Raw genomic sequence first — 51,898 nt, 5'->3', positions numbered from 1 at the left:
ACCATCGCCATGAACTCGCCATGCTCCAACACTGTCTTGGCATGGTTGAGATAGCGGCCGATCGCCAGGAAATTCTCCTCCGCCTCTGCCCACAGGCTGAGGATCACGTCGGCGAAGTTCGCACGGGTGCGAAGTCTGGCCGGGGCAGGCCGGCGCGACAGGCGCGGAGCCGGGACCTCCGACGGAGTGAGGATGTCCGATACCTCGTCGGCGGTGACGATGCGCGGGGTCAGCTTCCTAGCCATGGATCAGGTCTTCCACGCTTGCGGCCAGTTCGGCGAAGTCGCCGCGCACCATGGCATCGTCCAGCGGCAGGCCGGCAAAGGAATAGTTCTGATAGGCGGTGCGCAACGGGATTTCCGCCGGCAGCAGCGGCACCTTCAGGGCGGAGAGCTGTTCGCGGGCGAAGCCGGCAGCCTGGGCGCGGCGGTTCACCTGCATCAGAACCACGGCAGCCGGAATGCGCGCCTGCGGATCGCGGCGCTGCGCCATCTTCTGCTCCGCGATCACATGCTGATAGGTGCGCGCGGCTTCCAGCGCATCCTTCAGGTCGGGACGCGACGGGATGAGCACCGCATTGGCGACGCCGATGGAATGCACCAGCCCGCGCGCCAGCACGCCGGCGACATCGATGACGACCCAATCCGCCCGCTGTTCGGCCTCGGTCGCCGCCTCGATGATGTCGTCCTCGTCGACCGTGGTGCAGGTTATCGGCGCCCCGGCCGCCTTGATCCACTGGGTCAGGTTGCGGTTGGGATCGATGTCCAACAACTCCACTTTGCGGCCGGCCCGGCGCCAGTGGTCAGCAAGACAGAGCGACAGGGTCGTCTTTCCCGGCCCGCCCTTCGTGCTGGCTGACGTGATGATCGGCATGGCGTCCCACCCTGGCTGAGGTCAGGCCCGCAAGCTGCGCCAGAGCGGCGGCCAAAGTCAACGCACCCCATCGGCGGTATCAGCGTGGCTGACGCGGAGCCTCTGCCCCGCCCCCACCATTCGGCCGATGCCCTTGGCCCCTCATGATGGTTTCCGGATCCATCTTCCGGCGGCCTTCCGGCGACGATGTCCGCAGCCCGCCCGGTCCGGGTACAGGATCGGCCGTAACCCGTTGCGGGAGAACGGCTATAGCCAGAAAAAGACGATTGTGAATCAGGACTTCACAGATCCATCATACTGTCCGGGAAAATAAAAACGCCGGCCATTCCCGGATTTTTCCTTGCAATCGTCCGGACAAACGCCCAGGTTTGGCAGGTCGAAGTTGCTCTGGGTTTTGTGTTTTTCAGCTTCCAGAAGGCTGAACTTCCTGCCTTAGGTGAATTTGATGCTTGGCTCATGTTGAGCTCGGCAACCCGGGAAAGGACACTGCCCCATGGCCAACGGTACTGTTAAGTGGTTCAATTCAACCAAGGGCTTCGGTTTCATCCAGCCGGAAGACGGCTCCGATGACGTTTTCGTTCATATCTCCGCCGTCGAGCGTGCTGGGATGGGCAACCTGAACGAAGGCCAGAAGCTGTCGTTCGAATCCGTTCGCGATCCGCGCCGCGGCAAGGTTTCGGCCGAGAACCTGCGTGCGCTCTGAGCGTAGCGGAACGGCACGATCCTGATGCGATCCAGAAGGGCGGCCTCGGGCCGCCCTTTTGCTTTTCGTCCCCTGCACTTTTCTCCCGGGGTCCGGGACCGGAGTGGGCATGCCCCATAAGAAAGCCGTTCCGACATCGCCAGCAGGTTCCGCCGATCCGTGGATGCGTGTCGCCCACATGGCAGGGCGGCTGGCCGCCACCGCCGGCACCGCCAGTTCATCGAACCCGCACCCGCCCGACAGCGGTCTGGCGCAATGCTGGACCGCAGGATGGGACAGCAACGGCCCCGCCGCCCCTGCCCCTACCCCTGCCCCCCGGCAGGAAAGCCGGCGGCCGACGCTCCGGTCTCCATCGCGGCCATCGTCCCCTCCCCCGCACCCAAAGCAGGATTGCAGCATGATCGACCTGATCGACAGACTCCCGGGCATGGCCGACACCGACCTGACCACGCTGGCCACCAACGCCGAGCGGCTTGCCCTCAGCGGGACGCCGAAGCAGCGGACGGCCGCCGACGCCGCCCTGCCCGCCATCCGGGCGGAGGTCGCGGCCCGGAAGGAGAAACTGGCCGCCCTTCCCTCCACGCGCGCACCGCGCCGCAGCAAGAAGGTGGCGGCGGCAGTAGACGCTCCCCAGTAGACGGAACGCCCTCTGCCACGGCATTCTTGACCGGCGTAGCGTCTACCCCTACCCTCCCGCCCGGCTCATGTCGGGGAGGTGACGGTGAAGGGCGAGGAGTTGCGGACCTACCGCGAGGCGAAGGGGCTGTCGCAGTCCGAATTCGCCGTCTGGCTGAACGAACGGCTGCAGCGCCGCTACGACAAGCAGAAGGTCAGCCGCTGGGAGAATGATGCCGAGCGCATCCCGGCGGCGCTCGACGCGCTGATCCGGCGCGATGCCGCCGGGGTCGAGAAGCTGGGCGGGCCGGCGCTGGTCGTCGTCGTGGCGAACCAGAAGGGCGGCTGCGCCAAGACGGTGTCCGCCGTCAACATCGCCTCCGCCCTCGCCCTCCAGGGCTATGCGACGATGCTGATCGATTGCGATCCGCAGGCCAACGCGACGCAGCATCTCGGCATCGACTCCTACACGCTGGAGGCCGACGCCAAGACCCTCTACTACGTCATGCATGGCGACCTGGAATTGCGCGACATCCTGGTCACCGTCGAGGAGAGCGGGCTGCGGGTCGCCCCCTCCTCCATCCGGCTGGCCGAGACGGAGGTCGAACTGGGCAAGGAAGCCGGCGGCGACTTCATCATGAAGGAGAAGATCGCCGCGGCGAAGCGGACCTTCGACTTCATCATCATCGACACGCCGCCCAACATCGGCGAGCTGACGAAGAACGCCATGGTGGCCGCCCACACCGCCATCATCCCGTGCCAGACAGAAAAGTTCAGCCTGCTCGGCATGGGTTTCCTGCTGGAGAATGTCGCCAAGATCCGGCGCCGGATGAACACCGCCCTGTCGGTGCTGGGCATCGTTCCGACCATCTACAAACAGCGCGAGCGCAACGACCGCGAGGTTCTGGAGCAGATCCAGGAGCAGTACGGCCCCCATCTGCGGGTCTTCGATCCGGTACCGAAGGCTTCGGTCTATGCCCAGGCGACTTCGGTCGGCCGCGCCGCGGTCGAGGCCATGCCCGATGTCGCCGGTGCCGCCGTCTACCGTGATGTCGCCGCCGCCCTGGTCGAGGAACGCATCATCCGCATGAAGGAGGTCGACCGTGTCGCGTAGTCTGCTGGGCAAGGCGCAGAAATCCGCCCAGAGCGCCAACAGCACGGCCGCCGCCCGCGTGAAGGATGCGCTGTTCGGCCTCAGCCGCCATGCCCCCCATCTGGTCGAAGTGCCGCTGGACCGCATCGCCCCCAACCCGAACCAGCCGCGGCGCGAGTTCGACGAGGAGGAGTTGCAGGGCCTCGCCGCCTCCATCGAACGCCATGGGCTGCAGCAGCCGGTCGGCGTGCGCCAGATCGCCGACGACCGTTGGCAGCTGGTCTATGGCGAGCGGCGGCTGCGGGCGATGCGGCTGCTCGGGCGGGAAACCATCTTCGGCATCCTGTTCACCGGCGACGACGACGAGGAGATCGCCATCGTCGAGAACCTGCAGCGGAGCGACCTGAACCCTCTGGAGGAATCCGACGCCCTGTTCCGTCTGGCCGAGCGGCACGGCTATTCGCACCGGCAGCTCGCCGACGCGCTTGGCCGCAAGAAGACCTACGTCACCATGATGCTGTCCTTCCAGCGTCTGGCGCCGGCCATCCGCGCCGACTACGCCGCTTTGCGCCCGACCAAGTCGAAGCTGGAGGCACTGGCGGCAATCGAGGACCAGGACGAGCAGCTGCGGGCCTGGGAAAAGCTGAAGCGGTCGGATGCGGGCGCCCCACCCTCCCCCGCCGCCGATCCTGCTGCAGCGTCGCCGGAGACGGCGGCGAAGCGCCCAGCGGTCAGTGCGCCGGCCGGCGTGGCGTTCAGCGCCCTGCCCAAACGTGCGGCCAAGCCGGTGTTCCAGGCGCGTGACGTGCTGAGGGAGTTGCAGGAGAAGCCGCAGCCGCTGTCGGAGACCGACCGTCAGGCCTTGCTGGAGATGCGGGCATCCATCGACGCGGTGCTGGCGGCCACCGAATAGGACTGGTCGGAATCCGACCACCACGCGCTATGCAGGCGGGTGGTCGGATTCCGACCGGCAGGGTCACCGCGGGGCTGGGGCGGGCAGGGCCATTCCGCCGTGAGCCCCATCACCCACCCCCGTGCTGGCCAGCCAATGGCCGATGGGCTTCTGCGGATTGTCGGACGCCTCGCTCCACCCCGGCGGGACGCCCTGCATGTCGGGCAGGCGGTGGGCGATGCCCTTGTGGCAGTCGATGCAGGTTCGCTCGCCGGTGAACAGATACTGCTCGTGGATGCGCGCCGCCCGCGCGCCCTGCTTGGTGATGTCCATGGAATCGGCGCTGTGGCAGTTGCGGCATTCCAGGGAGTTGTTGGCCTTCAGCCGCGCCCATTCATGTTCCGCCAGTTCGCGGCGCATGGCGAGGAACTTGTCGCGGGTGTCGATGGTGCCGAAGATCTTGCCCCAGACCTCCTTCGATGCCTGCATCTTGCGGGCGATCTTGTCGGTCCACTCGTGCGGGACATGGCAGTCGGGACAGGTCGCCCGCACGCCGGACCGGTTGGTGAAGTGGATGGTCTGCTTCAGCTCCTCATAGACGTTCGCCTGCATCTCGTGGCAGCTGATGCAGAAGGCCTCGGTGTTGGTGGCCTCCAGCGCGGTGTTGAAGCCGCCCCAGAAGAACACCCCGGCCAGGAAGCCGCCCAGCGTCAGGAAGCCGAGGCTGAGGCTTCGGCTGGGACGGGAGATGGTCTGCCAGGCCCGCCGCACCGACACCGGGATGCGCGCCTTCATCGCCGGTCTCCCCGGTCGGATGGCCGGCTGACCAGGGTATCGAGATCGGTGAAGGTGTTGGGAACGATGGGCTGCGCCCTCGTCTGCGGCACATGGCACTGCATGCAGAAATAGCGCCGTGGCGAGACGGCACCCAGCGTCTGTCCCTCGCGGTCGACGTAATGGGTGATGCTGACCATCGGCGCCTGCACCGCCTCGGTGAAGCGGCGGCTGTGGCAGGTCAGGCACTGGTTGTTGTTCAGCGTGATCTGGTAGTCGCGGATATTGTGCGGGATGACCGGCGGCTGTTCCGGGTAATTGCGGGCGACCCGGCGGTCGTCGGTGACGTCGGGCGGGATCGGCGGCGGCGAGATCTGCTCGACGAAGTTCACCGGCGGCCGGAAGGGCGAGTCCAGCCGGCGCGGTTCGGCAGGTCCGCCGCTGCTCTGGGCCGACAGCATCGCCGGCACGAGGAAGGGCAGCACCGCCAGCGCGGCGAGGTGATGGGGACGCATGGCTCAACTCCTCCCTCAGACCGCGACGATCTTGACGGCGCACTTCTTGAAGTCGGACTGCTTGCTGATCGGGTCGGTGGCATCCAGCGTGCACTTGTTGATCAGCCGGGCGGAGTCGAACCAGGGCACGAAGACCACGCCGCGCGGCGGCTTGTTGCGCCCGCGCGTCTCCACCCGCGTCTGCATCTCGCCGCGCCGCGACATCACCTTCACCTCCGACCCGCGGCGCAGGCCGCGCGCCTTGGCGTCGTCGGGATGCATGAAGACCAGCGCCATCGGCATCGCCTTGTACAGCTCCGGCACCCGCATGGTCATGGAACCGCTGTGCCAATGCTCCAGCACCCGGCCCGTCACCAGCCACAGGTCGAAATCCTTGTCGGGTTCCTCGGCCGGCGGCTCGTAGGGGAAGGCGAAGATGTTGGCCTTGCCGTCCGGGTTGCCGTAGAAGCGGACGTCTTCGCCCGGCTTGACGAAGGGGTCCAGCCCCTCGCGGTAGCGCCAGCGCGTCTCCTTGCCGTCCACCACCGGCCATCGCAGGCCGCGCTCCTGATGGTACCTGTCGAAAGGCGCCAGATCGTGGCCGTGGCCGCGGCCGAAATCGGCATATTCCTCGAACAGGCCCTTCTGGACGTAGAAGCCGAAATCCATGGACTCGTCGTTGGCATAGTCGGGATCGACGTCCGACAGGGGGAAGCGGTCGACATTGCCGTTGCGGTACAGCACGTCGAACAGCGACTTGCCGCGATAGGAAGGGTTGGCGTCCAGCACGTCGGCCGGCCACACCTCGTCCGTGGTGAAGCGTTTGGAGAACTCCATCAGCTGCCACAGGTCGGAGCGCGCCTCGCCCGGTGCGGTGACCAGCTGGTGCCAGAAATGGGTGCGGCGTTCGGCATTGCCGTAGGCGCCTTCCTTCTCCACCCACATGGCGGCCGGCAGGATCAGGTCGGCGGCCGAGGCGGTGACGGTGGGGTAGGCGTCGGACACCACGATGAAATTCTCAGGATTGCGGTATCCGGGATAGGTCTCGTTGGCGCTGTTGGGAGCCGCCTGGAGGTTGTTGTTCACCATGATCCAGTAGGCGTTGAGCTTGCCGTCCTTCAGCATGCGGTCCTGCTGGACGGCGTGGTAGCCGATCTTGGCCGACAGCAGGTCCTTGGGCAGCTTCCACGCCCGCTCGGTGTGAGCGCGGTGGGTGGGGTTGGCGACCTGCATGTCCGCCGGCAGCCGGTGGGAGAAGGTGCCGACCTCGCGCGCGGTGCCGCAGGCGGACGGCTGGCCGGTCAGCGAGAAGGGGCTGTTGCCGGGCTCGGAGATTTTCCCGGTCAGCAGGTGGATGTTGTAGACCATGTGGTTCACCCACACGCCGCGGACATGCTGGTTGAACCCCATGGTCCACAGCGACATGACCTTGGTCTTCGGATCCGCATACATCTCGGCGAGCGCCAGCAGCCTTTCCTTCGGCACCTTGGTCAGCTCGGCGGTGTAGTCCAGCGTGTAGGTGCTGACGAACTTGGCGAAGGCGCCGAAGTCGATAGGCTTGGAATCCGCCGGGTCCTTGGCGTTGGCCGCCCGCACCTCCAGCACGCTTTCCGGGCGCAGGCCATAACCGATGTCCTTCTGCCCCAGGCGGAAGTTGCAGTGCTTCCCGACGAACGCCCTGTTCACCCGGTCGGTCTGGATGATGTGGTTGGCGATGTAGTTCAGGATCGCCAGATCGGTTCCCGGCTCGAAGATCATCGGGATGTCGGCCAGCTCGAAGCTGCGATGTTCGAAGGTCGACAGCACCGCCACCTTCACATGGCTGTGCACCAGCCGGCGGTCGGTGATCCGCGTCCACAGGATGGGGTGCATCTCCGCCATGTTGGAGCCCCACAGCACGAAGGCGTCGGCATGCTCGAAATCGTCGTAGCAGCCCATCGGCTCGTCCATGCCGAAGGTGCGGATGAAGGCGACGGCGGCCGACGCCATGCAGTGGCGGGCGTTGGGGTCCAGGTTGTTGGTGCGGAAGCCGGCGCGCATCAGCTTGGACGCCGCATAGCCTTCCCAGATCGTCCATTGGCCGGAGCCGAACATGCCGACCGCATCCGGTCCCTTGGCCTTCAGCACGCGCTTCCACTGGCTGGCCATCTCGTCGAAGGCGCGGTCCCACGACACCGGCTGGAACTCGCCGTCCTTATGGTACTTGCCGTCGCGCATGCGCAGCAGCGGCTGGGTCAGGCGGTCCTCGCCATACATGATCTTGGACAGGAAATAGCCCTTCACGCAGTTCAGGCCGCGGTTGACCTCCGCCTGCATGTCGCCGTGGGTGGCGACCACGCGGTTGTCCTTGGTCGCGACCATCACGCCGCAGCCGGTTCCGCAGAAGCGGCAGGGCGCCTTGGACCATTTCAGCATCGCGTCCTCGCCCGCCACCATCGACGGCTGGGCGGCGGCCGGCAGGCCGATCCCGCCCGCGGCGGCGGCGGCGGCGACCGCCTGGGCCTTGATGAAATCGCGACGGTCCAACATGGGCGTTCCCCCTTCTCTTCTGGCATTCGGGTCGGACGGGCAGGGCAGGGAGGGTTCAGGGTTCGGAAGGCACAAATGCCTCCCCCTGGTCGACATGGTGGAAGACCATGACCGCGGAGAACACGCCGTCCAGCAGATGCAGTGCGGTCATGCGGTCGGCGATCCACCCCTCATGCGGTCCTTCGACGGTGACCACCATCTTGCCGGACTGTTCGATGTGAAGCTCGGTGCCGGGCATGGCCGCAATGGCCGCGCGGACCGTCGGCTGCCGGTCGGGCCGCACATGCAGCAGCAGCGAGGCGATGTGGAGTTCGCCGGCGGGCGCCAATCCAGTGGTGTCATCGGACGGCATGGGCTGGGCTCCCGGTCTGGTGGTCGAGGGTCACGGCACCGGCCGGGCAGGCGGCGACGCAGGCGCCGCAGCCGGTGCAGGCGAACTCGTCGATGCGCGCGTGGGCCGCCCCGCCCGGCGCCGGCTGGAAACGGATCGCCCCTTCCGGACAGGCATCCTGGCAGCTGCGGCACACCACCCGCCGCACCGACAGACAATCGTCCGTGACGGTCGCACGCAGCGCCCAGGGTATGGCGGTCCGGTCGAAGATCGGCGCGGCACAGGCATCGGCGCAGGCGCCGCAGAAGCTGCATTCGCCGCGCGTGAAGTCGACCTCCGGATAGCCGCCGTCGCCCGGACGCAGGATCGCCTCCGGACAGGCGTCGGCACAGGCGCCGCAACGGGTGCAAAGGGAAGTGAAGTAATCGGGCCGCGACCAGGGGGGATGGATCGGTGCGGGACCGCTTGCCGGCCGTCCCCGCAGGAAGCCCCTCCGTCCCCGGTCTATGGCATCGTCGGCCATGGGACCGGCCCCCGTCAGACTGGCGGCGGACCGGGCGGCCCCAGGATCAGCTGCGACATCCACACGATGAAGCCATAGCCGCCGACCACCGCGACCGACAGCACCGGCCAGATGAACACGGCCAGCAGCAGGAACATCGCGATCTCTCGCCTGCGGATCCCCGGCTCGACCGGAGGGCGCGGGTCGGCAGAGATTGAGGCATCGGCGTTGCGGGCTGGGCTGGTCTGCCGGGCTACGCTCATGGGATGCGGCCTTCTGCTTTATCTCGGGCTGACCGTTCCAACCGCAAATTGCCGGAAACGTCTCGCCCAAGCCGATTGCCCCGAAGGGGTATGCCATCGGGGGATTTGGCTCCAATGGGAACATCGACCGTCACGGCGCGGCACCTCGGTGCGCGCCGCCCCCCACCGCTGTTCAGCGGTAGCGGAGCCGGCGTCAACAACTTGGTAACCGTGCTTCGCCACGCTGGCCGAAATACAACCGGAACGGGAGGAAGAATATGACTTCGACACTCGATCAGTCCTTGGCGGCCATGGGCTATGCCAAGGCCATCGTCGTCTTCAAGAAGTCCGTCTCGGCGACGTTGAAGTCCCCCGCCGTACCGGATGACTTGGCCAGGCATTTCGTGATCCCGGACACCATGCTGGAAAGCGACCTCGCGCGGGCGGCGGCCAGCCACTCCAGCGGCGAGGCGGTCGCCACGGCGGTCGGACCCGCCGTCCGCATCTATCCGCGCCTGGGGCTGGCACTGGGCTATGTGGACCGGCAGGGTGCCAAGGAATTGCGCTCGGACTCACGGGTGAAGAAGCTGGTCGAGGCGCCGCAGATCAGCCTGATCCGTCCGGTCATTATGGAGGATGCAAAGCCGAACTCAAAACCGACCTCAAAGCCGACCTGGGGCATCGAACGGCTGGGTGTTCCGGAACTGTGGAGCCGGGGGATCACCGGCAAAGGCGTGATCGTCGGCCATCTCGACACCGGAGTGGACGGCTCCCACTCCGCGCTCAAGGATGCGATAGAGGCGTTCGCGGAGTTCGATCTGCGTGGCGATCTGGTGGAAAATGCGGAAGTCCGCGACAGCGACGACCACGGCACCCACACCGCCGGCACCATCGTGGGCCGAAAGACGGAAAGGGGTTCTTTCGGCGTGGCGCCGGGGGCAAAGCTCGCCAGCGCCATGGTGATCGAGGGCGGCGACGTAGTGGACCGCATCGTCGGCGGGATGGAGTGGGCTTTGGGCTACGGCGTCCGCATCCTCAGCATGTCGCTGGGGTTGCGCGGCTATACTCCGGCTTTCCAGGCCATCGTGGACGCGCTGCGAGCCAACGACGTGCTGCCGGTCATCGCTGTCGGCAACGAGTACGCCAATTCCAGCCGTTCGCCGGGCAATTACACCAACGTGCTGTCGGTCGGCGCGTCGAACGAGCGGGACGAAGTCGCCGATTTCTCCAGCAGCCAGCGTTTCAACCGAACCGATGACCCGATCGTTCCCGATCTGGTGGCGCCGGGGGTGAACGTCCTGTCCTGCGTGCCGAACGGTGGCTACATGACCATGGACGGCAGCTCCATGGCGACGCCCCACGTCGCAGGCCTCGCGGCCCTGCTGCTCCAGGCGATGCCAAGCGCCACGTCGAACGATCTGGAACATGCAATTCTGGCGTCTTGCGGGCGCCCCTCGTCCATGCCGATACCACGCGGCAACCGGGGCATTCCCAACGCACCCAAGGCCCTATCCATCCTGGCAGGTACCAACATCCAGCCGACCGTGTGATAAGAATATCGGGTAAGAAGCGTTATAAGGACGCCCGCTTCCAATCCGGGCGGGCGGCCCTATATTGGTTAGCCGGCCTTCATCGTAGACGAGGAATGCCATGACAGACCCTGCCGCCGCCGACTGGACGACCGAAAAGGTTCTGGAGATCCTGCGCGCGCAAGCCGCGCAGGGAGAACACCCGTCCGCCCAAGTGTTCCTTGCCGACAATGTCACCGCTACCGAAGTCGGCGACCGCGCCCGCGATATCGTGACGACCGCCGCCGCCAAGACCTCATCGCCGGACGCGACCATCAACCATGTCCGCCGTTTTGCGAAGTCCTTCTCGGTCAGCGCCGCTCCCGACGTGATCGCGGCCATCGCGGAATGCCGGGACGTGAAATCGATCCTACCCAACCGGATTGACGACGTGTACCCCAAGCCCGTCGGCAAGTCGCCAGCCTGACGGCAGGTCGCACGGGCTGGGCGGCACCGGCCCCGATTGGTTGCCCAGCCCCGATTGGTTGCAGAGTCCGGTTTTGCTCGATCCGATTCAATAACGGCGGTCATCCATGATGACCGCCGTTTTTCGTGCCGACCGGCACGGCGGCGGCAGAAGCCCCGGGATTGGCAATCCTCCTTCGGCTCCGCCACATGGGAGGCACTTGGCGCGCCCCCAGCTCTTCCATTAAAAGTTGCTGATGTGCTCAATGCCACGGCAAACTGCCCAGCTCTTGACCGCGGTCAAGAACTCCCCCGCCGCCGCGCGCTTTCATGCCTCCCAAGACACCAATGTCCGAGACACCGAAGCCAAAGAGCGAAAGCCGGAGGATGGCCGTCGTGAGGTTCACGCGCTTACAACGCTGGGTAGGATCGGCCCTTGGATCGGCGCTCGTCGCCGTCCTGCTGCTGACCGGGATCGCCGCGGCGCATGCCGCCGACAGCGGCCGGCTGCTGCCCTATCTGGCGAAGCTTCAGCCCACCGACCTCGTGCCCGGCGCCGACCGCTTCGGCGCACCGGCCGCCAACTCCCCAACCGTCCCGGTCTACAAGGGCGAGGCGCTGATGGGCCACGCCTATCTCACCTCCGACTTCGTCAACACCACCGGTTATTCGGGCCGGCCCATCGACGTGGTGGTCGGCCTCACCCCGGACGGTACGGTGACGGGCGCGCGGCTGATGGACCATCACGAGCCCATCGTGCTGATCGGCATCCCGCCGGCCCGCATCAACGGCTTCATCGCCGGCTATGTCGGCAAGAACGTGCTGGCGCTCGCCACCCAGAGCGCCGCCAGCCCGCCGGTGGACATCGTGTCGGGCGCCACCGTGACGGTGATGGTGATCGGCGATTCGATCATCCGCTCGGGCAAGAAGGTGATGACCGCGCTCGGCAAGGTCACAGCGGAAGTGGCCCCCACCGTGACGAAGACCATCGACCTGTCGAAGGACGCGGTGGAGGACTGGGCGACCCTGATCGGCGACGGCTCCGTCCGCCGCCTGACCCTGACGGTGGGGGAGGTGAACGCCGCCTTCGAGCGCACCGGCAAGGCCGAAGCCATCGCCCGCGCCGAACCCGGCGATTCCGACGACACCTTCATCGACCTCTACGCCGCCCTGGTGACCATCCCCACCATCGGCCGCTCGCTGCTGGGCGATGCGGAATACGAGGCGCTGACCAAGCGGCTGAAGCCGGGCCAGCAGGCGGTGTGGGTGGCGGGGCAGGGGCGCTATTCCTTCAAGGGGTCGGGCTATGTCCGCGGCGGCATCTTCGACCGGGTCGAGATGGTCCAGCATGAGGGCTCCATCCGCTTCCGCGACAAGATGCACAAGCGCATGGGCAGCGCCGCCGCGGCCGGCGCCCCCGACTTCCCGGAAATCGGCCTGTTCGTGCTGCCGGAAGGCACCGAGTTCAATCCGGCCGAGCCGTGGCGCCTGCAGCTGCTGGTGCAGCGGGCTATCGCCGCGCTGGACAAGGTGTTCGTCACCTTCGACCTCGGCTACCAGCCGCCGGACAAGTATCTGAAGATCGAAAAGCCGACAGCCCCGACCGCCGCCCAGCCTGTCGCCCAATCCGCAACCCACAGCGCCGCCATCCAGGCCGCCGGCGTGGCGGAAGCCGAGGAGGCCGCCGAAACGCCGCTGTGGCAGCGCATCTGGCAGAACCGGCAGCTCGATATCGCGATCCTGTCCGCCGCCATCCTGCTGCTGACCGCCATCTTCTTCTTCCAGGACCAGCTGACGAAGCGGCCGGCGCTGTATGAGCGGGTGCGGACGGCCTATCTGGTCTTCACCCTGGTCTGGCTCGGCTGGTACGCCACGGCGCAGCTGTCGGTGGTCAATGTCCTGACCTTCGCCAACGCGCTGCGCACCGATTTCCGCTGGGACTATTTCATGATGGACCCGCTGGTGTTCATCCTGTGGTTCTCGGTGGCGGCGTCGCTGCTGTTCTGGGGCCGCGGCGCCTTCTGCGGCTGGCTCTGCCCGTTCGGCGCGCTGCAGGAACTGGCGTCGAAGGCGGCCAAAAGGATCGGCATCCGCCAGATCGCCGTGCCCTTCGCCCTGCACCAGCGCCTGTGGCCGATCAAGTACATCGTCTTCCTGCTGCTGTTCGGCTTTTCGCTGCAATCGCTGGCTACGGCGGAGAAGGCGGCGGAGATCGAACCGTTCAAGACCGCCATCATCCTGCACTTCATCCGCGACTGGTGGTTCGTGGCCTTCGCCGTGGCCCTGTTGGCGGCCGGTCTGGTCATCGAACGCTTCTTCTGCCGCTATCTCTGCCCGCTGGGTGCGGCGCTGGCGATCCCCGGCCGGCTGCGGATGTTCGACTGGCTGCGCCGCTACAAGGAATGCGGCAACCCGTGCCAGCGCTGCGGCAACGAATGCCCGGTGCAGGCCATCCACCCCGACGGCACGATCAACCCCAACGAATGCATCCAGTGCCTGCACTGCCAGATGCTCTACCACCACGACCACAAATGCCCGGTCATGATCCAGAAGCGGCAGAAGCGCGAAAAGTGGCAGGCCGCCGAGGCCAAGGCTGCGGCGGAGAAGGAATCCGCCAAGCCCGCCGCCGCCGGAAACGCCGCCCGCACCACTGTCGCCACCGCCGATCCGGCCACCGGCCGGCTGACGCTGCGGCCCCACGGGTCCTGACCGCCATCCCCTCCCTAATCCCATAACCTGACCCGGTCGCACCGGGTCTCTTGACAGCCCCCGAACGGGGTCAGCGAAGGAGCAGACCATGTCGAGCGAGACGAACAACACGGCAGGCGTCAACCGCCGTGCCCTTCTGGGCGGAACGGCGAAGGCGGCGGCGCTCGCCGGCCTGACCGGTGCCGTGGGCGGTGCCGCCGCCGGCGGCATTGCCGGGAATGCGCTGTTCGGCGCCTCGGCTGCCCTGGCGGCGACCCCGCAGGCCGGCCACCAGAGCGTTGAGGTGAAGCCCGGCGATCTCGACGAATATTACGTCTTCCATTCCGGCGGCCATTCCGGCGAGGTCCGCATCATGGGCCTGCCGTCGATGCGCGAACTGATGCGCATCCCGGTGTTCAACCGCTGCTCCGCCACCGGCTGGGGCCTGACCAACGAGAGCCGCAAGATCCTCACCTCCAACCTGACGGAGGAGACCAAGGCCTTCCTCGCCAAGCGCGGCGGCGAGTACCTGAACGGCGACCTGCACCACCCGCACATGTCCTTCACCGACGGGACCTATGACGGGCGCTACATCTTCGCCAACGACAAGGCCAACAGCCGGGTGACGCGCATCCGCTGCGACATCATGAAGCCGGACGTCATCGTCGAGATCCCGAACGCCTCGGCCATCCACGGCCTGCGCCTGCAGAAATACCCGCGCACCGGCTATGTCTTCTGCAACGGCGAGCAGCGCGTGCCGACGCCCAACGACGGCAAGATCCTGGACGAGCCGAAGAAGTACCGCTCGCACTTCACCGCCATCGACGGCGACACGATGAAGATCGCCTGGCAGGTGTGGGTCGACGGCAACCTCGACAACACCGACGCCGACTATCAGGGCAAATACGTCTTCTCGACCTGCTACAACTCCGAGGAAGGGGTGACGACGGCCGAGATGACGGCCAACGAGCAGGATTGGCTGGTCGTCTTCAACATCAAGCGCATCGAAGAGGCGGTGAAGGCCGGCAAGGTCGAGGTGATCCACGGCGTGCCGGTGGTGGACGGCCGCCACGGCAGCGCCTACACCCGCTACATCCCGATCCCCAACAGCCCGCACGGCGTCAACACCGCCCCCGACGGCATCCACGTCACCGTGAACGGCAAGCTGTCGCCGACCGTCTCGGTCATGGACGTGCGCAAGCTGGACGAGCTGTTCGAGGACAAGATCAAGCCGCGCGACGTGATCGTCGCCGAACCGCAGGTCGGCCTCGGCCCGCTCCACACCGCCTATGACGGGCGCGGCAACGCCTACACCACCCTGTTCCTCGACAGCCAGGTGGTGAAGTGGAACATCGACAAGGCCAAGCGCGCCTTCAAGGGCGAGAAGGTCGATCCCATCATCCAGAAGCTGGACGTGCATTACCAGCCGGGCCACCTGCACACCTCCATGGGCCAGACCAAGGAGGCCGACGGCAAATGGCTGATCGTGCTGAACAAGTTCTCCAAAGACCGTTTCCTCAACGTCGGTCCGATGAAGCCGGAGAACGACCAGCTGATCGACATCTCCGGCGACGAGATGAAGCTGGTTCATGACGGCCCCACCTTCGCCGAGCCGCACGACACGCTGATCGTCCACCGCTCCAAGGTCAACCCGAAGAGCATCTACACCCGCGACGACAAGATGTGGGAAGACGCCCGCATCCAGGCCAAGAAGGACGGGGTGGACCTGGACAACGACACCAAGGTGATCCGCGACGGCAACAAGGTCCGCGTCTACATGTGGAGCCGCGCCCCGGCCTTCGGCATCGAGGAGTTCACGGTGAAACAGGGTGACGAGGTGACGGTCTACATCTCCAACATGGACGATGTGGACGACCTGACCCACGGCTTCACCATGACCAACCACGGCGTCTGCATGGAGATCAGCCCGCAGCAGACCGCATCGGTGACCTTCACCGCCGACCGTCCGGGCGTGCACTGGTACTACTGCCAGTGGTTCTGCCACGCCCTGCACATGGAGATGGGCGGCCGCATGCTGGTCGAACCGCGTTCGACCTGATCACCAAAAGATCTCCCTCTCCCGCCCCGGGAGAGGGAAGGGGCCCAAGCGGAGCTTGGGAAGGGTGAGGGGTGATCCAAGGAACCATGCGGTTCCGGATTTTTGCAATCCCCCTCACCCTCCCGCCTTCGGCGGGCCCCTCCCTCTCCCGGGACGGGAGAGGGGATATCCCTCACCCACGGATCCCCCCATGCTCCTCCGCACGGCGCCCTTCCTCGGCATAGCCCTGCTCGGCACCCCCGCGCTGGCGGCCACCATCGTGGTGGCTCCGGGTGAGCTGACCGCCGCCATCGCCCAAGCCGCGCCGGGCGACACGCTGCGGCTTGCCGCCGGCCGGCACATCGGCCCGGTGAAAATCGATAAGCCGCTGACCCTGGTGGGCGAGCCCGGCGCCGTGCTGGACGGGGAAGGGAAGGGCACCATCCTCACCGTCACCGCCCCCGACGTCACGCTCCGTGGCCTGGAGGTCCGCAACACCGGCACCAGCCTGTTCGACCAGCATTCCGGCATCTTCCTGAGCAAGACCGCCAAGCGGGCCGTGGTCGAGGACAACCGGCTGCGCGACACGCTGATCGGCATCTATGTCTGGGGCGCCGACGACAGCCTCGTCCGCCGCAACGATGTCGGCGGACGCACCGACCTGCGGGTGTCGGAACGCGGCAACGGCATCCAGATCTGGAACGCGCCCGGCACCCGCGTGCTCGACAACAGCGTTCACGACGCCCGCGACGGCATCTTCACCACCACCTCGCGCAAGAACCTGTTCGCCGGAAACCGCTTCGAACGGGTCCGCTTCGCCGTCCACTACATGTACACCAACGACTCCGAGGTGTCGGGCAATGTCTCGCTCGGCAGCAGCGTCGGCTACGCCATCATGTACTCCAACAATCTGGTGATCCGCGGCAACCGCTCCGTCGCCGACCGCGAGCACGGCTTCCTGCTGAACGCCGCCAACAGCGCGGTCTTCGAAAACAACAGCGTCGCCGGCCGCTTCGCCGGCGCGGTGTCCGACAGCGGCGAGACGCTGGCCGACAACGACATCCCCCGCGACAGCGAGGCGATGAGCGACCGGCTGCGCAGCGGCACCTGGAAATGCGTCTTCATCTACAACGCCAACAAGAACCGCTTCGCCGGCAACCGGTTCGAGGGCTGCGAGATCGGCGTCCATTTCACCGCCGGGTCGGAGCGCAACAGCATGACCGGCAACGCCTTCATCGGCAACCGCACCCAGGTGAAGTATGTCGGCACCCGCTTCCTCGACTGGTCGGAGAAGGGGCGGGGCAACTACTGGTCCGACAATGCCGCCTTCGACCTGAACGGCGACGGCATCTCCGACGAGCCCTATCGCCCCAACGACGTGGTCGACCGCGTGATGTGGGCCTATCCGGCGGCCAAGCTGCTGATGAACAGCCCCGGCGTCCAGGTGATCCGCTGGGCGCAGAAGCAGTTCCCGGCCCTGCACCCCGGCGGCGTGATCGACAGCGCCCCCCTGATGGCGCCTCCAGCCATGCCCACCTCCGTTCAAACCGCCCAAAGCCAGACTGCCGAAAGGAAACAGCCATGACCGACTTCACCGCAGAGGTGCGGGGCGTCACCAAGCGCTATGGCGAGACCGAGGCGGTGCGCGGGGTGGACCTGACGCTGGCGCCCGGCGAATGCGTGGCGATGGTCGGGCACAATGGCGCCGGCAAAAGCTCCCTCATCAAGCTGATGCTCGGCCTGACCACCCCGACGGCGGGCAGCATCCGCGTGCTGGGCGGCGACCCGGCCAGCGCCGCCTGCTCGCCCATCCGCCGCCGGATCGGCTTCCTGCCGGAGAACGTCGCCTTCCACCCCAACATGACCGGGCGGGAGACTCTGGACTTCTACGCCCGGCTGAAGGGCGCCTCGCGCCGCGGCAACGACGCGCTGTTCGAGAAAGTCGGGCTGGAGCCCGCAGCCATCAAGCGCCGCGTCTCCACCTATTCCAAGGGCATGCGCCAGCGTCTGGCGTTGGCCCAGGCCCTGCTCGGCGGCCCGAAGTTGCTGTTCCTGGACGAGCCCACCACCGGCCTCGACCCGGCGCTGCGCCAGAGCTTCTACGCCATCGTGGCGGAGCTGCGCGACCAGGGCACCACCGTCCTGCTGTGCAGCCACGCCCTGACCGAACTGGAGGGGCAGGCCGACCGCGTGGTGGTGATGAGCCGGGGCCGCAAGGTCGCCGACGGCTCGCTCGCCACCCTGCGCAGCCTCGCCCAACTGCCGGTCCGCATCCGCTTGACCCTGCCGACCGACGACGTCGACGCGCTGGCGAGCAGGGTGGGGCAGGGTGCCGCGCTGACCCGTCTGGCCGGCGGGGTGGTGGAGCTGGCCTGCGCCAACGACGACAAGATCGATCTGGTGCGCCGCATCGCCTGCGACAGCCCCGCTGTCGACGATATCGAGATCGTCCAGCCCAGCCTGGACGAGATGTACGCCCACTTCCTGTGCCGGGAGGCTGCGGAATGAACACGCTTCTGATCATCGCCGGCAAGGAACTGCGCGAGGCGACGCGAAACCGCTGGGTCGTCGCCACCACCCTGCTGATGGCCGCCCTCGCCCTGACGCTGAGCTTCCTGGGCTCCGCCCCCACCGGCACGGTCGGCGTCGGCCCGGTGGAGGTCACCATCGTCAGCCTGTCCAGCCTGACCATCTTCCTGCTGCCGCTGATCGCGCTGCTGCTGTCCTTCGACGCGGTGGTGGGGGAGATCGACCGCGGCACCATGACCCTGCTGCTGTCCTACCCGGTGGCCCGCTGGCAATTGCTGCTCGGCAAGTTCCTGGGGCATGCCGCGGTGATCGCGCTGGCCACCGTCGTCGGCTACGGCGCCGCGGGCGTGGCGATGGCGATGGGCAACACCGCAATCGGCGCCGAGAGCTGGCGCGCCTTCGCCGCGATGATCGGCTCCAGCGTGATGCTGGGCGCCGCCTTCACCGCGCTCGGCTATCTCGCTTCCACCATCGTGCGCGACCGCGGCACGGCGGCCGGCATCGCGGTGGCGGTGTGGCTCGGCTTCGTCCTGCTCTACGACATGGCGCTGCTCGGCCTGCTGGTCGGCGGCAGCGGCATCGGGGTGGAGGCGCTGAACTGGCTGCTGCTCGCCAACCCGGCCGACGCTTACCGCCTGTTCAACCTGACCGGCTTCAAGGGCGTCAGCACCTTCGCCGGCACCGCCGGCCTCGCCGCCCATGTCCAGCTGTCGGTTCCGCTGCTGCTGGCGGTGATGGCCGGCTGGATCGCCGCCCCGTTGGCGCTGGCCGCCGCCCTCTTTTCGAGGAAGCAGATCTGATGCGCACCATCCCCATCCTCCTCGCCGCCGCCCTGCTGCTGTCGCTGTCCGCCTGCAAGCAGGAGAGGGCGGGGGTCGCCCCGCCGCCGCCCGTGACCCTGACCGCCGACGCCATCGGCCATTACTGCGGCATGAGCCTCGCCGACCATCCCGGTCCCAAGGGCCAGATCCTGGTGAAGGGGCAACAGCGGCCGATCTGGCTGTCATCGGTGCGCGACACCTTCGCCTTCACCATGCTGCCGGAGGAACCGAAGGAGATCAGCGCGATCTACGTCACCGACGTCGGCAAGGCCAAGGATCCCACCGCCCCCGACCTGACCGTCTGGGTCGAGGCGCGCAAGGCCTGGTACGTGCTGGGCAGCAGGCTGCGCGGCGGCATGGGCGATGCGGAGCCCTATCCCTTCGCCGAGGAATCCGCCGCCCGCGCCTTCGCCGCCGCCAATGGCGGCACGGTGCAGCGCTTCGCCGAGGTGCATGAAGACCAGATCCTCACCCCGCCGGCCGGCCCCGTCGCCGAGGGAGGCCACTGATGGCCGCAGCATTCACCCGACGCCGCGTCCTCGCCATCGGTGCAGCCGCCGCCGGCCTGTCGCTGCTGCCCCACCGGCTGCTGCGTGCCGAGGGCGTCCCCGTCCGGGTCTGGCGCGGCGTGGCGCTGGGTGCGGACGCCAGCCTGACCATCGCCCATCCCGATCCCGCCGAGGCCGACCGCCTGATCGCGCTGAGCCTGGAGGAGGTATCGCGCCTGGAACGCGTCTTCAGCCTCTACCGCGCCGACTCCGCGCTCTGCCGGCTGAACCGCGACGGTCGGCTGGAGGCGCCGCCGACCGACCTCGTCCGCCTTCTGGCCCAAGCCGCCGCCTTCGGCCGCAACACCGGCGGCGCCTTCGACCCCACGGTGCAGCCGCTGTGGCAGCTCTATGCCGGCCACTTCACCCGGCCCGGCGCCGACCCCGCCGGCCCGCCGGCAGGCGCCGTCCGTGCCGCCCGCGCGCTGGTCGATGTCCGGGCGCTGCGCGTGGAGCCCGACCGCATCGCCTTCGGTGCCAAGGGCATGGCGGTGACGCTGAACGGCATCGCCCAGGGCTACATCACCGACCGGGTGACGGAGCGGCTGAAGGCCGAGGGCATGGAGCATGTGCTGGTCGACATGGGAGAGTTGCGGGCACTCGGCCATCACCCCTCCGGCCGCCCCTGGACCGTTGGGCTGGCCGATCCGGCCGACCCCGACCGCACGATTACGACGCTGGAGCTTGCCGACGGCGCGTTGGCGACCACCGGCGGCTACGGCACCCGCTTCGACGCCGCCGGCCGCTTCACCCACCTGTTCGACCCCGCGAGCGGTGCTTGCGCCGCCCATTGGCAGGCGGTTACGGTACAGGCACCGGACGCCACGACGGCCGATGCCCTGTCGACCGCGCTTTCGGTGGTGCCGGAGGATCGGGTGCCGGCCATCCTGGCAGCCCATCCCGGCGTCACCGCCCGCTTCACCCACCCCGACGGCCGCATCCTGCGGCTGCCTGCTTGAGAGATCGGATCATCGTCATGGGAAGCTTCAGCCTGTTCCACTGGGCCGTCGTTCTGCTGGTCGTCCTGCTGCTGTTCGGCGCCGGCAAGCTGCCGAGCGTGATGGGCGACTTCGCCAAAGGCATCAAGAGCTTCAAGTCCGGCCTGAAGGACGACGAGGAGGAGCGTAAGCCAATCGCGTGATGGGGGAGGGGGCCGCGTAATTGAACGTCGGCTCCGATGCCCCCACCCCAACCCTCCCCCGCTGGGCGGGGGAGGGAGCAGGTGCTTGTACGGGAGAGCGGCGGCAGTCCCTCCCCCGCCCAGCTCTCGCACAAAGCTATGCTTTGTGCTGACGCGGCAGGCGGACCGTAGGTCCGCTGAGAGCGGGGGAGGTTAGGTGGGGGTCTAACCTCCCCTCACGCCACCCGCAGCGCCCCCGCGGTGTCGTGGTAGAAGCCGTTCACCAGCGGCGCGTCGATCAGCCCGCCCAGTTCCGCCGCCACCTCGGCCCCGTCGCGCCGCCCATCGAGCACCGCCCGGAACGCCTCGGCGACGCGCACCATGTCCATCGCCTGCGGCGACAGGCGGAAGCGCGTGACACCCATCGCCACCAACTCCGCCAGTTCCGCCGTCAGGCACAGGCAGCCGTGCGACATCGTCTGCGTGCCGTTGACGGTCAGGAAGGGCTGGCCGTCCATCGTCGTCACCGGCATGCCGTCCGGATCGTTGCCGCAGACGAACTGACAGCCGTCCTTGTGCAGCCCGTGGGCGCGCGCGTGATAGCAGCGGGCCGAGATGGCGAGCGGCGCCCGGCCCCAGGCCTGCACCTCCACCGCGACGCCCAGCTCCCGCCCGGCCTTCGCCAGCGCCGCCACGGTGGCCGCCGGCAGCTCGGCCGGCAGCGACACCGCCACCGCCCCGCGCTCCGCCATCCAGGCCAGCGTCGCCTCGTTGTAGACGTTGATCGTCGGCCCGACGGCATGCGGCCGCCCGGCCAGCAGGGCCAGCGCCCCCATATCGTTCGCCTCGACAATCCCGGCATCCGCCGCCACCAGATCGCGCATCGCCGACCGTTCGCGCTCGCTGCCGACCAGGATCGGGCTGGCGAGCCACACCGTCTTGCCGGCGGCGGTCAGCCGCTCGACCACCTCGCCCATCGCCTCGGCGAAGAAGGGCGCCCGCTTGAAGCAGACGATCTCGCCGACGACCACCGTGTCGACCGGGGCCTCGTCGGCGATGCGGGCGTAGAAGTCGCGCCAGCGGTCGACCGGCCAGTTGAACAGCACCGGCCCCAAAGTGAGTGACGCAGTCATTCGATAAAGCTCCTCAACGCCCAAAGGGCTCAGCGCCAGGCGCGGGTATAGGCGCCGGTGGTCTGGGTTCCGCCCTCGACCATCGCCTGCAGATCGATGTGCGGCACCGGCCGGCCGGCGGCGAAGCTGTCCAGAGCCTCGCGATAGGCGCGGACGACGGCGCCGATATAGGCCTTGCCGCGCTGCCGCCCCTCGATCTTCAGCGCATGGACGCCGGCCGCCTTCAACTCGGCCAGCAGATCCATGGCATTCAGGCTGGTCGGCTCCTCGAACAGATAGGCCGGCGCGCCGCCGGCGACGAAGCGGCCCTTGCACAGCGTCGGATAGCCGGCCTGCTCGCCCTCGCCGAAAACATTGATGGTGAAGCCGCCCAGCGTGGAGGCCAGCGCCCCGCCGCGCTGCTCGTAGCGGACATGGCTGGCCGGGGAACAGACGCCCTGCTTGTTCGGCGACAGGCCGGTGGCGTAGGAGGACAGCGAGCAGCGCCCCTCCGCCATCGGGCAGAGGCCGCCGAAGACGAAAACCTCGGTCTCGACGTCGATCTCGGCGTTGAGCTTGGCGATCTCCGGCACCGTCAGCACGCGCGGCAGCACGACCCGGCGCACGCCGAAGGCATCGCGATACAGCCGGATCGCCTCCACATTGGCAGCCGAGGCCTGGACCGACAGGTGCAGGCGCAGGTCGGGATGGCGCTTGGCGGCATAGGCCAGCAGGCCCGGATCGGCCAGGATGACCGCATCCACCTTCAGCCGCGCCGCGTCGTCCACCGCCTTCTGCCAGGGACCGAGATTGCCGGCCTGCGGGTAGGTGTTGATGGCGACATAGACCTCCACCTTGCGGGCGTGGGCATAATCCACCGCGTCGGCCACATCCTGCCGGGTGAAGTTCAGTCCCGGAAAATTGCGGGCGTTGGTTTCGTCGCGGAAGCCGAGATAGACGGCATCGGCCCCGGCATCGACGGCGGCGCGCAGGGCGGCCGGGGTGCCGGCCGGACAGATCAGTTCGAAATTGTCCATGATTCTTACGCCCCAGCCCCCGGAGTTGCCCCCGGAACCGTGCCGGTCAGGCGGGCTTCGATCCGCGCGCCGATCCGCTCGATCCCGCGCCGCAGCGGCGGGGGCAGCAGCCGGCGCGCCGCTTCGACGCGGTCCAGCACCGGCCCGGCATTCCGGCGCAGCACCGGCAGGGCGCGGGCCAGCGGCCCGGCGATGGAGGCGGCGTCGGCCATCAGATCCATCTCGTCCTCGCCGTCCAGCGTGTTGCGCAATGCCAGGATCAGGGCGGTGTCGCCGGAGATGGCCAGTTCGCGCCGGAAGAACAGCGCATCGCCGTCGATCCGCCCCTCCAGCAGGTCGAGCAGCCGGGCATAGGGACCGCGGATGACGGCATCGGCCGCAACCGCACCGGTTCCATCCGCCCCGCGGGGCAGGGCATGCAGGGACAGCTCCGGCCCGACGCGCATCAGCAGAGCGACCGGCGCATCCACCGGCTCGATCAGCACGCGGGCGTCCTGCATCTCGCGCAGTGCCTCGAAGGCGCGCGGGTGGCGCTCCGCCAGCACGCGGAGAAGGCGGGCCAGCAGCGCATCGCTGACCCTCTCCCCCAACCGCGGGACGAGCCCGAGCCCCACACGGCTCAGGCTGGCTTCGAAACGTCGGGCCCGGTCGTCATCGATCGCGGTCGGTGCGGCAACGGGCTCACGCATGGGCTCACGCATGGGCGGAGTCCCTCCTTATCGGTCATTCCGCCGCCCATCAAATCCGCTAATCGCCCGCCGTCATTGACCTCGGTCAAGTTTAAGCTTGAAAAGCCGGTCTCAGGCGGCGCTGGCCAGACCAGGCCCACACTCGGCGATCATCTGGATGTGACGGTCGCGCCGGGTAGGAGACGTGTCGGCAGTGTCGCTCACCACTGCGGTGGCGGTTTGCCCGCAGTCCGATTTCTGCAGCAACGCCGCTTCACCGCGGCATGCGGCTTTGCGGAGTCTGGTAGACCTCGCTGAAATGGGTGCGGAACAGGCGCATGGCCGGCGTCAGCTCGACCCCCTGGCGCCAGGCCAGGCCGACATCCATGGCCGGAACCCGCTCACGCATGATGATCGTCTCGATGCGTTTGCCTTCCAGCGACCATGGCCGGTAGACCATGTCGGACAGGATGGTCACGCCCTGGCCATTGGCGACCGTCGAGCGCACGGCTTCGATCGACGAGGTGCGCAGCCGGACATTGGGGCGGAAAGGCGAGGCGCTCCAGTAGCGGGTGGTCCAGTGGGCGGCCTCGTCGACGGTCAGCATGATGTAGGGATGCTCGGCCACATCCTGCAGCCCGACGGAATCGAGTTCGAGCAGCCGGTGCCCGGCCGGCACCCACAGGCGCCGCTGGCTTCCGATCAGCGTTTCGGTCGTCAGCTCCGGATTGCTGATGTTCGAGGTCAGGACCACCGCCATGTCGAGCCGGCCGGTGATCAGGTTGTCCTCGATCATCTCGCGCGTCAGCTCGTGGATGTGGATGCGCAGGTTGGGATAGCGCCGCTCCAGCCGCTCCAGATGCTGCGGCAGGAAATATCCGAGAACCGTATAGCTGGCACCGATGGACAGGCTGCCGGCCACCTCCGCCGCGGTATCCGCCGGATGCAGCGCCTCCTCCACGCTCGCCATGATGCGATGGCTCGCGGCCAGGAACCGGCGGCCGGTGTCGGTCAGCTCCATGCCCTGGGCGGTGCGGACGAACAGCCGTCCGCCGACCTCCGCCTCCAGTTCCTTGATGGCGGAGGTGATCGCCGACTGGGAAATCGACAGCTCCCGCGCCGCCCGCGACACCTGCCCCAGATTGGCGGTGGCGATGAAATATTTCACGTGTCGGAAATTCAGCATGGCCAGCTCCGGATTTTCGCATGGTCAATTATCGAGAAAACAGAATATGCCTAATTCCTGTACAGGCCAAGCTTCCTTAGGAACGGCAGAGTTCCACCGTCTTGCCTGATTTTCAGGCGGATTTTGGCAGCGGAAAAACAGATAAAGCAATCTCGGAAATTAGAAATTGCAAAGGCTGGGGAACAACATACGCTCATATGGCAAAGCAGCCATTCCACGGATTCATCCCTGGGGCACGACAGCCCCCGGTTCCGTAAGCAAGCAAGGGAGTAAGGCGTTGGCTCGTACAATGGTCGATCTCAACTGTGACCTCGGCGAGGGGTACGGCCAGTGGACGCTCGGCGAGGCCTCCGACGATGCGCTGATGGACCTCATCAGCTCGGCCAATGTCGCCACCGGTTTCCATGCGGGCGATCCCAATCTGATGGATCGGGTGGTGCGGCTGGGGGTTGAGCGCGGCGTGGCCCTGGGCGCCCACCCCGGGTATCGCGACCTGCAGGGCTTCGGCCGCCGCGTCATCCAGGCCAAGCCCGAGGAGCTGGTGAACGACATCCTCTATCAGGTCGGCGCGCTGCGCGAATTCGCCCGCCGCCACGGCACCCGGCTGCAGCATGTCAAGCCGCATGGCGCCCTTTACATGGAGGCGGCGAAGGACGAGACGCTGTCGCGTCTGATGGTCGAGGCGCTGCTGAAGTCCAGCCCCGACACCCTGCTGTTCTGCATGGACGTGTCGAAGACCTGCGCCGTCGCCGAGGCGGCCGGCCTGCCGGTCATCCGCGAGTTCTACGCGGACCGCGACTATGACCGCAGCGGCTCCATCGTCTTCGCCCGCCGGATGCGGCCGCTCGACCCGGCGGAGGTCGCCGACAAATGCGTCCGCGCCTGCTGCGACGGCAAGGTGCGGACGGTGGAGGGCGACGACATCGACATCGCCTTCGACTCGATCTGCTTCCACTCCGACACGCCGGGCGCGCTCGCCATCGGAACCGCCGTGCGCGACGCCCTGCTGAAGGACGGACTGCGCATCGTCGCGGCCGCCGATCTGGTCGCCCAGACCCGCTGACATCCTCCGGTATCTTCAGTCCCGTTCCAGACAGCCCGCCACAGACAGCTCGTTGAAGAAGGAATGTTTCGATGCCCGAAATCCGCTCCCCCCTTCCCGGCTCCTTCTACCGGCGCCCCGCCCCCGGACAGCCGCCCTTCAAGGAAGTCGGCGACCGGGTCGAGCCGGGCGACGTCATCGGCCTCGTCGAGGTGATGAAGAGCTTCAACGAGATCCGCGCCGACGTCGCCGGCACCATCCTGAGCTTCGCGGTGGAGGATGAGGAGCCGGTGATGGCCGGCGCCGTCCTCGTCGAGCTGGAAGGCTGAGGGCGATGACGATCCGTCGCCTGTTCGTCGCCAACCGCGGCGAGATCGCGGTGCGGATCATCCGCGCCGCCAGGAGCCTGGGCATCGAAACCGTCCAGGCCTATTCCGAAGCCGACCGCGACATGCTGGCGGTCAAGCTGGCCGACGAGGCGGTCTGCGTCGGCCGTCCGGCGGCCCGGCATTCCTATCTCGATGCGGCGGGGCTGGTGGCGGCGGCGCGGAAGGCCGGCTGCGATGCCGTCCATCCCGGCTACGGCTTCCTGTCGGAGAATGCCGAATTCGCCGAGATGGTGGAGAGCTTCGGCATGGTCTTCGTCGGTCCGAAGGCCGACACCATCCGCCGCATGGGCGACAAGGCCGCCGCCCGCGAGGCCGCCATCGCCGCTGGGGTGCCGGTGGTCCCCGGATCGCAGGGCCGCGTCGCCGATGTGGACGCAGCGCTCGCCGCCGCCGAGGCCATCGGCTATCCGGTGATGATCAAGGCAGCGGCGGGCGGCGGCGGGCGCGGCATCCGCATCGCCGAGACTCCCGACGAGCTGCGCCGCCTCGCCCCGCAGGCCCAGTCGGAGGCCCAGGCCGCCTTCGGCGACGGTGGACTCTATCTGGAGCGGGTGATCGGCAATGCCCGCCACATCGAGGTGCAGATCCTCGGCGACGGCACCCGCTCCATCCATTGCTTCGAGCGCGAATGCTCGCTGCAGCGCCGCCGGCAGAAGGTCTGGGAGGAGGCGCCCGCCGCCTGCCTGGACGAGGCCACCCGCGCGCGGCTGTGCGCCTCGGCGGTGGCGCTGGCCGAAAGCGTCGGCTACCGCGGCGCCGGCACGCTGGAATATCTCTATGACGAGCCGACCGGCGCCTTCTACTTCATCGAGATGAACACCCGCATCCAGGTCGAGCATCCGGTGACCGAGATGATCACCGGCATCGATCTGGTGGCAGCGATGATCCGCATCGCCGGAGGCGAGCCGCTGCCGGTGACCCAGGATCAGGTGACGCGGACCGGCCACGCCATCGAGGTGCGCATCAATGCCGAGGATCCGGCCGCCGGCTTCCTGCCCAGCCCCGGCACGGTCGAACGCCTGTCGGTGCCGGCCGGTCCGGAGGTCCGTTTCGACGGCATGATCTATGAGGGCTATACGGTTCCGCCCTTCTACGATTCCCTGCTCGGCAAGCTGATCGTGCATGGCGCGACGCGGGACGAAGCCATCGACCGCATGGCGGCGGCGCTGGAGGGCTTCACCGTCACCGGGCTGAAGACCACCGTCCCGCTGCACAAGGCGCTGGCCGCCGACCCGGATGTCCGGGCGGGCAGGGCGCACACCCGGTTCCTGGAAAGCTGGCTGGCCGGGAACCCCGCATTCAATCCCCAGAAGGCCGCGCAATAGGAGCACCGGATGCAGACCCGCTATTCCTACGGTGGCGACGAGCACATCTTCGTCGAAATGGACGAGGAGATGTCGCTCGAAGCCTTCTTCAAGAGCATGTCGATCACCAATGCGGTCCGGGCCGCGCACATCGACGGCATCACCGAGATCTGCCCGGCCAACGGCAGCTTCCAGATCAAGTTCGACCCCGACCGCATCGCCCCGGACGAGCTGATGGGCCGGCTGCGCGCGCTGGAACAGGCGGCGGACAAGGCGGAGAAGCGGCTGGAGACCCGCATCGTCGAGGTGCCGGTCTTCTACCGCGATCCCTGGACCACCGAAACGCTGATGCGCTTCCGCGAGCGGCACCAGGATCCGCAGAGCACCGATCTGGAATACGCCGCCCGGATGAACGGCTACGACACGGTGGAGCAGTTCATCCACGCCCACCATGCCTCGCCCTGGTTCGTGTCGATGGTGGGGTTCGTCGCCGGCCTGCCCTTCCTCTACCAGCTGGTCGAGCGGTCGCGGCAAATCCAGGTGCCGAAATATCTGCGCCCGCGCACCGACACGCCCAAGCATACCATCGGCCATGGCGGCTGCTTCGGCTGCGTCTATTCGGTGCGCGGCGCCGGCGGCTACCAGATGTTCGGCATCACGCCGATGCCGATCTACGACCCGACCCAGAAGGTCTCCTACCTGCGCGAGTTCATGGTGTTCTTCCGGCCCGGCGACATCGTGAAATGGAAGCCGATCGACCGCGAGGAATACGACGCCATCACCGCCGACGTCGCGGCCAACCGCTACGAACCGCGCATCCGCAAGGTCACCTTCGATCTGGACAGCTTCAACGCGGACATCGACGGCACCAACCAGCGGCTGATGGAGACCCTCCATGGCGTTTAAGGTTCTCAACCCCGGCCTGCTGACCACCGTCCAGGATCTCGGCCGGCCCGGCTATTTCCATCTCGGCATCCCGATGTCGGGGGCGATGGACCGCTACGCGCTGCGCGCCGCCAACCTGCTGGTCGGCAATCCGGAAGGGGCGGCGGCGCTGGAGGCGGTCTTCATGGGGCCGCAGCTGGAGTTCGAGGTGGACGCCACCGTCGCCGTCACCGGCGCCGACCTGCCGGCCCGCGTCGACGGCGAACCGCATCCGGCCTGGACCGCCTTCCCGGTGCGCGCCGGACAGGTGCTGTCCTTCGACTATCTGAAAGGCGGCGCACGGGCCTATATCGCGATCTCCGGCGGCATCGACACGCCGCCGGCGCTGGGCAGCCGTTCCACCTACATCATCGGCGCGCTCGGCGGCTATCACGGCCGGGCGCTGGCGGCGGGCGACATGGTGCCGCTGGGCAAGCCGGGGGCGCTGCGCCACGGCACCGAGGTGCCCGACGCCCTGCGTCGCACGGTGGGCAAGAGCGCCGAGCTGCGCGTTCTGCCCGGCCTCTACTGGCGCCTCATCACCGAGGAGGCCGGGCGCAACTTCTTCGAGGACAGCTGGAAGGTGGCGCCGGAGGCCGACCGCATGGGCTACCGGTTCCGCGGCGGCCGCCCCTTCACCTTCGAGCCGCGCGAACAGCCCTTCGGCGCCGGCTCCAACCCGTCCAACATCGTCGATGCCTGCTACCCCTACGGCTCGATCCAGGTGCCGGGCGGAACCGAGCCCATCGTCCTGCACCGCGACGCCGTCTCGGGCGGCGGCTATTTCACGCTGGGCGCGGTGATCTCCGCCGACATGGACCTGATCGGCCAGATGCAGCCCCACACCGGCGTCCGTTTCGTCAAGGTCGACATGGATCAGGCGCTGGCTGCCCGCGCCGAGGAAGCCGGTCGCCTGGCCCGCCTGCGCGAAGCCCTGGCCTGACCGGACGGGAGGCGGCCCCCCGTCCGCCGCCTCCCTCCTTTTTTGAACATCCTCAATCCGTCCAATCCCATGCCGTGGAGACCACCCGCATGAACGCTTTCGCTCGCGCTCTTGTCGCCGCCACAGTTCTTGGAAGCAGCATCGCCGCCGCCGGCCCGGCGTCCGCCGCCGAGTGGTTCCCCTATCCGGCGGTGGAGGTGACACCCGCCTTTTCCGCCGACGGCAAGCCGAAGGACATCTCCTACAGCCCGCTGCCCAAGGCGGCGAAGAAGTGGGACATCTGCGTGTCCTTCCCCCACATGAAGGACGCCTACTGGCTCGGCGTCGATTACGGCGTGGTGGAGGAAGCCAGGCGGCTGGGGGTGAAGGTCACCGTGGTGGAGGCGGGCGGCTACACCGAGCTGAACAAGCAGATCAGCCAGATCGAGGATTGCGTCGCCCGCGGCGCCAATGCCGTGGTGATCGGCGCCATCAGCTTCGACGGGCTGAACAATCTGGTGGCGGAGCTGGCGAAGAAGAACATCCCGGTGATCGACGTCATCAACGGCATCTCCTCCCCGGCGCTGACCGCCAAGTCCCTGGTGTCCTTCCACACCATGGGGGCGGAGGCCGGCCGCTATCTCGCCGCGAAGCATCCCGCCGGCAGCCCGCCGGTGAAGGTCGGCTGGTTCCCCGGCCCGGCCGGCGCCGGCTGGGTCGAGGCCGCCAACAAGGGCTTCATGGAGGCGGTGGCCGGCTCCGCCGTGCAGGTACTGGAACCGCGCTACGGTGACACCGGCAAGGAGGCGCAGTTGCGGCTGGTCGAGGATGCGCTGCAGGCCACGCCCGACATCAAGTACATCGCCGGCACCGCGGTGACCGCCGAGGCGGCGCAGGGCCTGCTGCGCGAGCGCGGGCTGACCGACAAGGTCGGGCTGATCGCCTTCTACATGACGCCCGGCGTCTATCAGGGCATCAAGCGCGGCTTCATCCAGGCGGCGCCGGCCGATTCCATGGTCATCCAGGGCCGCATCGCCATCGATCAGGCGGTGCGGGCGCTGGAGAAGACCGATCTGGTCCGCCATGTCGGCCCGAAGATCTTCGTCGTCGACAAGGCCAATGTCGGCAGCGTGCCGCGCGACACCATCCTGCCGCCGGACAATTTCTCCCCGGTCTTCAGCGTGAAGTGAGGCTGTTTCCTCCGCCGCCGGCTTCCCGATGGGGCCGGCGGCGGGGGCCATCCGGAGTGTGTGCATGTCCCCTCCCGTCCTGATCCGGACCGTCGCCCTGACCAAGCGCTATCCCGGCGTCACCGCGCTCGACCGCGTCGATTTCGACCTGCGCCCCGGCGAGGTGCATGTGCTGTTCGGGGAGAACGGCGCCGGCAAATCGACCCTGATCTCGCTGCTGGCCGGGGTCTCCACCCCCAGCGAGGGCGAGATTCTGCTGCGCGGCCGGCATATCCGCTTCACCGGCGTCGCCGATGCCCGCGCCGCCGGCATCTCCGCCGTCTTCCAGGAATTCTCGCTGGTCCCGACCCTGACGGTGGCGGAGAACCTGTTCCTGGGCGACGAGCCGATGAGCGGCCCCTTTCTCGACCGCCGGGCGATGCGGCGCAAGGCCGCCGCACTCTTTGCCGATCTCGATTTCGCCATCGATCCGAAACGGCTGGTCGCCACGCTGAGCCGCGCCGAACAGCAGATGGTGGAGATCGCCAAGGCCCTGCACGGCGAGGTCGGCATCCTGATCCTCGACGAGCCGACGGCGTCGCTGACCGACCGCGAGGTCGACCATCTGTTCGCGGTGATCGCGCGCATGAAGGCGCGCGGCGTCGGCATCGTCTACATCTCGCACCGGATGCAGGAATTCGCCCGCATCGCCGACCGCGTCACCGTCCTGCGCGACGGACGGCGGATCGGCACCGTGGCGATGGCAGACACCAGCGAGGCGGCCCTGATCGAAATGATGGCCGGCCGCGCCATCGGCGAGATCTACCCAACCATCGCCCGCAGCCCCGGCCCGGTCCTGCTGCGGGCGGAGGGGTTGCGCGCCTGGGGTGTCCATGGCGTCGATCTGGAGGTCCGCGCGGGCGAGGTGCTGGGCATCGCCGGCCTCGTCGGTTCCGGCAAGTCGCGCAGCTTCCGGGCGCTGATGGGGCTGCTGCAGATCCAGGCGGGGCGGGTGACCGTCCGGGGGCGCGACCTCACCGGTGCCGCGACCCGCGAGCTGATGCGGGCGGGCCTTTGCTATGTGCCGCCCGACCGCAAGACCGAAGGGTTGCAGCTGGCCTTCAGCACGCGGGACAATCTGGCCCAGGGGGAGCTGGCCGGCACGCCGGGCCGCTTCGGCCTGCTGCCCTGGCGGCGCATCCGCAAGCGGTGCGAGGCGACCGCCGAACGGGTCGAGCTGCCGGCCGCCTATCGCGGCCGGGCCGTCGGCAAGCTGTCGGGCGGCAACCAGCAGAAGGCGCTGTTCGGCCGTGCGCTCGGCCGCGATTACGACCTCTACATCTTCGACGAGCCGACCGTCGGCGTCGACATGGGCGCGCGGGCCGCCATCTACCGCCTGATCCGCGAGCTGGCCGAGGCCGGAAAGGCGGTGGTCGTCATTTCCTCCGACCTGCCGGAGGCGATGAACCTCGCCCATCGCCTGCTGGTCTTCGCCCATGGCCGCATCGCCGCCGAACTGGAAGGCGACGCCATCAGCGAGGCGGCCATCCTTTCCCACTTCTTCGATCCCGTTCCGTCGGCTGCCATCCCGTCGGTCCCCACCATCGACCAGGAAGCGAGACTGCCCGCATGAGCGCCACCTCCTCCGCCGCATCGCCGTCCTCCGGCACCGCCCCGGCCTCCACCACCGTCCGGCTGCGCGCGGCCGGGCGGGCGCTGTTCATCCGCCTGGGCGTGCTGCCCTTCTTCCTGGCGGCGGCGCTGATCGTGTTCACGCTCGCCTCCGACCGTTTCCTGACCGCGGACAATCTCGTCAATGTGATGCGCCAGTCGGTCTATCTGGTGCTGGTGTCGCTGGGGCAGATGACGGTGCTGATCACCGGCGGGTTCGATCTCGCGGTCGGGGCGACCGTCGCCCTCACCTCGGTGGTGTCGGCGTTGGCGATGGCGGCACTGGGCACGATGTTCCCGGATTCCCCGGCCCTGGCGATCGCGCTGGGCGCGCTGGCCGGATTCGCGGTGGCGGCCCTGGTTGGGCTGGCCAATGGCGCCGGCGTCGCGCTGTTCGGCGTCTCGCCCTTCATCATGACGCTGGGCGTCAGTTCCGTGGCGGCGGGCGGATCGCTGTTCCTGACCGGCGGCATCCCGGTGTCCGGCCTGCCGGTTGAGTTCGCCGAGCTGTTCGGCTTCGGTCGCTGGCTGGGCATTCCGGTACCGGTGCTGGTCGCCGCCGTGGCGGTCGCGGTCGCCTGGGTCGTCATGACGCGCACCCGGATCGGCGCCCATCTCTATGCCGTCGGCGGCAACATGAAAGCCGCCAGACTGTCGGCCATCGACACCGGGCGCACGCTGATCGTCGCCTATGTCCTGTGCGCCCTGATCGCGGCGCTGACGGGCCTGTTGCTGACGGCCCGGGTGGAATCGGGAGAGGCCAATCTGGGCGGAACGCTCGCCCTGGAGTCCATCGCCGCCTGCGTGATCGCCGGCGTGTCGCTCCGCGGCGGCATCGGCCGGGTGGAGACCGTGGTGCTGGGCGCCGTTTTCATCGTGCTGGTCCAGAACGGCATGAATCTGGCGCAGGTCGGATCCTATCTGCAGATGGTGCTGCTGGGCGGGCTGCTGATTCTCGCGGTGATCTTCGATCAGATCCGCTACCGCATGATGATGGACGCATAGCGCACCGATAAGGTGGGGCTTGCCGGGGCGCTTGCCCGGTGCCGCTTCGCTCCATCGGCAGGGAGGTCACCCCGGCGGAAGGGGGAAGGGAAGGGCCAAGGTAGGCTTGCAGCCTGTTCTCCATCGGCGCGGTGTTGCACGGATGGATCTGGTGGAGTAGGTCGGGGCGCCGTACTTCGTCAGCTGGATTTCCCGCGATGCCGCACAAAGCGAACGCCGCTCGCTGTGCGGACCGGGCGAGCGGTTGATCGAAAAGCACGGAACCCGGAAACGGCGCTCGTGGAAGAAGCTGCACCTCGGCGTGGATGCGCAGAGCGGCACGTGGTCGTGCCGCCCCGGGCCGATGCCATGCTCAGCGAGACGGCCGCGACCGCTACATCCAGGCGATCGCCGAGACCGGGCGGAAGGCTTGGCGAGGACATCATGGGGTGATGGCAGGACGGGTTCGGCCGCCGGTGCCCTTACGGCTGTCCGCTGCCGCCGGCGGCACCATAGATGTGGCCTGTGGTATAGCTGCCGTCCTCCGCCGCGAGCTGGACATAGATGCCGGCAAGCTCGGCCGGCTGGCCGGGACGGCCCAGCGGAGTCTGGCCGCCGAACTGCTTCAGCTTCTCCTGGGTGGCGCCGCCGCTGACCTGCAGCGGGGTCCAGATCGGGCCGGGGGCCACGCCGTTGACGCGGATGCCCTTCGAGGCGAACTGCTTCGCCAGCGACTTGACGTAGTTCATCGTCGCCGCCTTGGTCTGGGCATAGTGGTACAGTTCCGGCGTCGGATCGTAGGACTGTTCCGACGTGGTGCCGATGATGACCGAGCCGGGCTTCAGATGCGGCAGCGCCGCCTTGATGGTCCAGAACGGCGCGTAGATGTTGGTCTTCATCGTCGCGTCGAATTCCTCGCTGGTCAGGTCGAGGATGGATGGGCAGGCCTGCTGCCGCGCGGCGTTGCACACAAGGATGTCGAGCCCGCCGAGCCCGGCGACGGCATCCGCCACCATCTGCCGGCAGAACGCCTCGTCGCGCAGGTCGCCGGGAATGGCGACGGCCTTGCGGCCCGCCGCCTCGATCAGCGCGACGACCTCGCGGGCGTCCGGCTCCTCGGTCGGGAAATAGTTGATGGCGACGTCGGCCCCCTCGCGGGCATAGGCGATGGCGGCGGCGCGTCCCATCCCGGAATCGCCGCCGGTGATCAGCGCCTTCCGCCCCGCCAGCCGGCCGGAACCCTTGTAGCTGGTCTCGCCATGGTCCGGCGGCGGGTCCATGTCGCGGGCCAGCCCCGGCCAGGGCTGCGACTGGCCCTTGAAGGGCGGCTGGGGATATTTGTACCGCGGGTCCTGCGGCGATACGGTGTCGTCACTCCGGTCCATGCGTGTCTCCTTGGTCGGGCGTCACACACAGAACCGGGCAGGGCCGGATTGGTTGCCGGCCGGAACGGGCGGCAGCCATTCCGAAACCGGGAACGGCCGCCCCGCGGCGTTGTCCTCACCCGCACATGCCGCCGCAGCAGGAGCCGTTGCGCCGCGCCAGCAGCCGTTCATAGGCGATGCTGACCACGCCGGCCGGCGGGATGACGCCCTGCAGCAGCGACAGAACGTCGGCCGTCAGCGTGCCCGGCGGGCAATCCGTCACCTCGCAGACCGAACCGCCGCTGCCGTCCGGCCCCAGCCGCGCGTCGTCGGCCGCGACAGCCACGTCGCCGTTGCGGTAGATGCGCACGCGCAGGCTGGTCGCCGACGCCCCTTCGGGACGGGCGATGCGGACCTGCCAGACCTCGGGACCCTGCTGCAGGTATTCCCAGGAGAAACCGGCTCCGAACAGGCTGAGAAGCTGGTGGTGCAGCGGGCGCGGGTCATGGTCGTTGACCAGCGAGAAGCCGTCGCCGGGCGTCAGATCCTGCACCGACTGGAAGATCAGCTGGTGGCGCTGGTAGGGCGGAATGGCGCGGAGGTCGAGGACCGGTTCGGCCCGCGTTGCATGGTTGGTGGTCGGCATCGTCGTCCGTCTGGCTGTGGGGAGCGGCAGGATCGCCATGCACCGCTGTAACCCGGATCGCCGTTGCCTTCTTTGCTCCAGCACAAATGCCGGAGAGGGTGGCAGGATCAGCCGGCCGACAACTGGGCGGCGGCAAGATCGTCCAGCAGGGCGTCGAGCTCCAGCCCATAGGCTTCGGCCGCCTCCCGCACGGTCATGAAAGGCGCCATGGCGCAGCCGGGACAGGCGAGGCCGCGGCGAAGCAGGACCGGCACCACCGCGGGGCGGTCGCGCATCAGCTCGGCCATGGTCATGTCGGCGATCCTCATCTTGGCCACGGATGATGAGACGGCCATGGCGGCATGCTCCGGCGCTGGGGACAGGCAGCCACCATAACCGCCCGGCGGCGAGCGGTCTTTGCGCCACCGCAAGCGTCCCACATTCAGCCGCGCTGCATTCAGCCGCGCGGCGGAACCGGCGGCAGATCCTCGGCGATGGCGACCAGCGCGTGGGGCTTGCGGATCACCACCTGCTGCCGGCCGCTCTCCACGATCCCCTGGCTTTCCCAGGCCGACAGGGTGCGGCTGACGGTGTGCAGCGTGGTGCCGGTCATCTCCGCCACGTCCTGGCGCGACAGGGGGAAATCGATCTCCACCCCCGCCTCCACCCGCCGGCCGGCGTGACGCACCAGCCGCAGCAGGGCATGCGCGATGCGGCGCTCCACCCGTTCGGTCGCGACCTCGCGCAGGCGGTTCTGCACTTCGCGCAATCGGCCGCCGACAATGGACAATGCGTTGCGGGCGATGACGGGATGGCGGTCCATCAACTCCGTCATCGCGGCGGCCGGCCAGGACAGCTCGACGCAGTCCGCCACGGCGACGGCATCGGCCGGATAGAGGCCGTCGGTGAAGATCGCCAGCGTCCCGAACATCTCGCCGGGGCCGATGAAGCGCATCACCACCTGCTGGCCGTCGGGACCGGTCTGCACGATCTTCACCCGCCCGTCGATCAGCGCATGGCCGGCGGCCGCCGGCTCCCCCTGGGTGAACAGGGCGGCACCGCGGGCATGCCGGCGCGGGCGGGCGAGCGCCACCGCCTCGGCCAGCGCGGCGGCATCCAGCCCGGCGAACAGCGGCATGCCGCGCAGAATGGCGGGATCGGGGGGCGGAGGCATGGCGGTCGTCCTGGCTCGGTCCGGGTCTGGCCCGACAGTGTAGCGGCCAAACCATACCCATTCGTAAGCGAATTTGTTGCCGGTCAAAGCGCGCCTCTCCGCCATCGGCCAGACTGGACGGACCGGACCACCGAAGAGCCTGCCCGCCCATGCATGCCCCCGCTCCCATCACCAGCGCCCACCGTCTGATGTATCCGGCAGCCGCCCTCTATGCCGCGCTCGCCGTGCCGCTGTGGCTGGCGGCGGTGGGCGGCCTGCTGCCGCTGGGCTGGTCGCCGGCTCTGCATGCCCACGAGATGACGCTGGGCTATGCGCTGGCGGTGGTCGGCGGTTTCCTGATGACGCGGCTGTCGCGGCGGATGGTGGCGGTGGCCTTCCTGTCCTGGCTGGCCGGGCGGCTGGCTCTGCTGGGCGGGCTGCCGGCAGTGGTGGCCCTGCCGCTCGGCATCGCCTATCCGCTGCTTCTGTTCATGGTCGCCGGCCTGCCGTTCCTGCGCACCGGCCGCAGCGGACACAATGCGGTGTTCGGTCCGCTGATCGGCGCCTTCCTGCTGGCGGAGGCGCTGTTCTGGGCATCGGAGCTCGGACTCGTCCCGGCCGGCGGGATGCCGGTCGGGCTGCTGCTGATCGCAACGCTGCTGCTGACCATGGGCGGGCGCGTCATCCCCGCGGCGACGGCCGGCGCCCTGCGCCGCCGCGGCATCACCCTCGCGCAGCGGGTACAGCCACGGTTGGAGGCGATGGGCGTCGCCGGTGCCGCGCTCTGCCTGCTGTCGGCGGCGACCGGCTTGCTGCCGCCGCTGGGGGCCACCGGTGCGGCGATGGCGGGGGCGAGCGCGCTGCTGCGGCTGGCCCGCTGGAAACCGCTGCTCCTGCTGCGGCAGCCGGAAATCGCCAGCCTGCATCTGGGCTATCTCTGCCTCGGCATCGGCTGGCTGCTGACCGGCTTCGCGGAGCTTGCGGGTCTGCCGCCGGCCGCCGGCTGGCACATGCTGGGGGTGGGTGCGCTCGGCATCCTCGCCAGCGCCATGATGATCCGCACCACGCTGCAGCGCGAGGCGGAGCCCGAGCGCTTTCCGCCCGCCGCAACCATCGCCGTCGCGCTGATGGCCGCCGCCGCGGTTCTGCGCTTGGCGGCGGTGTGGTGGCCGTCGATGGCGCTGCTGGCGGCGGCGGGTGCCTTCTGGACGCTCTCCCAGCTTCTGACCGTCGCCGTCCTGCTCACCCGGCCGAGGCGTGGAACCCGATGCAACCGCCCGCGGTCATAAACACCATGGGGTGGAAACGGAAAGGGACCGGCTAACCGGTCCCCTCCACACTCGACGGGCCGGAAAGGCCCTTCGATCAGGACTTGACCGCCTCGATCTCGATCAGCAGCTGGATGTCGTCGCCGACGGCCGGAGCGCCGTACTTCATGCCGAAATCGGTGCGCTTCACCGTGCCGCGGGCGGAGAAGCCGGCGGTCTCCAGCTTGCTGGCCGGGCTGACGCCGTCCTTGTTGAAGGTGATGTCCAGCACCACCGGCTTGGTCACGCCCAGCATGGTCAGGTCGCCGTGCAGCTTGCCCGTCTTGTCGCCGGTCTTCTCGATCTTGGTGCTCTTGAAGGTCAGCTTCGGGAACTCCTTCGCGTTGAAGAAGTCGGGCGAGCGCAGATGCTCGTCACGCTTGGCGTGGTTGGTGTCGATGCTGGCGGCGTCGATGGTGACGTTCACCGAGCTCTTTTCCACCGCGTCCTTGTCGAAGCTGATGTCGCCGCCGACCGTGTTGAAGCGGCCGATCACGTTGGAGAAGCCGATGTGGTTGACGATGAAGGCGACGGCCGTGTGCGCCGGATCGATCTTGTAGTTGACCGGGGCGGCGAAGGCGGGAGTCAGGCTGCCGGCGGCGGTGGCGACGAACAGGGCGGCGGCGAACAAGGTCTTCTTCATGAACGGAGCTCCGGGGATTGGGTTCGGATGATGGGGGTGGAGGATCAGTAGGGCGACGCTTCGCCGCCGGTCAGCGCATAGGCCGCACCGATGGCGGCCAGCGCCGGAAGGACCGCGACCACCGTGACGGCGGCCGACGAGGCGGCCCGGCCGACCGCGCTGTGGCCCTGGGGAACGAAGCGGCTGACATGGCCGGCCAGCAGCGCCGGCAGCGCCAGCAGAAGGACGGCGGTCTGCGCCTGGGTGAAGAGGGTCAACACGCCGGCCAGCAGCACAGCGATGCCGGTGGCGACGCGGCCCGACAGGCCCCAGCCATGGCGCTCGACCGGCCAGTTCCACAGCAGGAAGCCGCCGGCCGACGCCGCCAAAGCCAGGGCCATCTGGGCGATGGAGGCCGAGGAGCCGATCAGCGCGGTGCCGCCGACGGCCAACGCCAGCGCCAGCAGCGAGGCGGCCGGCGCGGTCGGGCTTTCGCCCCTCATCGAGCCATGCGTCTGCGAAGTGCGGGCAAAGGCGACCCACGCGGCGACGGCGAGCAGGATCGCGAGGCTGACGGCGGCCGCCATGGAATCCAGGGCGGGCAGGGCGATCCACAGCAGCGAACCGGCCAGCCACACCGCCAGCACCGCCGAAACCGCCCGGCCACGGACACCGGCCGCATCGGCAACGACACCCAGCAGCAGACCGGCGGCGGAGGACCAGAACAGCTTGCCCATGCTCGACGGCGGGGGCAGGGCCGGCAGGCCGACCACCATCGCGAAGACCACCAGGAACCCGGCCGCGATCCCGGCCGCCGCCAGCGGACGGCGCAGCAGGTGCAGGGCACCGACGAGGATCAGGCTGACTGCCAGGGGCAGGGCGCTGGACTGGACGAAGGGATCTTGGAGCAGCTCGGACATGCGGACAGCCGGAATGGGACGACATTGCGCAGGATGCGCTTGGTACAGACCCTAACCTGTGCTCTGGTGAGCGCAAATTGACGAGTTTTGCAAAAAGCATCTGCAGAAATGAGCGGGAATAAATGGGAAACGGTAACAATTGGGACGATCTGCGTTACCTGCTGGCAGTGGCGCGGCACGGCTCCCTGTCGGCCGCCGCCCGCGTCCTGGGAGTGAACCACAGCACGGTTCTGCGCCGGGTGACGGCGCTGGAACAGGCGATGGGCGCCCGGCTGTTCGACAAGCTGCCCGGCGGCTATGTGCTGACCGCGGCGGGCGACGAGATGCACCGGGTTGCGCAGAAGATGGAGGAGGATCTGGCCGCCGCAAACCGCCTGCTGTCCGGCCGCGACACCCGGATCGGCGGCAGCCTGCGCGTGACCACCGTCGACATCCTGACGCTCTACATCCTGCCGCGCCACATCGCCGCCTTCCGCCGGCTGCATCCCGAGCTGCGCGTCGATCTGGTGGCGGCGGAGGCCTCGCTCAGCCTGACCCGGCGCGAGGCCGACGTGGCGATCCGCGCCACCAGCCGGCCGCCGGAGAACCTCGTCGGGCGTGCCGTCTCCGGACTGGCCTTCGCCGTCTATGGCGCATCCTCCTATCTGGAGCGGGCGGGAGATGCCGGCGACCTGGACCGCCACCCGTGGGTGGGGCTTGACGAATCCTTCGAACACACCTCCCTCGCCCAGTGGATGAAACGGACGGTGCCGGCGGCCTCCATCGGCTATCGGGTGAATTCGGTCGCCGGGGCGGTGGAGGCGGTGCGGGCCGGGATAGGACTCGGCCTGCTGCCCTGCGGGGTGGTGGACCGCGACCCCGCCTTCCGCCGCATCGGCGATCCGGTGCTGGAGGCCGACACCAAGCTCTGGCTGCTGACGCACCAGGACCTGCGCCACATGGGCCGCGTCCGCGCCTTCCTGGACTTCATGGCCGACGCGCTGACCCGCGACCGCGACCTGCTGGAGGGGCGCCACGCGTGATCGGAGTGACCAGTAAACGCCCTCTCCCGTCCCGGGAGAGGGAGGGGACCCACGAAGTGGGGAGGGTGAGGGGGATCGCGAAAATCCCGAACCGCATGGTTCCTTGTGCCACCCCTCACCCTTCCCACCGCTTCGCGGTGGGCCCCTTCCCTCTCCCGGGGCGGGAGAGGGAGCCATATGCGATGGTATGCCCCCGCCGCCGGGTGGACCACTGGAACTGTGGGTCGTCGGCGATCAGGTGGCGATGGTCGGACAGCCGGTTGCGCTCCAGCCAGCCGACGGTCGCCTCCAGCTCCGACAGAGTCATCTCGGAGCGCGCCTTCTTCATCAGCCGCTTCAGCACGGCATTGTAGATGTGGTAGCCGGTCGGCCCCTCGGCGACGAGGTTGTTGTCCTCGTCCTCGATCACCTGCGCCGCGACCAGCTGGCCGATGCGCTGGCGCAGGTGATGCTCGGCGGCGCTCGGCGTCAGCGGCAGCTCTCCCGGATCGCGCGAGTGGGAGCCGAAATCGGGGCCGGGCGCCACCACGACGAAGCTGAGCGCGGTGGCGTTGGATTCCAGCGGAATGATCTCCGGCTCGCGCTCCGTGCTGCGCTCGAAGGGAAGCTCCTGCTGGGGACGGCGGGTCTTCACCATGGCGCGGGTGCCCTGCTGGGTCTCCACCATGGTGCGGAACTGCTCGAACAGCGCATCGGACGGGTGGTAGATCAGCGCCCGCTGCCGGTCATAGGGGCCGCCATGCGGGTCCACCCGCGTCGCCCGCGCGATGGCCTGCTCCAGCCAGGGGCGCGAGCGGATATGCGTCAGGCAGGCGACATGGGTGATCGACGGTGCGTCCAGCCCCTCATAGGCCATGGCGACCGAGACCAGCACCGCCGGCTCGGCCCGCAGCCGGAAGGCGGCCACCACCTCCTGCGCGTCGCGGCACTCGGAAATGGCAAGACGCGCCATGCGCCCGGCCTGCTCCTTCGGCATCCAGCCCTGCAGCGTCTGCAGATAGAACCGCGCGGTCCCCTGGTCGGGCGCGATCACCAGCAGCTTGCCCAGCCCCGCATCGTCGCGCCCGCGCGGCAGCTTCAATTCCGCCCGCCGCTTGGCGCGATGCTCCCGGCAGGAGCGGTAGGCCTCGCGCAGCATCGCCTGGGCGAAGCCGGTGCGGAGCGCGGTGAACAGGGCGTCGCGCGTGTTCTCCCCCGCCTTGGACAGCGCATCGACCCAGCGGTTGGTGCGCTCCGCATCCAGCCAGGAGGCCGAGCCGTCCATCGCCCCGAAGGTGACGGGCAGGATCGCCTTCTCGGCCAGCGCCTGCCGGCGGGAATAGCCGACCACCGCCCAGCCCGGCGCCTTGAAGTCGATCTCCCGCACCTTGCGGGTTCCCTGCGGCGCGCGATAGGGCAGCCACAGGATCGGGCGGCCGTCGGCGCGCTCCAGCGTCCCGCTCATCAGCAGCCGGGCCGACGCATTCTCCAGCAGCGGCAGGATGGACCGGCTCCAGGCGGTTTCCTCCTCGACCGCCGCCATGCGGTCGGTGTCGAACACCGCCGGCAGATGGTGCAGCTCGTCCACCGCCAGCAGGTAGCGGTGACGGCGGAACTCCTGCAAATGCAGGTCCGGCGCTGCGGCGACCGCCTGATAGGTCGTGATGTAGCCCTGCAGCCCGCGGCAGAGGTCGCGCCCATTCTCCGCCGCCCGCAGGGCGAGGGTGTGTCCCAACACCTCGCGCCAGCGCGGATCGACGAAGGCCTCCTCCGCCTGCTGGCGCAGGCTGTCGCGCGGCACGATCCAGCACACCCGGTCGATCCGCCCCGCCTTGTGCAGCGCCGCCGCCATGATGACCGGCAGCAGCGATTTCCCCCCGCCGGGCGTCACCGCCGCAAGAACGTCGCGAACCTCCGTCTGCTGCTGGCCGATGGCGTCGGCGATGGCGCTGACCAGTTGCTGATGGGTTCTCAGCTGCGGCATTCAACCCTGCTCCCGCTGTGGACGAGGGATGAGCAAGCCTAAATTCCCGCGAGTCCCCCGGTCATGGGTGCAATCGGAGGTGAGGGACCCCATCGGGAGTAGTACCGCCTCCGGTCGGGGGCAGCGATTCGCGCCGCCTAAGCCCTGTGAGGGTCACCGGCTGCCGCATTTTGACGTACGCACCTTAACGGCCCTTTTGCCGCGATGGACAAAGCTCGGCATGGGCACCTGCCAAAAGGCCGGGTGCCGCAGGAAAGTCAATTTCTGAGTTGCGCACCTCAAGATGCCGGAATATGGTTTGCGGCATGAACAATCAAATCAGCGATGCCCCCCTGACCCTGCGCGACGTGGCGGCGGCGGCCGGCGTCAGCCTTGCGACGGCCGACCGGGTCGTCAACGGCCGGCCCGGCGTCAGCGCCAAGACCGCGCTCAAGGTGCATGAGGCGGTGCAGCGGCTGGGCTTCCGCCCGCTGGCGGCGGCGGCGGAGCTGGCGCGGTCGCGCTCCTGGCGCTTCGCCGTGGTCCTGCCCGGCGGCGGCAACCGCTTCATGATGGACATCGCCGACAACATCCGCGCCCAGGCCGACTGGTTCCGCGCCCGGCGCATCGCGGTGGAGATCGTCGAGACCGACGTGTTCGACGCCGACATCCTGGCGGCGGAGTTGGCGACGCTGCCGGGCCGCTTCGATGCGGTGGCGCTGGTGGCGTTGGACCATCCGCGCATCCGCGCCGCCATCGACGATCTGGTCGAAGGCGGCATGGCGGTGGTGACGCTGGTGTCGGACGCCCCGTCGTCGCGGCGCATGCATTATGTCGGCATCGACAACATCGCCGCCGGCCGCACCGCCGGATCGCTGGTCGGCCGCTTCCTCGGCCCGCCTCGCGCGGGGGAGCAGGGCGGCGCCGTCGGCATCGTCACCGGATCGGGCAGCCTGCGCGACCATGCCGAACGGCGCTTCGGCTTCGGGCAGGTGCTGGCGGAGGAATACCCCCACCTGATCCGCCTGCCGCCGGTCGAGGGCCGCGACGATCCCGAGCGCAACCGCGATCTGGTCCGCCGCATGCTGGCCGACAGGCCCGATCTGGTGGCGATCTACAACACCGGCGAGGGCTCCGTCGGCATCGGGGAGGCTCTGGCCGAGGCCGGTCTCGCCCGCAAAATCCTCTGCGTCGGCCATGAACTGACGCCCGCCACCCGCCGCATGCTGCTGGACGGCACCTTCGCCGCCCTGGTCGCCCAGGATCCGGGGCACGAGGCGCGCTCCATGGCGCGGGTGCTCCACGCCCTGGTTACCGGCCAAGAGATCGTCACGGCGCAGGAACACATCCGGGTCCAGGTCATCCTGCGCGACAACCTGCCCTGAAGGGGCATCGGAAACTGCCCGCAAGGGCAACAGAAAAGGTCGACCGTCATGTTTCTCGGGATCGACATCGGCACGTCGAGCGTCAAGGCGGTTCTGACCGACGCCGACGGGGCCGTTTCCGGCAGCGCGTCCCGCCCCTGCACCGTTTCCCGCCCCCATCCCCTGTGGTCGGAGCAGGAGCCGGAGGACTGGGTCGCCGCCGCCGTCGCCGCGGTGGACGAACTGGCCGAACGCCGGCCGGCCGCACTCGCCGCCGTGCTCGGCATCGGCTTCTCCGGCCAGATGCATGGCGCCGTCCTGCTGGGCCATGACAACCGGGTGCTGCGCCCCGCCATCCTGTGGAACGACGGCCGTTCCCACCGCCAATGCGCGACGCTGGAGGAAACCCTTCCGACGCTCCGCACCATCAGCGGCAACATCGCCATGCCCGGCTTCACCGCGCCGAAGCTGCTGTGGGTGGCGGAGGAGGAGCCGGACATCTTCGCCGCACTCGCCAAGGTGCTGCTGCCCAAGGCCTATGTCCGCTGGCGCTTCACCGGCGCGATGGTGGAGGAGATGTCGGACGCCTCCGGCACGCTGTGGCTCGACGTCGGCCGGCGCGACTGGTCGGACGAGCTGCTGGCCACCACCGGCATGACCCGCGCCCACATGCCGGATCTGGCCGAAGGCTCCGACGCCGTCGCCCGGCTGTCGCCCGATCTCGCCCGCCGCTGGGGCATGCCCACGCCGCCGGTGGTGGCGGGCGGGGCGGGGGATTGCGCCGCCAGCGCCGTCGGGCTCGGCGCCATCGCGCCCGGCGACGGCTTCCTCAGCCTCGGCACTTCCGGCGTGCTGTGGCGGACGACCGACCGCTTCCTGCCCAACCCGGCGATGGCGGTCCATGCCTTCTGCCACGCGCTGCCCGGCGTCTGGCACCAGATGGGCGTCATGCTATCGTCCGCTGCCTCACTGGCCTGGGCCGCCTCCACCCTCGGCGCGCCGGAGGCGGAGCTGCTGGCCCCGCTGGGCGACGCGGTGGACGCTCCCTCGCCGGTCGCCTTCCTGCCCTACCTGTCGGGCGAGCGCACTCCCCACAACGACGCCACCCTGCGCGGCCTGTTCGCCGGCCTGTCGGCGGAGACCGGCCGCGACGCCCTGGTCCAGGCGGTGCTGGAGGGCGTCGCCTTCGCCGCCCGCGACAATCTGGTGGCGCTGGGGGCGGGCGCGCCCACCTCGTTCGACCTCGCGGGCGGCGGCTCCCGCTCGCGTCTGTGGGCGCGGATCTGCGCCGACGCGCTGGGCGTCACCATCCACCGCATCGAGGATGGCGAGGTCGGTGCCGCGCTCGGCGCCGCCCATCTCGGCCGCATGGCCGCGACCGGGGAGTCCCCCGCCACCGTATGCCGCAAGCCCCGCCGTCTTGAGACCTTCACCCCCGATCCGGCCCGCGCCGAGGCGTACAGCCAGGCTTGGCTGCGCTGGCGCCGGCTTTACCCCCTTGCCAAGGAGTTCGCGTCTTGAGCACCGCCTCATTCTTCGGCGACCTGTCCCCGGTGGCCTATCGCGGACCGGACAGCCGCGACCCGCTGTCCTACCGCTGGTACGACAAGGACCGCGTCGTGCTGGGCAAGCGGATGGAGGACCATCTGCGGCTGGCCGCCTGCTATTGGCACAGCTTCTGCTGGCCGGGCGGCGACCCCTTCGGCGGCGAGACCTTCCAGCGTCCCTGGATGCGTCCCGGCCAGGACCCGATGGCGGCGGCCCGCGCCAAGGCCGATGTCGCCTTCGAGATGTTCCGCCTGCTCGACATCCCCTTCTTCTGCTTCCACGACCTCGACGCCGCGCCGGAAGGCGCCACGCTGGTCGAAAGCGTCGACAACCTGAAGGCCGTCACCGAGCTGTTCGCGGCCAAGATGGAGACCGCCAAGGTCCGTCTGCTGTGGGGCACCGCCAATTTGTTCTCCCACCGCCGCTACATGGCCGGCGCCGCGACCAACCCGGACCCCGACGTCTTCCTCTATGCCTGCGGGCAGGTGCGCGCGGCGCTGGAGGCCACCCATGCGTTGGGCGGCGCCAACTACGTCATGTGGGGCGGCCGCGAGGGCTATGAGACGCTGCTGAACACCGACCTGAAGCGGGAGCTGGACCAGATGGGCCGCTTCCTGGCGATGGTGGTGGAGCACAAGCATAAGATCGGCTTCGACGGCCCGATCCTGATCGAACCGAAGCCGCGCGAGCCGACCAAGCACCAGTACGACTTCGACGTCGCCACCGTCTACGGCTTCCTGGAGCGTTACGACCTGCTGGCCGACGTGCGGGTGAACATCGAGCAGAACCACGCCATCCTCGCCGGCCACAGCTTCCAGCACGAGGTGGCGCTTGCGCTGGCGCTCGGCATCTTCGGCTCGCTCGACATGAACCGCGGCGACGCGCTGCTGGGCTGGGACACCGACCAATTCGCCAACGACATCGGCGAGTTGACGGTCGTCATGCACGACATCCTGAAGGGCGGCGGCTTCACCACCGGCGGCCTGAATTTCGACGCCAAGATCCGCCGCCAGTCGCTCGACCCGGAGGATCTGCTGCACGGCCACATCGGCGGCATCGATAGTTGCGCCCGCGCCCTGCTGCAGGCCGCGCAGATGCTGGAGGACGGCGCCCTGACCAAGCCGCTGGCCGAACGCTACGCCGGCTGGGACAGCGCGGAGGGGCAGGCGATCCTGTCCGGCGGCCGCACCCTCGCCACGCTGGCCGACCGCGCGCTGACCGGCAACCTCAACCCCCAGCCGCGCTCCGGCCGGCAGGAGTATCTGGAGAACATCGTCAACCGGTACGTCTGAGAGGGGACGCATCACAAGCCCTCTCCCGCCCCGGGAGAGGGGGATGATGTCCCCGCCACTGCTTCCGTCAATAAACGCCGCCGCCCCGATGCGGCCACACAGGGAGGAAACACGATGAAGCACCGCCTCACCGCCACCGCCGCCGGCCTGTTCCTGACGCTTGCCACGACCATGACCGCAACCGCCGCGCTCGCCGCCGGCACCACCGTCGGCGTGTCCTGGTCCAACTTCCAGGAGGAGCGCTGGAAGACCGACGAGGCCGCGATCAAGGCCGTCATCGAGAAGGCCGGCGGCAAATACCTGTCGGCCGACGCCCAATCCTCGCCGGCCAAGCAGCTGTCGGACATCGAATCGCTGATCTCCCGCGGCGCCCAGGCGCTGATCATCCTGGCGCAGGACGGCGACGCCATCCGCCCGGCGGTGGAGAAGGCGGCGGCGGAGGGCATCCCGGTCGTCGGCTATGACCGGCTGATCGAAATCCCGTCCGCCTTCTACATCACCTTCGACAACAAGGAGGTCGGCCGGCTGCAGGCGCGCAGCGTCTTCGCGCTGAAGCCCAAGGGCAACTACGCCTTCATCAAGGGCAGCTCCACCGATCCCAACGCCGACTTCCTGTTCGCCGGCCAGATGGAGGTGCTGAAGGCCGCCATCGACCGCGGCGACGTGAAGAATGTCGGCGAGGCCTACACCGACAAATGGCTGCCCGCCATCGCCCAGCAGAACATGGAGCAGATCCTGACCAAGACCGGCAACAAGGTCGACGCCGTGGTCGCCTCCAACGACGGCACGGCGGGCGGCGCCGTGGCGGCGCTGGCGGCGCAGGGCTTGGCGGGAACCGTGCCGGTGTCGGGCCAGGACGGCGACAAGGCGGCGCTGAACCGCATCGCGCTCGGCACCCAGACGGTATCGGTGTGGAAGGACGCCCGCGAACTCGGCCGCCGCGCCGCGGAGATCGCCATGGAACTGGCCGGCGGCAAGAAGATGACCGAGATCGCCGGCGCCACGACCTTCGACGGCGGGCCGAAGAAGCAGAAGATGACCTCGCTGTTCCTCACCCCCATCGCCATCACCAAGGACAACCTCAACCTCGTGGTCGATGCCGGCTGGGTGACCAAGGACGTGGTCTGCCAGGGTGTGAAGCCCGGCAGCGTCAAGGTCTGCAACTGATGGCGGAGCCGTCCACCACCCTGTCCCCGGCGGCGCCTTCGGACGCGCCGGCCGGACGGCGGGCCGGCTTCGGCGACGCCCTGCGCGCGCTGGAGCTGGACACCCGCATGGTCGGGATGATCGGGGCGCTGGCCGTCGTCTGGATCGGCTTCGACATCCTGACCGGCGGCGCCTTCCTGACCCCGCGCAACCTGTGGAACCTGTCGGTGCAGACCGCATCGATCGCGGTGATGGCGACCGGCATGGTGCTGGTCATCGTCACCCGCAACATCGACCTGTCGGTGGGCTCCATCCTGGGCTTCACCGGCATGGTGGTGGGCGTGCTCCAGGCCCGCATCCTGCCGGAGATCTGGGGTTTCGACCATCCGATGACCTGGGTGGTGGCGGTGCTGGCGGCGATTGCCGTCGGCGGGGCGGTGGGGGCGCTGCAGGGCGCCATCATCGCCTATCTCGGCGTGTCGTCCTTCATCGTCACGCTGGGCGGGCTGCTGGTCTGGCGCGGCGCCGCCTGGTGGGTGACGACCGGCCAGACGGTGGCGCCGATGGACGGCCTGTTCAAGCGGCTGGGCGGCGGCTTCGAGGGCGCCATCGGCGCCGGCCCCAGCTGGGCGGTCGGCATCGCCGCCATCCTGCTGTCGGTCGCCGCCATCCTGATGACCCGGCGGCGGCGGGCCGGCTTCGGCTTTCCCGTCCGGCCCTTGTGGGCGGAAGGCGTGGTGATCCTGCTGGTGGCCGCCGCCATCGCCGGCGCCGTGCTGGTGGTGAATGCCTATCCGCTCCCCGTCCCGGTGGTGCGCCGGATGATGGAGGCGCAGGGGATCGCTACCGACGGCACCTTGCCGGTCATCGCCCACGGCTTCGCCATCCCGGTGCTGATCGCGCTGGCTGTCGGCGTAGCGGTGACCTTCCTGTCGCGGCGCACCCGCTTCGGCCGCTATGTCTTCGCGCTTGGCGGCAACCCGGAGGCGGCGGAGCTGTCGGGCATCAACACCAAACGGGTGATGGTGATGGTGTTCGGGCTGATGGGCGCGCTGTGCGGTCTGTCCGCCTGCATCGCCACCGCCCGGCTGAACGCCGCCACCAACGCCAACGGCACGCTGGACGAGCTGTATGTCATCGCCGCGGCGATCATCGGCGGCACCTCGATGGCCGGCGGCGTCGGCACCATCCTGGGGGCGATGCTCGGCGCCATGGTGATGCAGTCGCTGCAATCCGGCATGGTTCTGCTGGGGGTGGATGCGCCGATGCAGAACATCGTCGTCGGCATCGTCCTGGTCGCCGCGGTCTATATCGACACGCTCTATCGCAGGGGGATCAAATGACCGGCCTTGCCATGGCGGAACCCCAGGCCGCGACCCGCCCGCTGGTGGAAATGCGCGACGTTTCCATCGCCTTCGGCGGCATCAAGGCGGTGGACGGCGTCAGCATCGACCTCTATCCCGGCGAGGTGGTCGGTCTGCTCGGTCACAACGGCGCCGGCAAATCGACGCTGATCAAGATCCTGTCCGGCGCCTATGCCGCCGACCATGGCGAGATCCGGGTGAACGGCGAGCCGGTGCAGATCTCCAGCCCGCGCGACGCCAAGCGCTGCGGCATCGAGACGATCTATCAAACGCTGGCGCTGGCCGACAATGTCGATGCCGCCGCCAACATCTTCCTCGGCCGGGAAAAGCTGACCCCCTGGGGCACGCTGGACGACCACGCGATGGAGGCGGAGGCGCGCAAGGTGATGGGCCGCCTGAACCCGCATTTCCGCCGCTTCAAGGAACCGGTCAAGGCTCTGTCCGGCGGTCAGCGCCAGTCGGTCGCCATCGCCCGCGCCATCCATTTCGACGCCCGCGTCCTGATCATGGACGAGCCGACCGCAGCACTCGGCCCCGCCGAAACCCAGCAGGTGGGCGAGCTGGTGAAGCAGCTGAAGCAGGAGGGCATCGGCATCTTCCTGATCTCCCACGACATCCACGACGTGTTCGACCTTGCCGACCGCATCCATGTGATGAAGAACGGCAAGCTGGTCGGCACCGCCCGCGTCGCCGATGTGACGAAGGACGAGGTGCTGGGCATGATCATCCTCGGCAAATGCCCGCCGGGCGCGGTTCCCGGACCGGGGGCGGCGGGCTGAGCGGCGACCTCCGGCCGGCACCGGCGTGGCGGCACCCCGGTGCCCGCACGCGACGCCGGTCGAGTGTCTTCAAGCCATTGACAAGAGTGCATTTATTCGGCCGTCATCGCGGAGTGTCCTGGCTCCCCGCCTTCGCGGCGATGACGCGGAAAGAGGCGCCTGTGCATTGGGAAATGGGCAAAGCCCTATAGGTGACCGCCTATGGGTCAGCGGGCGCGGGAGGTGACAAAGTCGAGGCCAATTTGGAGAGCCTGGGTGTTCGGGTGCTCCTCGCCGAGCACGCGGCGGCGGACTACCAAAACCTGTTCCTGAAGCTCCCGCGCCCCGGCGAGATCGCCTTGGCTGCTCAAGGTCTCAGCGACATTGTTCATGGAGGTCAAGGTCTGCGGGTGCTCCTCGCCGAACACGCGGCGGCGGACGGCCAAGACCTGTTCCTCCAATACCCGCGCCCCGGCGAGATCACCTTGCTTCCAGAGAGTCGAAGCGAGATTGCCCATGGAGACCAAGGTGTTCGGGTGCTCCTCGCCGTATAAATGGCGCACGGCGTCAAGCTGCCTCTGCCGAACCGCGATGGCCGGGCCGTAAGCTCCACGCTCATCCTCATACCTGCCCAACCAGCTCAGAAGCATGGCGGTTTCCTCATCCTCCACCGACTCGGTCAGCGTGCGGACATGCCCGATCAGCGGTTCGAGCGTGGCATGCTCTCGAATATCTGCCGCCCTCGGCATCACCCGGTTCATCACCCTCACCGCCGCCGCCCGCAAGTCTTCGGAGGCGGCAGCGTGCTGGCGCATCGTGCGGGCGGTCAGGATGTGGACCGTCACCTCCTCCGGGCCAAGGCGGTCCACCAGCGCTTCCGCTTCGGCGGCCTGAATCTCCAGCAGGGCAATCCGGCGACCGGCGGCCTCGTCGCCCGCATGCTCCGCCAGGACATCCGCGATGTACTTCGTCGGGATCGGGTCGGACGCCAGGAGGGAGGCGAGTTGCAGCACCAGCACGCCCTCCGGCCGGAGGCGGCCGATGCTTTGCAGCAGGGTGACGGCGATGCCGGGATGGTGGCCGTTGGGAAGCTCGCCCGCCAACTCCTCCATCAGGGCCAGCGCGTCGGCACCGGGGTTGCGCAGTTCTTTCAGAAACTCGGCATAGCTCATGGCGCGCAGAGCAGCACCGGCGACGTCCACGGCCAGAGCATGACGGCCCAGCTCCGTCACGATCTCCGCCGCCATTGTCCGTTCGGCCTCGTTGCGCGGCGGCTGGCGGCTGGTGAGCAGGCGGAAAGCGTCCTCCGTCGTCAGCACGTCGAGCCGGTGGATCGTCCCGCAGCCGTCCAGACGGGTGCCGCGCGTGGTGACGAGGGTGCGGCCGTTGGTGCTGGGCGCCGTCCAATGGGCCAGCACCGCGGCATTGGCATCGCTCGGCAGGTCGTCGACGATCCACAGATAGGGCTTGCCGAGCGCTTCCAGATGGCGGCCGACCTGGGCGGCGACGGCAGACGGCTCCATCCCCTGCACGGGCAGGCCGAAGCTCCGGGCCAGTTGGAACAGGTGCCGGCCGGCGCTGCCTTCCGCCTCCGCCTCGCGCCCGTCCGCGGCCACCGCGCCGGTACGGGCTGCGGACAGCCAGACGATGCCGCCGGGATAGGCGGCGCCGAAGCGCAGCGCGTATTCCTCGGCCAGCATCGACTTGCCGATGCCGCCCATGCCCTGCACCTGCACCAGATCGCCGCCGGGCCGCGCGCCGGTGATGACGGTGACGGCGGCGGCGGTCAGCCCGCTATGGACGCTCCACAGATCCGGCACGCGGCCGACGAAGCGGTTGGACCCGATGCGCCGCTGGCCGGCCAGCCAGGACGGCGCCTGCAAGGGGCGGATGTCGCCGATCCAGGTCGCGGCGCGGTCCAGGCGCCGGGCGATGCGCCCGGCCAGATCGGCCACCGCGTCGGTCCCGCCTTCCAGATACAGGCGGTCGCGCAGTTCGACGGGCTGGATGTGGTCGCCGCCCTGTTCCGGGTTGACGACCAGGATGCGGCGCGACAGATCGCCCCCCTCATGCTGGGCGGCGAGATAGGCGGCGGTCAGTTCCCATTGGCAGGGGCGGGAGCGCGTATAGGCCCGCGAGTACCACGCCACCAGCATGCGCGCCTGCCCCAGCCCCTCGACGATGGACCGGGTGATCGCGTCGCTGTCGCCGATTTCATGCTCGTCGAACCAGACGGACAGGCCGAGGCGCCGCAACTCTTCGACCAGCGGGCGCACCCGCTCTGCGTCCGCACGCGGG

The 51,898-nt window shown here is 68.6% G+C and carries 50 protein-coding genes (2 of these 50 cut by a window edge); 30 read left to right on the top strand and 20 right to left on the bottom strand.

Annotation, left to right across the window (positions count from 1 at the left end):
- Positions 1 to 245: the start of a DUF3102 domain-containing protein gene (locus tag AZOLI_RS21580; protein ID WP_014189267.1), read on the bottom strand. Its footprint begins 343 nt before the window's first position; only the first 245 of its 588 coding nucleotides appear in the window; it begins with the start codon at positions 243 to 245; the stop codon falls past the left edge of the window.
- Positions 238 to 873: a ParA family protein gene (locus AZOLI_RS30500; RefSeq protein WP_014189266.1), complete on the bottom strand. Its 636-nt coding sequence runs from the start codon at positions 871 to 873 to the stop codon at positions 238 to 240. The genes AZOLI_RS21580 and AZOLI_RS30500 overlap by 8 nt, the downstream gene beginning before the upstream one ends.
- Before the next feature lie 493 nt (positions 874 to 1,366).
- Here AZOLI_RS30500 and AZOLI_RS21570 point away from each other — a divergent pair, with 493 nt between their 5' ends.
- The 4 genes from AZOLI_RS21570 to AZOLI_RS21555 all read left to right on the top strand — a co-directional run bounded on the left by AZOLI_RS21570 (position 1,367) and on the right by AZOLI_RS21555 (position 4,197).
- Entirely contained in the window at positions 1,367 to 1,576 is a 210-nt protein-coding gene (locus AZOLI_RS21570) for a cold-shock protein (RefSeq protein WP_014189265.1), read from the top strand.
- Between the two features lie 427 nt (positions 1,577 to 2,003).
- Positions 2,004 to 2,213: a hypothetical protein gene (locus tag AZOLI_RS21565; protein WP_162488346.1), complete on the top strand. Its 210-nt coding sequence runs from the start codon at positions 2,004 to 2,006 to the stop codon at positions 2,211 to 2,213.
- Between the two features lie 84 nt (positions 2,214 to 2,297).
- Positions 2,298 to 3,305, top strand: a complete 1,008-nt coding sequence (locus AZOLI_RS21560; RefSeq protein ID WP_014189263.1) for an AAA family ATPase — start codon at positions 2,298 to 2,300, stop codon at positions 3,303 to 3,305.
- On the top strand, positions 3,295 to 4,197 hold the full coding sequence (locus AZOLI_RS21555; protein ID WP_014189262.1) for a ParB/RepB/Spo0J family partition protein: 903 nt from the start codon (positions 3,295 to 3,297) through the stop codon (positions 4,195 to 4,197). Before AZOLI_RS21560 ends, AZOLI_RS21555 begins: the two co-directional genes overlap by 11 nt.
- A gap of 63 nt (positions 4,198 to 4,260) precedes the next feature.
- Here the strand turns inward: AZOLI_RS21555 and AZOLI_RS21550 are convergent, their stop codons facing one another.
- Genes AZOLI_RS21550 through napE form a run of 6 tightly spaced genes read right to left on the bottom strand, consistent with a single transcriptional unit; the run spans position 4,261 to position 9,069 of the window.
- Positions 4,261 to 4,971: a cytochrome c3 family protein gene (locus AZOLI_RS21550; protein ID WP_014189261.1), complete on the bottom strand. Its 711-nt coding sequence runs from the start codon at positions 4,969 to 4,971 to the stop codon at positions 4,261 to 4,263.
- The gene (locus AZOLI_RS21545) at positions 4,968 to 5,465 is read right to left on the bottom strand and encodes a nitrate reductase cytochrome c-type subunit (protein WP_014189260.1); all 498 of its coding nucleotides are present in this window, start codon (positions 5,463 to 5,465) and stop codon (positions 4,968 to 4,970) included. The genes AZOLI_RS21550 and AZOLI_RS21545 overlap by 4 nt, the downstream gene beginning before the upstream one ends.
- Before the next feature lie 15 nt (positions 5,466 to 5,480).
- Positions 5,481 to 7,973: a periplasmic nitrate reductase subunit alpha gene (gene napA / locus AZOLI_RS21540; RefSeq protein ID WP_014189259.1), complete on the bottom strand. Its 2,493-nt coding sequence runs from the start codon at positions 7,971 to 7,973 to the stop codon at positions 5,481 to 5,483.
- 55 nt (positions 7,974 to 8,028) lie between these two features.
- Positions 8,029 to 8,325, bottom strand: coding sequence for a chaperone NapD (locus tag AZOLI_RS21535; protein ID WP_014189258.1), 297 nt, complete (start codon positions 8,323 to 8,325; stop codon positions 8,029 to 8,031).
- Positions 8,312 to 8,827 carry a ferredoxin-type protein NapF gene (gene napF, locus AZOLI_RS21530; protein ID WP_014189257.1) on the bottom strand — a complete coding sequence of 172 codons (516 nt, stop codon included), beginning with the start codon at positions 8,825 to 8,827 and terminating at the stop codon, positions 8,312 to 8,314. The genes AZOLI_RS21535 and napF overlap by 14 nt, the downstream gene beginning before the upstream one ends.
- Positions 8,828 to 8,841: 14 nt before the next feature.
- Positions 8,842 to 9,069 (bottom strand): periplasmic nitrate reductase, NapE protein, encoded by a 228-nt coding sequence (napE, locus tag AZOLI_RS33775; protein WP_081505999.1) that lies wholly within the window; start codon positions 9,067 to 9,069, stop codon positions 8,842 to 8,844.
- 257 nt (positions 9,070 to 9,326) lie between these two features.
- Between napE and AZOLI_RS21525 the strand changes: the two genes are divergently transcribed.
- The 10 genes from AZOLI_RS21525 to AZOLI_RS30830 all read left to right on the top strand — a co-directional run bounded on the left by AZOLI_RS21525 (position 9,327) and on the right by AZOLI_RS30830 (position 20,786).
- Positions 9,327 to 10,598, top strand: coding sequence for a S8 family peptidase (locus tag AZOLI_RS21525; protein ID WP_014189256.1), 1,272 nt, complete (start codon positions 9,327 to 9,329; stop codon positions 10,596 to 10,598).
- Positions 10,599 to 10,698: 100 nt separating this feature from the next.
- Positions 10,699 to 11,043 (top strand): hypothetical protein, encoded by a 345-nt coding sequence (locus tag AZOLI_RS21520; protein WP_014189255.1) that lies wholly within the window; start codon positions 10,699 to 10,701, stop codon positions 11,041 to 11,043.
- A 365-nt stretch (positions 11,044 to 11,408) separates the two neighbouring features.
- On the top strand, positions 11,409 to 13,730 hold the full coding sequence (locus tag AZOLI_RS21515) for a NosR/NirI family protein (RefSeq protein WP_014189254.1): 2,322 nt from the start codon (positions 11,409 to 11,411) through the stop codon (positions 13,728 to 13,730).
- Positions 13,731 to 13,818: 88 nt separating this feature from the next.
- Positions 13,819 to 15,768 carry a TAT-dependent nitrous-oxide reductase gene (nosZ, locus tag AZOLI_RS21510; RefSeq protein WP_014189253.1) on the top strand — a complete coding sequence of 650 codons (1,950 nt, stop codon included), beginning with the start codon at positions 13,819 to 13,821 and terminating at the stop codon, positions 15,766 to 15,768.
- Between the two features lie 190 nt (positions 15,769 to 15,958).
- Positions 15,959 to 17,332 carry a nitrous oxide reductase family maturation protein NosD gene (locus tag AZOLI_RS21505; protein ID WP_014189252.1) on the top strand — a complete coding sequence of 458 codons (1,374 nt, stop codon included), beginning with the start codon at positions 15,959 to 15,961 and terminating at the stop codon, positions 17,330 to 17,332.
- Positions 17,329 to 18,255, top strand: a complete 927-nt coding sequence (locus AZOLI_RS21500; RefSeq protein ID WP_014189251.1) for an ABC transporter ATP-binding protein — start codon at positions 17,329 to 17,331, stop codon at positions 18,253 to 18,255. The genes AZOLI_RS21505 and AZOLI_RS21500 overlap by 4 nt, the downstream gene beginning before the upstream one ends.
- Positions 18,252 to 19,076 carry an ABC transporter permease gene (locus tag AZOLI_RS21495; RefSeq protein ID WP_014189250.1) on the top strand — a complete coding sequence of 275 codons (825 nt, stop codon included), beginning with the start codon at positions 18,252 to 18,254 and terminating at the stop codon, positions 19,074 to 19,076. The genes AZOLI_RS21500 and AZOLI_RS21495 overlap by 4 nt, the downstream gene beginning before the upstream one ends.
- A complete protein-coding gene (locus AZOLI_RS21490; protein WP_014189249.1) occupies positions 19,076 to 19,606 on the top strand; it encodes a nitrous oxide reductase accessory protein NosL in 531 nt (176 codons plus the stop codon). Before AZOLI_RS21495 ends, AZOLI_RS21490 begins: the two co-directional genes overlap by 1 nt.
- A complete protein-coding gene (locus AZOLI_RS21485; protein ID WP_014189248.1) occupies positions 19,606 to 20,604 on the top strand; it encodes an FAD:protein FMN transferase in 999 nt (332 codons plus the stop codon). Before AZOLI_RS21490 ends, AZOLI_RS21485 begins: the two co-directional genes overlap by 1 nt.
- A gap of 17 nt (positions 20,605 to 20,621) precedes the next feature.
- Positions 20,622 to 20,786, top strand: coding sequence for a twin-arginine translocase TatA/TatE family subunit (locus AZOLI_RS30830; protein ID WP_081505998.1), 165 nt, complete (start codon positions 20,622 to 20,624; stop codon positions 20,784 to 20,786).
- A gap of 215 nt (positions 20,787 to 21,001) precedes the next feature.
- Here the strand turns inward: AZOLI_RS30830 and ubiV are convergent, their stop codons facing one another.
- From ubiV to AZOLI_RS21465, 4 genes are all read right to left on the bottom strand, one after another.
- On the bottom strand, positions 21,002 to 21,898 hold the full coding sequence (gene ubiV / locus AZOLI_RS21480; protein ID WP_014189247.1) for a ubiquinone anaerobic biosynthesis protein UbiV: 897 nt from the start codon (positions 21,896 to 21,898) through the stop codon (positions 21,002 to 21,004).
- 29 nt (positions 21,899 to 21,927) lie between these two features.
- On the bottom strand, positions 21,928 to 22,914 hold the full coding sequence (gene ubiU / locus AZOLI_RS21475; RefSeq protein WP_014189246.1) for a ubiquinone anaerobic biosynthesis protein UbiU: 987 nt from the start codon (positions 22,912 to 22,914) through the stop codon (positions 21,928 to 21,930).
- Positions 22,915 to 22,919: 5 nt separating this feature from the next.
- Positions 22,920 to 23,615: a ubiquinone anaerobic biosynthesis accessory factor UbiT gene (gene ubiT, locus AZOLI_RS21470; RefSeq protein WP_014189245.1), complete on the bottom strand. Its 696-nt coding sequence runs from the start codon at positions 23,613 to 23,615 to the stop codon at positions 22,920 to 22,922.
- A gap of 241 nt (positions 23,616 to 23,856) precedes the next feature.
- Positions 23,857 to 24,768: a LysR family transcriptional regulator gene (locus AZOLI_RS21465; protein ID WP_014189244.1), complete on the bottom strand. Its 912-nt coding sequence runs from the start codon at positions 24,766 to 24,768 to the stop codon at positions 23,857 to 23,859.
- Between the two features lie 277 nt (positions 24,769 to 25,045).
- On the opposite strand from AZOLI_RS21465, the gene AZOLI_RS21460 reads away from it, so the two are divergent.
- The 8 genes from AZOLI_RS21460 (at position 25,046) to AZOLI_RS21425 (ending at position 33,194) form a co-directional block, all read left to right on the top strand.
- Positions 25,046 to 25,831: a 5-oxoprolinase subunit PxpA gene (locus AZOLI_RS21460; protein ID WP_014189243.1), complete on the top strand. Its 786-nt coding sequence runs from the start codon at positions 25,046 to 25,048 to the stop codon at positions 25,829 to 25,831.
- A 71-nt stretch (positions 25,832 to 25,902) separates the two neighbouring features.
- The gene (locus AZOLI_RS21455) at positions 25,903 to 26,139 is read left to right on the top strand and encodes an acetyl-CoA carboxylase (RefSeq protein ID WP_014189242.1); all 237 of its coding nucleotides are present in this window, start codon (positions 25,903 to 25,905) and stop codon (positions 26,137 to 26,139) included.
- Between the two features lie 5 nt (positions 26,140 to 26,144).
- A complete protein-coding gene (locus AZOLI_RS21450; RefSeq protein ID WP_014189241.1) occupies positions 26,145 to 27,524 on the top strand; it encodes an acetyl-CoA carboxylase biotin carboxylase subunit in 1,380 nt (459 codons plus the stop codon).
- Between the two features lie 9 nt (positions 27,525 to 27,533).
- A complete protein-coding gene (locus tag AZOLI_RS21445; RefSeq protein ID WP_014189240.1) occupies positions 27,534 to 28,409 on the top strand; it encodes a 5-oxoprolinase subunit B family protein in 876 nt (291 codons plus the stop codon).
- The gene (locus AZOLI_RS21440; protein ID WP_014189239.1) at positions 28,399 to 29,370 is read left to right on the top strand and encodes a biotin-dependent carboxyltransferase family protein; all 972 of its coding nucleotides are present in this window, start codon (positions 28,399 to 28,401) and stop codon (positions 29,368 to 29,370) included. Before AZOLI_RS21445 ends, AZOLI_RS21440 begins: the two co-directional genes overlap by 11 nt.
- An 89-nt stretch (positions 29,371 to 29,459) precedes the next feature.
- Positions 29,460 to 30,539, top strand: coding sequence for a TMAO reductase system periplasmic protein TorT (gene torT, locus AZOLI_RS21435; RefSeq protein ID WP_014189238.1), 1,080 nt, complete (start codon positions 29,460 to 29,462; stop codon positions 30,537 to 30,539).
- Between the two features lie 64 nt (positions 30,540 to 30,603).
- Positions 30,604 to 32,151 carry a sugar ABC transporter ATP-binding protein gene (locus AZOLI_RS21430; RefSeq protein WP_014189237.1) on the top strand — a complete coding sequence of 516 codons (1,548 nt, stop codon included), beginning with the start codon at positions 30,604 to 30,606 and terminating at the stop codon, positions 32,149 to 32,151.
- Positions 32,148 to 33,194, top strand: coding sequence for an ABC transporter permease (locus tag AZOLI_RS21425; RefSeq protein ID WP_014189236.1), 1,047 nt, complete (start codon positions 32,148 to 32,150; stop codon positions 33,192 to 33,194). The genes AZOLI_RS21430 and AZOLI_RS21425 overlap by 4 nt, the downstream gene beginning before the upstream one ends.
- Before the next feature lie 461 nt (positions 33,195 to 33,655).
- Here the strand turns inward: AZOLI_RS21425 and AZOLI_RS21420 are convergent, their stop codons facing one another.
- The 4 genes from AZOLI_RS21420 to AZOLI_RS21405 all read right to left on the bottom strand — a co-directional run bounded on the left by AZOLI_RS21420 (position 33,656) and on the right by AZOLI_RS21405 (position 36,336).
- On the bottom strand, positions 33,656 to 34,558 hold the full coding sequence (locus AZOLI_RS21420) for an SDR family oxidoreductase (RefSeq protein WP_014189235.1): 903 nt from the start codon (positions 34,556 to 34,558) through the stop codon (positions 33,656 to 33,658).
- A 115-nt stretch (positions 34,559 to 34,673) separates the two neighbouring features.
- Entirely contained in the window at positions 34,674 to 35,222 is a 549-nt protein-coding gene (locus AZOLI_RS21415) for a DUF2249 domain-containing protein (RefSeq protein WP_244442602.1), read from the bottom strand.
- A gap of 68 nt (positions 35,223 to 35,290) precedes the next feature.
- Positions 35,291 to 35,518 (bottom strand): DUF1858 domain-containing protein, encoded by a 228-nt coding sequence (locus AZOLI_RS21410; protein ID WP_014189233.1) that lies wholly within the window; start codon positions 35,516 to 35,518, stop codon positions 35,291 to 35,293.
- 101 nt (positions 35,519 to 35,619) lie between these two features.
- On the bottom strand, positions 35,620 to 36,336 hold the full coding sequence (locus tag AZOLI_RS21405) for a Crp/Fnr family transcriptional regulator (RefSeq protein ID WP_014189232.1): 717 nt from the start codon (positions 36,334 to 36,336) through the stop codon (positions 35,620 to 35,622).
- Positions 36,337 to 36,485: 149 nt separating this feature from the next.
- Here AZOLI_RS21405 and AZOLI_RS21400 point away from each other — a divergent pair, with 149 nt between their 5' ends.
- Positions 36,486 to 37,604 (top strand): NnrS family protein, encoded by a 1,119-nt coding sequence (locus AZOLI_RS21400; RefSeq protein ID WP_014189231.1) that lies wholly within the window; start codon positions 36,486 to 36,488, stop codon positions 37,602 to 37,604.
- A gap of 76 nt (positions 37,605 to 37,680) precedes the next feature.
- Here AZOLI_RS21400 and AZOLI_RS21395 read toward each other — a convergent pair whose 3' ends face one another.
- On the bottom strand, positions 37,681 to 38,265 hold the full coding sequence (locus AZOLI_RS21395) for a YceI family protein (RefSeq protein ID WP_014189230.1): 585 nt from the start codon (positions 38,263 to 38,265) through the stop codon (positions 37,681 to 37,683).
- Between the two features lie 44 nt (positions 38,266 to 38,309).
- Positions 38,310 to 39,164 carry a hypothetical protein gene (locus AZOLI_RS21390; RefSeq protein ID WP_014189229.1) on the bottom strand — a complete coding sequence of 285 codons (855 nt, stop codon included), beginning with the start codon at positions 39,162 to 39,164 and terminating at the stop codon, positions 38,310 to 38,312.
- A gap of 122 nt (positions 39,165 to 39,286) precedes the next feature.
- Between AZOLI_RS21390 and AZOLI_RS21385 the strand changes: the two genes are divergently transcribed.
- Positions 39,287 to 40,186, top strand: coding sequence for a LysR family transcriptional regulator (locus tag AZOLI_RS21385; RefSeq protein WP_014189228.1), 900 nt, complete (start codon positions 39,287 to 39,289; stop codon positions 40,184 to 40,186).
- Positions 40,187 to 40,301: 115 nt separating this feature from the next.
- On the opposite strand, the gene AZOLI_RS21380 is transcribed toward AZOLI_RS21385, so the two are convergent.
- Positions 40,302 to 42,149, bottom strand: coding sequence for a DEAD/DEAH box helicase (locus tag AZOLI_RS21380; RefSeq protein ID WP_014189227.1), 1,848 nt, complete (start codon positions 42,147 to 42,149; stop codon positions 40,302 to 40,304).
- 305 nt (positions 42,150 to 42,454) lie between these two features.
- Here AZOLI_RS21380 and AZOLI_RS21375 point away from each other — a divergent pair, with 305 nt between their 5' ends.
- The 6 genes from AZOLI_RS21375 to AZOLI_RS21350 all read left to right on the top strand — a co-directional run bounded on the left by AZOLI_RS21375 (position 42,455) and on the right by AZOLI_RS21350 (position 49,621).
- A complete protein-coding gene (locus tag AZOLI_RS21375) occupies positions 42,455 to 43,513 on the top strand; it encodes a LacI family DNA-binding transcriptional regulator (protein ID WP_014189226.1) in 1,059 nt (352 codons plus the stop codon).
- 48 nt (positions 43,514 to 43,561) lie between these two features.
- On the top strand, positions 43,562 to 45,013 hold the full coding sequence (xylB, locus tag AZOLI_RS21370; protein WP_014189225.1) for a xylulokinase: 1,452 nt from the start codon (positions 43,562 to 43,564) through the stop codon (positions 45,011 to 45,013).
- A complete protein-coding gene (gene xylA, locus AZOLI_RS21365; RefSeq protein ID WP_014189224.1) occupies positions 45,010 to 46,332 on the top strand; it encodes a xylose isomerase in 1,323 nt (440 codons plus the stop codon). The genes xylB and xylA overlap by 4 nt, the downstream gene beginning before the upstream one ends.
- Before the next feature lie 171 nt (positions 46,333 to 46,503).
- Positions 46,504 to 47,499, top strand: coding sequence for a D-xylose ABC transporter substrate-binding protein (xylF, locus tag AZOLI_RS21360; RefSeq protein WP_044552682.1), 996 nt, complete (start codon positions 46,504 to 46,506; stop codon positions 47,497 to 47,499).
- Positions 47,499 to 48,821 carry a sugar ABC transporter permease gene (locus AZOLI_RS21355; protein WP_014189222.1) on the top strand — a complete coding sequence of 441 codons (1,323 nt, stop codon included), beginning with the start codon at positions 47,499 to 47,501 and terminating at the stop codon, positions 48,819 to 48,821. The genes xylF and AZOLI_RS21355 overlap by 1 nt, the downstream gene beginning before the upstream one ends.
- Complete coding sequence (locus tag AZOLI_RS21350; protein WP_014189221.1) at positions 48,818 to 49,621, top strand: ATP-binding cassette domain-containing protein; 804 nt, start codon at positions 48,818 to 48,820, stop codon at positions 49,619 to 49,621. The genes AZOLI_RS21355 and AZOLI_RS21350 overlap by 4 nt, the downstream gene beginning before the upstream one ends.
- Positions 49,622 to 49,827: 206 nt before the next feature.
- Here the strand turns inward: AZOLI_RS21350 and AZOLI_RS30495 are convergent, their stop codons facing one another.
- Positions 49,828 to 51,898, bottom strand: partial view of a tetratricopeptide repeat protein gene (locus AZOLI_RS30495; protein WP_014189220.1) — the 3' portion only. The gene runs 23 nt beyond the window's last position; 2,071 of the gene's 2,094 nt are visible here — the last part of the coding sequence; its start codon lies off the right edge, out of view; its stop codon occupies positions 49,828 to 49,830.

The organism is Azospirillum lipoferum 4B (assembly GCF_000283655.1).
Taxonomy (GTDB): Bacteria; Pseudomonadota; Alphaproteobacteria; order Azospirillales; family Azospirillaceae; genus Azospirillum; species Azospirillum lipoferum_C.
Note: the sequence above shows the minus strand (reverse complement) of the source record. Positions and strands in the feature narration are given on the sequence as shown.

What these genes read in the sequence shown, in the direction of transcription:
- AZOLI_RS21520 (WP_014189255.1), top strand. Translation starts at nt 10,699, where the DNA reads ATGACAGACCCTGCCGCCGCCGACTGGACGACCGAAAAGGTTCTGGAG.
- AZOLI_RS21505 (WP_014189252.1), top strand. Translation starts at nt 15,959, where the DNA reads ATGCTCCTCCGCACGGCGCCCTTCCTCGGCATAGCCCTGCTCGGCACC.
- AZOLI_RS21515 (WP_014189254.1), top strand. Translation starts at nt 11,409, where the DNA reads ATGGCCGTCGTGAGGTTCACGCGCTTACAACGCTGGGTAGGATCGGCC.
- AZOLI_RS21395 (WP_014189230.1), bottom strand. Translation starts at nt 38,265, where the DNA reads ATGAAGAAGACCTTGTTCGCCGCCGCCCTGTTCGTCGCCACCGCCGCC.
- AZOLI_RS30500 (WP_014189266.1), bottom strand. Translation starts at nt 873, where the DNA reads ATGCCGATCATCACGTCAGCCAGCACGAAGGGCGGGCCGGGAAAGACG.
- AZOLI_RS21455 (WP_014189242.1), top strand. Translation starts at nt 25,903, where the DNA reads ATGCCCGAAATCCGCTCCCCCCTTCCCGGCTCCTTCTACCGGCGCCCC.
- nosZ (WP_014189253.1), top strand. Translation starts at nt 13,819, where the DNA reads ATGTCGAGCGAGACGAACAACACGGCAGGCGTCAACCGCCGTGCCCTT.
- AZOLI_RS21550 (WP_014189261.1), bottom strand. Translation starts at nt 4,971, where the DNA reads ATGAAGGCGCGCATCCCGGTGTCGGTGCGGCGGGCCTGGCAGACCATC.
- AZOLI_RS21425 (WP_014189236.1), top strand. Translation starts at nt 32,148, where the DNA reads ATGAGCGCCACCTCCTCCGCCGCATCGCCGTCCTCCGGCACCGCCCCG.
- AZOLI_RS21565 (WP_162488346.1), top strand. Translation starts at nt 2,004, where the DNA reads ATGGCCGACACCGACCTGACCACGCTGGCCACCAACGCCGAGCGGCTT.
- AZOLI_RS21380 (WP_014189227.1), bottom strand. Translation starts at nt 42,149, where the DNA reads ATGCCGCAGCTGAGAACCCATCAGCAACTGGTCAGCGCCATCGCCGAC.
- AZOLI_RS21570 (WP_014189265.1), top strand. Translation starts at nt 1,367, where the DNA reads ATGGCCAACGGTACTGTTAAGTGGTTCAATTCAACCAAGGGCTTCGGT.
- ubiV (WP_014189247.1), bottom strand. Translation starts at nt 21,898, where the DNA reads ATGACTGCGTCACTCACTTTGGGGCCGGTGCTGTTCAACTGGCCGGTC.
- AZOLI_RS21445 (WP_014189240.1), top strand. Translation starts at nt 27,534, where the DNA reads ATGCAGACCCGCTATTCCTACGGTGGCGACGAGCACATCTTCGTCGAA.
- AZOLI_RS21430 (WP_014189237.1), top strand. Translation starts at nt 30,604, where the DNA reads ATGTCCCCTCCCGTCCTGATCCGGACCGTCGCCCTGACCAAGCGCTAT.
- AZOLI_RS30830 (WP_081505998.1), top strand. Translation starts at nt 20,622, where the DNA reads ATGGGAAGCTTCAGCCTGTTCCACTGGGCCGTCGTTCTGCTGGTCGTC.
- AZOLI_RS21450 (WP_014189241.1), top strand. Translation starts at nt 26,145, where the DNA reads ATGACGATCCGTCGCCTGTTCGTCGCCAACCGCGGCGAGATCGCGGTG.
- xylB (WP_014189225.1), top strand. Translation starts at nt 43,562, where the DNA reads ATGTTTCTCGGGATCGACATCGGCACGTCGAGCGTCAAGGCGGTTCTG.
- AZOLI_RS21350 (WP_014189221.1), top strand. Translation starts at nt 48,818, where the DNA reads ATGACCGGCCTTGCCATGGCGGAACCCCAGGCCGCGACCCGCCCGCTG.
- AZOLI_RS21500 (WP_014189251.1), top strand. Translation starts at nt 17,329, where the DNA reads ATGACCGACTTCACCGCAGAGGTGCGGGGCGTCACCAAGCGCTATGGC.
- AZOLI_RS21535 (WP_014189258.1), bottom strand. Translation starts at nt 8,325, where the DNA reads ATGCCGTCCGATGACACCACTGGATTGGCGCCCGCCGGCGAACTCCAC.
- ubiU (WP_014189246.1), bottom strand. Translation starts at nt 22,914, where the DNA reads ATGGACAATTTCGAACTGATCTGTCCGGCCGGCACCCCGGCCGCCCTG.
- AZOLI_RS21405 (WP_014189232.1), bottom strand. Translation starts at nt 36,336, where the DNA reads ATGCCTCCGCCCCCCGATCCCGCCATTCTGCGCGGCATGCCGCTGTTC.
- AZOLI_RS21375 (WP_014189226.1), top strand. Translation starts at nt 42,455, where the DNA reads ATGAACAATCAAATCAGCGATGCCCCCCTGACCCTGCGCGACGTGGCG.
- AZOLI_RS21490 (WP_014189249.1), top strand. Translation starts at nt 19,076, where the DNA reads ATGCGCACCATCCCCATCCTCCTCGCCGCCGCCCTGCTGCTGTCGCTG.
- napE (WP_081505999.1), bottom strand. Translation starts at nt 9,069, where the DNA reads ATGAGCGTAGCCCGGCAGACCAGCCCAGCCCGCAACGCCGATGCCTCA.
- AZOLI_RS21465 (WP_014189244.1), bottom strand. Translation starts at nt 24,768, where the DNA reads ATGCTGAATTTCCGACACGTGAAATATTTCATCGCCACCGCCAATCTG.
- AZOLI_RS21385 (WP_014189228.1), top strand. Translation starts at nt 39,287, where the DNA reads ATGGGAAACGGTAACAATTGGGACGATCTGCGTTACCTGCTGGCAGTG.
- AZOLI_RS21355 (WP_014189222.1), top strand. Translation starts at nt 47,499, where the DNA reads ATGGCGGAGCCGTCCACCACCCTGTCCCCGGCGGCGCCTTCGGACGCG.
- AZOLI_RS21545 (WP_014189260.1), bottom strand. Translation starts at nt 5,465, where the DNA reads ATGCGTCCCCATCACCTCGCCGCGCTGGCGGTGCTGCCCTTCCTCGTG.
- AZOLI_RS21495 (WP_014189250.1), top strand. Translation starts at nt 18,252, where the DNA reads ATGAACACGCTTCTGATCATCGCCGGCAAGGAACTGCGCGAGGCGACG.
- AZOLI_RS21440 (WP_014189239.1), top strand. Translation starts at nt 28,399, where the DNA reads ATGGCGTTTAAGGTTCTCAACCCCGGCCTGCTGACCACCGTCCAGGAT.
- AZOLI_RS21420 (WP_014189235.1), bottom strand. Translation starts at nt 34,558, where the DNA reads ATGGACCGGAGTGACGACACCGTATCGCCGCAGGACCCGCGGTACAAA.
- xylF (WP_044552682.1), top strand. Translation starts at nt 46,504, where the DNA reads ATGACCGCAACCGCCGCGCTCGCCGCCGGCACCACCGTCGGCGTGTCC.
- AZOLI_RS21390 (WP_014189229.1), bottom strand. Translation starts at nt 39,164, where the DNA reads ATGTCCGAGCTGCTCCAAGATCCCTTCGTCCAGTCCAGCGCCCTGCCC.
- AZOLI_RS21415 (WP_244442602.1), bottom strand. Translation starts at nt 35,222, where the DNA reads ATGGCGATCCTGCCGCTCCCCACAGCCAGACGGACGACGATGCCGACC.
- torT (WP_014189238.1), top strand. Translation starts at nt 29,460, where the DNA reads ATGAACGCTTTCGCTCGCGCTCTTGTCGCCGCCACAGTTCTTGGAAGC.
- AZOLI_RS21525 (WP_014189256.1), top strand. Translation starts at nt 9,327, where the DNA reads ATGACTTCGACACTCGATCAGTCCTTGGCGGCCATGGGCTATGCCAAG.
- ubiT (WP_014189245.1), bottom strand. Translation starts at nt 23,615, where the DNA reads ATGCGTGAGCCCATGCGTGAGCCCGTTGCCGCACCGACCGCGATCGAT.
- AZOLI_RS21485 (WP_014189248.1), top strand. Translation starts at nt 19,606, where the DNA reads ATGGCCGCAGCATTCACCCGACGCCGCGTCCTCGCCATCGGTGCAGCC.
- napF (WP_014189257.1), bottom strand. Translation starts at nt 8,827, where the DNA reads ATGGCCGACGATGCCATAGACCGGGGACGGAGGGGCTTCCTGCGGGGA.
- AZOLI_RS21410 (WP_014189233.1), bottom strand. Translation starts at nt 35,518, where the DNA reads ATGGCCGTCTCATCATCCGTGGCCAAGATGAGGATCGCCGACATGACC.
- AZOLI_RS21400 (WP_014189231.1), top strand. Translation starts at nt 36,486, where the DNA reads ATGCATGCCCCCGCTCCCATCACCAGCGCCCACCGTCTGATGTATCCG.
- napA (WP_014189259.1), bottom strand. Translation starts at nt 7,973, where the DNA reads ATGTTGGACCGTCGCGATTTCATCAAGGCCCAGGCGGTCGCCGCCGCC.